The organism is Sinorhizobium fredii (assembly GCF_002944405.1).
Classification (GTDB): domain Bacteria; phylum Pseudomonadota; class Alphaproteobacteria; order Rhizobiales; family Rhizobiaceae; genus Sinorhizobium; species Sinorhizobium fredii_C.
Window position 1 is genome coordinate 230,687 of sequence record NZ_CP024309.1, and the last position, 57,025, is coordinate 287,711.

The window sequence follows — 57,025 nt, forward strand, 5'->3', positions numbered from 1 at the left end:
ACAGCCAGGTGAAATATTATGCGGAGCAAACACTTACTGATTCAGTGCTCCGCGATATGCCGAGGTTGTGGCCGTTTATCCAAACAAGGTTCGGGTGGCCGTCGATGATCTTATTAACTTCCAAGCAGCGGGCGAATCGCTCCGCGTTGGCTCATTTCTAAAGGTGTCGGACAACGACAACGTTTCTCTCATTTGCATCATCGAGAGTTTTTCTATCGAGATGAAAGAGGTGAAAGCCGACAGTGGCGGTGACTACAGGAAGCTTTGCTGCGGCAGATTGTTACCATCGCCAAAAAGATCAGCAACCCTAAGGTCGAAAAGGTCAATTTCGACAGTCCCCTTCCATATGAGATCGATCATGTCGCGAAGGCGTTCAGAAATCTCACTGAAGCGCTGGTCTGCCTTCACCCTCTTCCTCGACGACGGGCGTGTCTGTCTCTCGAACAATGCCGCCGAACGCGCCTTGCGCGGCATAGCGCTGGGCAGGAAATCCTGATTGTTCGCCGGATCGGACCGCGGTGGCCAGCGCGCCGCCGCTATGTACAGCTTGATTGTCTCGGCGAAGATGAACGAGGTCGATCCGCAAGCCTGGCTCGCCGACGTGCTTCACCGCATTGCCGGTCCGGCGCATCGGCTCGATGAGCTCTTGCCCTGGAACTGGAAGAGCGCGTCGCCGGCGGCACACAAGCCGGCAGCCTGAAGATGCCGGCTTCTCTGGTACGCCTGAAGGTCACCCTCGATCACGTCGAACCGACGGTGATGCGGCGCGTTGTGGTGCCGTTCCGCATCAAGCTCCATCGCCTTCACGAGGTGCTGCAGGTGGCGATGGGCTGGAGCAACAGCCACCTTTACGAATTCCGCATCCGCGACGTCGGCTTTGGTCTGGCTGATCAGGACTGGGGAGATGGCCCGCTCGATGCGCGCAAGATCTCGCTGCTGGCGGCAGTCGAAGACATCGGCGCGAAATCGTTCAAGTACCTTTACGACTTCGGCGATGGCTGGACGCACAGCATCAAGATCGAGCGCACCTTCCCGTTGTCGGTCTCGCGGAGCCCATGCTCCTCGAAGCAGCCGGACGTTGCCCTCCCGAGGACATCGGCGGGCCATGGGGCTATCAGGAGTTCCGCGAGGCTCTCGCCGATCCGACCCACGAGCGGCACGCCGAGCTCGTCGAATCGGGGGGCAGCAACGAATACGATCCGGACCAGGGCAACTTCGCCGAGCTCAACAAAGCCGTCGATGATCTGGCGGCAAAGTGGGCCCGCAAATCACGCCCAAAAAATCTGAACGTCTTCAGCCTGCGGTCTTTGCCGGATGCTTACCGCCGGAGCATCGGCGCTTTCATCGATATCGTTTACAAGGCGCAGCGCCTGCACTCGGCGCTCGACTATCTCACGCCGGAGGAATACGAACAGAAGCATTCAGGTGGACGACGGATGGAAAAGGCGGCATAGCTGAACACGGGGCGGTGTCCGCGATTTTCCTTGTCTCAATCTGAGGGTGCACTCCACGAACGTCCGCGACTTAGCGGAATCCTGTCCGGCTTTTGCGAAATGCGCACCAAGTGGCCAAATTGAATAGTCGAAGCAAACGTAGTCGTCGCGCTTCTATCTAACTGCCCGTCATCAGTCCCGGGATCGCCTCTCATCGAAACGCAGGCGCTCACAAAGGCTAAAGCCTAACGGCTGCAGCCCTCTAGGCAGGCGCAGGGTGAACTCTTCGCCTTGATCTATTGAAAAAGCAATGCCGTAAGACAGCCTTCTCGTCGTTATGCCTTTAAACTCTTCGCCTTCAAACAACGCGGTCAGGAGACCAAGCACGCCTGGCGAAAACATTAGAGCCGCTGCTTCGATCTCAGCCAACACGGCATCGAAGCTCTTCGCGGCCTCAGCCATACTCCTTGCGGCGCCGCTCGGTTGGGACACTCGAAGCGTGCCCAAGAGTGTGATCGCTTGTGAATGCAGATTGTTGGCAATTGCCTGGAGACGCGGAGCCATCTTGAGGTTAGATCGAAAGAGCGTTGGCGCTGGGCAGCGAAGGACAGATTTTGTTGTCTCCTCCCAGATTTCACGGCTCTGAGATTCAACCATCTCTCGCTTCAATCGATTGCGTTCCGAAGATGGCCATCGCTGTTGAACGCTCGCCCCGTACTCCTCACAAGCCTTTTCTTTCATCAGGCGTTCGGCCCTATGATCACGCACGCGATAGGTAGCAGTCATCCAGGTGTCCCGGGACCCGGAGGCATTTCGGAAGGCAGAGAGAACAGCAGGCGGCAGATGCTGTACCTGGCGGCGAAGCTCATCGAATGCAGAAACAGAGGGTGAGGTGATGACAACCTCGATGTCCGCCCGCGCCTCTAGCATCCTCCGGGAAATGTCATCGAGCCAACGCAAATTGGATTGCCGCTCGACGCTCTTGGATACGCTTTTCGCGAAGGCTTCCCAGTTGAGGCCGTAGTGTTCTGCGGCACAGTCCTTGCCGATTAAATAGTGAAGACCGCTACCATCCTTGAGCACAAACCCCTTCTGATGTTTATGACCAAAGGAGCAGACAACCACCTCGCCTGACCTGTACTGTGCAACAAACTCCATATCCTGGTCGCGGGGTGGCGGGTTCTCGGCTAAGCTTCCCAAGTTGTGGGGATCATCCGTCACAAGCACCCTATCACGCAGCTCGGCATCGCTATACTGACGGACAAAAAGCTTGCCCGAGTATGCTTCCTTCACCTTGGCCATTCGCTGTCCTTCCGCGAATCAGTGATTGCATTAGAATAACATTTTCACCGATGGGCTGAAGACGAATTGAGAACTTTCCATGAACATTGCGTGCTCGGAACACCTGTCCAAAACGGAAGTCGCGGTCCTGCGCCCGACTCAAGATCATCACTTGAGGCGAGCGGTCGCCGCGATTACCAGGTGGTCAGCGATTTGATCGCAAGGTCGAGCTTTTTGGCAAGAGCACGGACCGGCTGGCAGTCGGGATATTCTTTGGCGATGATTGCCTGGGCTTCCTGCAGTCGGGAGATATGAAGTGCCCGGCCTGCGATACCATACTCTTCGGCAGGCACTTCGCTGCGTTCGCGGTAATAGAGGTCAAAAAAGACCTCGTCCGACAGCGACTTCTCATCGTGTTCGTGCTGAACCCAGTTGTCGAGTTCGGACCTCACTGAACCGAGGCGATTGGCAACACCAAGCCGATGCCGGTTAGCGCTCAACACATCTTTCAGCAACGTCCCAACCCGTCGATGCTTCTCCACCGGCATCTTGGCTTTCGGACGTCGCCCAGAACCCATGACCATCTGGTATTCGACAGTGGTGGCCGATCCCCTTGGCCTGCGCTCTTGCCTGGGCTTCAGCGCCTTTGCTTTTGCTTGCTGGATTTCGGCTGGGGAGCGGAAATATTCTCCAGCTGGCGGTACGATCCGCTTGCAGTTTTCGGGCACAATTGGCGCTGCAGCTTTTTCGAGCGCTGTCACAAGGGGCTCAACGGGCATCCCAGTTTTCGGATCGGACAGGAGGTAAAGCTCGCAGCCGCCCTCGGGGAAGTACATTCCTGCCCATCGAGGCTTCGCGAGTTGCCATCCGTTACGCTTTGCCCATGAGGCCCGTTCTTGTTGCTGCTTCTGTACCGATGCAGCATAGGGTTCGTCGGCGAAGATGTATCGTTTGGGGGCCGGTTCGAACCAACTACTGACGTGATCCCGGCCAGGAATACGCCTGCCTTCTAGCGAAGACGGCATGCTCTTAGAGGACGGTTTCAATCCGGTAGCGGCCATAAACTGCAAAGTTCGAGCCGCTTGGCACGCCATACTGACCGCGTTGTCCGCACTTTCAGGATTTATCTGGCAGTAGATGAAATCTGAGGCCCACCGCTTGAAGTTCCAGAGACCACGAGCCTTCTTGTATTGCCGTGCCGGAATGATCCCATCGAGTGGCATGGGTAGGGATGCCTCAATGATCTCTGTTCCATGCTTGTCGGTCTTTGGGTCTCGCCAGAAGACGCTGATGAACGTTGAGAACGTAGGCGAGGCGGCAGCCGTAGACGACCGTAGCACCCGCAAGGCGTGCGAAAAATTCGAGTAACCGGCGACAACAGCGGCTTTATCGAGCGCCATTGTATGGGTTACGCCTTTGAGGCCAGAAATGGATTTCGCGAGGCGCTTGATGCCTGGAATTGTGCTAGGGCGAATGTCTGCTGTCGACATGTTTTTCTCCCGGACCCGTTCGAAGCGTCACCCGTCCACCACTTCACGAGCCCGAACAAAAACATGATCGGGTTCGACATTCTGGAAGGCAGTGCTGTCAACAGCTTCGCAACTGACGGGCGGCGTGCTCCTGCCGGGAGCAGGAGCAACATACGAGCGATTCGCTCGAACGACAAGATGCGGAACTCATAGGGAACGGTGGAAACGGACGAGAGTCGCGTCTGATAAATCGTCCGAAGGATACATCAAAGTCTTGTAAGGGCTCATCACCAAAGCATTGTGAATGACCGGCGCGAGGTCACACGGACTTGATGGGCCGTGCTTTGGCCCGCCCGGCCCATGCGTAACGGTTACCCACCCGGGTTGGTTTATCTCTAAGCATACCGTGCTCCTCATGTTGATTGCCAAGTCGAGGCTGAAGAATTCGGTCGATAATGCAATGAAGTCGGTTCAGCAGCAAGAAGCCATGTCTCCGAGAATCGTCCGATTGCCCGTCAGCGCTTAACTGCTTGATACGGATTCATGCCGGATAGCAGGCGCTGCCGCATACTTTCGAGTTCTGCAAGGGTCTTCGCGGGGTCGGCACGAACGCCAGGCCCGATTTCAATTCCGTTCCGATACCCCGTGCGATAGTCACCTTCATCACGCCACTCGATCTTTTCGTCCGGTATGAAATCGAATGTGCGGCCGACATACATCGGTGCGGGGGTCACGCAAACGTATTCGCCATGTTGATCGACGACGGAGTGTAAGACGTAATGTCCGTCTTGCGGCCACCAGCCGGTGACCTGCCGCAACCGTTTGTCTGGATCGTTGTCCTGCATGAAGCGAGCGTTCGCGTGGCACGCTCGCGGAGGCATCCGCATATATGCCAAGGTGTCATCAGGATAGCGAGTGACCTTGACGACCGGAAGTTGGCTGATCTCCGCGACGGTGCGAGCCTCCCACTCCGTCGTCGGGAAATACCATTTGTCCAACTCCGCAAGGAATGATACCCTCGTTTTTTCAGTTTTGCGTTTTGCCTCGCCCACGGCGTCCCCGACTATTTACGATGGTGTTCAAGTTGTTGATGTAGGAGCGCCAGGCGTCGCCCGCAATAGATGCAGCCACCGCATTGCTCTGGCATGCCGAAACATCTTTGGCACGCCGCCGACTAAAATTTGTCCGCGTAGATGGTCGCTTTCTCTGACCTTTCTGCTGTCGGTAATCAGTAAGGAGCGCGCCCGGCGGCCTTGATCGCACCGGCTTCGGAGCAAAACCAAGCTCTCCCTGCCGACGCTGACCTTCGTCTTCGTATACCAAGGCTCAACGCCGCCCTTCTGCCGCTGCAAGGCGTGTTGTCCGCCGTGTGATCCTGATGTTGATTAGGGAGCATTTTTGCCTGACGAGTGATTGTACGCCCTTGGAATATTCAACGAGAACGGTAATCTCCAGTCTTGGAACTGGGGAGCATCAAATGAGTCCGGAATATTCCGTAGCAATAGCCGTTACTTTCGTTCTGGTCATTCCTGGGGCCATGTTGGCCTTTTTGGTGCTGTGGTGGAGGCAACGCCGAAAAGCAAGAAAGGCGGTTGCTGAAGCGTTCCAGCTCAGTGGTGAACTGACGGAGAAGAACGCCAAGCTCGCGAAGGCCATGGAGCTAGGTCACCAGCTTCACGAGGAAAAAGGCGTTTTGACCGAGCGGGTGGCGGGGCTGGAAGAGCGCTTCAAGAGCGTCCTCGACGTCGAAGCAGAAGTGTCCAAGCTTCAGACGCAGGTGAAGATCGAGACGATGAAAATCGATGATCTGCGCAACTCCTATGTTGAGAAGCGGACCATCTATGATCGCTTGATTAAGGAAGTTGCAATCTTCGACGAGAAGCTGGCCTTCGCCGAGATGGGCGTTTACGAGCCGCATTTTGAGTTTAACGACAGCGAAGAGTACAAGCGCAATATCGAAGTCGTGAGGGCTTCCCAGAAGGCGATGGTGACAGCCAAGACGGCTGCTGTGTGTCCCACAGCGTGGACGGTCGAGGGAAGCACCGCAAAGGGCCAAACGATGACTAATCGGAACATCAAGTTGACGCTCCGAGCCTTCAACAATGAGTGCGAGGCGGCAATAGCGAATTGTCGGTGGAGCAACGTCAACGCGATGGAAAAACGCATCGCGACTGCCTTCACCCAGATTAACAAGCTGAACGAGTCCAACCACGTTTCCATTACCGAATCATATTTGAAGCTGAAATTCCAGGAACTTTTCCTGACGCACGAGTACCGCGAAAAACTCAAGGCCGAACGAGAAGAGCGGGCTGAACTCGCCAGGGCAGCCAAGGAAGAGCAGAAGCTTATCCGCGACATGGAGCGGGCCGAGGAGGAGGAAGCTCGTTATCAACGCCTTCTCGACAAAGCTAAGGCAGAAGCTGAGAGCGCGGTCGGCCCGAAGCTCGAAGCCTTCAATACCCAGATTGAGATGCTGGAGCGCGACTTGGCGGAGGCGCATGCGAAATTTGAACGGGCACAGGCGATGGCCGAGAAGACCCGTTCAGGATACGTCTACATCATTTCGAACGTAGGTTCGTTCGGCAGTGACGTCGTGAAGATCGGCCTGACGCGGCGTCTCGATCCGGCCGACCGCATCCGCGAGCTTGGGGACGCCAGCGTTCCGTTTGTTTTCGATACTCACGCCATCATCTACAGCGACAACGCCCCGGGACTGGAACGTGCTCTGCATGCCGAATTTGAGCCTGTGCGAGTGAATGCCCAGAATTACCGGAAGGAGTTCTTCAAGGCGACGCTGGACGAGGTTGAAGCGGCAGTAAAGCGCTTGGCTCCAGATGCCCCGTTCTTCAAGGACATCGAGGCACAGGATTATCGCGAAACTCTCGCGAAGCGGCGATCTACCCTCCTTGCTCAGGAAATGGCTCCCGAGACGTTGCTACCCGAGGCAATCTGAGAAGGGAATGGTCACAGTCACGCCGAACTATGGCCCTGAGCCGGATCGCCTCGAAAAACCTACTTTATCTACGGCCACGTGAATGGAGTGAAAACAGAGCGATGCCATACGCGTTTATATTGAGTGTGGTTGGACTGCTCTGCAGCCCTGTTTCGGCCGCAGCCTTTCCGAGAGTTGTCGACGGTGACACCTTGGAACTGAACGGAATTGTTTATCGGCTTCATGGCATCGATGCGCCTGAAGCAGGTCAGAAATGCAGCAAGCCGAACGGCAAGTCCTGGGATTGCGGCAAGGCTGCAATATCAGCCCTTGAAGAACTCATCCTGGGAAAAGCCGTCGAGTGCGATGACCGTGGTCAGGATGGCTACGGCCGAACAATCGCCGTTTGCAACGTCAGCGGGGACGATGTCAACGCGAAGATGGTCGCGACCGGCCACGCTTGGGCGTTTCGCAAGTATTCCACTGATTATGCCGATCTCGAAGATCAGGCCCACAACAGCCACATCGGCATTTGGATCACCGATAACCAGACTGCTCCATGGGATTACCGTGCCCAACAATGGACGCTTGGGCAGCAGGAAGCTCCCGACGGCTGTCCGATCAAGGGCAACATTTCCGAAAACGGGCACATCTATCACACGCCTTGGTCACCTTGGTACAAGAAGACCAAAGTTAATGTCGACGAGGGAGAACGCTGGTTCTGCGACGAAGCGGAAGCGATCAAGGCCGGTTGGCGAGCACCTTATTGGGGGCGATAGGTTACGCCAGCGACAAGCTGCGTCCCGATCCATCGAAATCACAGGCAACGAATGAGACTGAAGAATAAGCCAATGGGAAAGTATGAGGGGCCTTGGATGACCGATAATGGAAGCAGAGAATTTCACGAAAACATTCATTTCCATTGTGTGAGCTACTCGAATGATCCAGCTGACTATGGGGTGGAGGTCTACTTTGCGAACAAGTTCGCCGCAGTGGAACTTACCGAACAACTAAGATCTAAGTTCAGCGCCGTTATACTGTGGGAACGCGGTGAATTCGAAAAATTCAAGGATGTTTGGGTGGCGTATTGGTGGACCGAGTTTCTCAAGAAGTCCGGCTACGGTCTTTGCGAGGGGCGCGGAAAGGGTTGGGTCATGGATGACTCGGTACCCGCAAAGATCAGAAACGATTCAACTGTGGAATATACGCCGCTGGATAGAGGCCAATAAACAGACGGCCATGTCGAGCCGACGCCTGAGGTAACTGTTCACGGCGCGAGTGAAGCGTTTCGTCGGCGAATACGAATTTCGATGCGCCGACGGGACTCAACGTTGCCAGCCTGGCCTCTCGTCAAAGTGTCTCCGGGCAAGACGAGTTGCGCCGCCGACATCGGCAGTATCGTCGCCCCTTCGAGTTTCTTGTCGGCCTTCAGGACATTTGCGACGGCAATTGCTCTGGCGAGTCCGAGTCCGGCGTTATCTGCAGGCAACACGGATGCTATCGGCTTCTTTCCACTGAGTACATCGATGTAGCTCTGGTCGAGATTTGAAACGGTGCGCGAGATCGGCTGCTCGTCCGTATGTCCGATCACCTCGATAATGTCGACCTGATACTGTTCGAGGTTCTTGGCTATCTGGTCGGCAATTGACCCTGTGAGCTTGCCCTCAAATTCCGGAGTAAGCTCTGCGCTGCCAGATCGGAAGAAATATCCGCCCGCTTCGCTGAGATTGATGATCGGCGGCCATTGGTGGGCCTTAGCATCAGCCTGCTTCTGCTCCATCTCCAGCAGGCTTTGCAGGCGCTCCTCCAGGACTTTTGCGTCCTCGATTGAGAACCCGCTCTCCTTGAGGACAACGAGCGCCTTTTCGAGTTCGGCCAGACGCTCAGGCTCTAATCCCTGGTCCTTCAAGCGCTGTACCGTATCGCGTGCCAGCACCAGGTCCCGCCATTCCTTCTCGAACTTCTTCCTTTCGGCGGGCTGAATACTGGCTGATTGCAGCTGAGCCTGCAGAGCCGTGATCTCTGCGGAAAGTTTCTCGACGTTTTTCTTTGTCTCCGACTTCTCTTTGGCGACCTGCTGTTGAAGTTCCTGAAGCTGCATCTGCGCCCGGAGTGCCTTGTTCTGTTCTGCCTTGATGATCGCGGCGGCGACCAGCAGCAGGCAAAAAACAAGCAGCAGCATGGACTCCGCCATCGTCAGGCCAAGGATCAGGCCTCGGTTGTAACCCTTATGTTCGAGTTTTGCGGCCGGTTCAGAGGGCGCTACCATCGGCTGAACCATCCACCACGCTTGCCTTCAGGTTCTTTGTTTCCTGTGGGTACAGGTTCGCCGTTCACCACGGATAATGGCTCGTCCGCCTGCCTGCCTTCTTGTTCGGCCGCACTATCACTTTGTGAAGCCGAACTCGCGTACGGGAGCGCCAAATGGATGCCATTTGCATGGTCGGCAGAGGGAGTCTGCTGGTGACCGGTTGAACTGGTACCCTTTGCTGAGGATCGCGCTTCAAGGGATACAGACGAGCCCAGTTCCGCCGTCACGACCCTCATCAACAATTGATCCACCGCTTGGATTGTGTTCGTCGTGGAAGTCGATGCCTTCTCCAAGTTTGTGACGATGGCTCCCACCCGAGTAGCAACGTCGGCAAGGGGCTTGAGAGCAACTTCGATGTTGCCACCAAATTTCTCCAACGGCTCGACGGACGCCTGCATCTTAGCAGTGATGGATTCCAGCGGATTGAGAGAGGCCTGCATCTTCTCCGGCAGATGTCCCAATGGCTCAAACGCCGCTTCCATCCGTTTCGGCATATCGTCGAGAGGCTGAAGCGCCTCCTTCATCTGGGCTGCCTGATCGCGGCTGTGGTTCGCCGTTTCCTCCAGGCGTTTTATCTGGAGCTCGCTCAATTCCTTGATCGATGCTAAAGCCGGTTGGAGTTCGACGCGAAGAACTTCTTCGGGAGGCCTGATGTCGGTGAGTTTCTTGCTGACGTTGTCGAGGCTTCTTCCAAAGCCCTCCACCAAGTCCGATAGCCGGTTTGTCGTCGCGTTGAGCTTCGACAGCGCCGCTTCCGCCAACTCGTTACTCGCCCGCGCCCGATCCTCGACGATCCGAACATTGTCTTCAGCGATCACCGCAAGCTTTTCGGCGGCGTCCTGGATCGGCTTGATCGCTTCCTTCGACAGTGCCTCAATGGCCTTCAGGATAGCTTCGCCATTGCGTTCAGCCTGCCGAGCGATCTCTTCGAAACCTTCCTCCAGCATTTGGTTGCTGGTCCGACGGTACTGGGAAAATTCACGAGCCGAAGAATCCAGCTCGGTCCGGACGCGACGGGTCATATCGGCGAGTTCGTGACGAACGCTGCGCTCGATGTCGATGGGGTCGCGGCGCATCTGGTTGAAAAAGATGCGCAGCAAGATTCCAAAGATGGTGGATGAGACAGCAATACCGAAATTGCGAACGATGTCGTCAATCGAGGCCCCACCCATGAACCGGTAGAGCGATACACCCAGGCTCGTGAGTGTGAAGAGGAAGCCCATATAGTAGAGGTTGTCGCCTGCCTGCTCGGTATGCAGGCGTAGCCCGGGAAGAAGCGACAACGAAAAATAGGCCAGCATCAAACCGATGGGGACAGCAAGAACAAGGGTCTGATCCCATGCGAACAGTTTCGCTGTCCAGATGAAGAGCATACCGCAGCCAGTGAGTGTGCCGTAAACGACAGGCGGTCCGACGCGCTGAACGAGCGACTTTATATCTGCAAGCCTCGCCACTATCGTATTCCCTCTAGTCGAGTGAACCGGTACGCCGATCCGCGATTATTCTCGACCCAGTTCTTCCAGAAGTCGGCTAGCTGCTCGGCATCAAAATTCAAGCTCGGCCGCTGAAAATCGAGAATTCGGACGGCTGTGCCGTCAAGCGCGGTACGAAACTGGTCGCGGGCCGGGCTCTCTTCGAACCGGTCGTACTCGGCACCGTCCCTGTACATGGAGAAAGCTGCGGTGTGCTCGATCATGTCCGAAGCAACAACCAGCTGTTTCGGGATCGCGCGATGCTGTGGAGCACCGAAAACCTCCAAATTGATTTTCTGGATACCCGCCATTATCGGCGACTGATTCCCGGCAACGCCTTCATCCAACCGCTTCGCGATCTCGTCGAGCGGTTTCTGGAACCCTTCTTCCCACCGCTTTTGCGCAATTCTTGGATTGCTGGTCCATTCGTCGACATTCTCACCGCTGCCAGGATTGCATGCGCTGAACGTGCGATTCAGTTCCCCCTCGGTTTCCGTCAACGTGTAAACCTGGACCAAACCGCCGACTGGTACGGCCGAGACGATGGCCTGAAATTCATTCCGGAGATCGAGAGCTGTCGCCTGAGAAATGGGGTCCGTGACATCGAGCAGTACAGCGGTGATTTCTATCGGGCCGTCGACCGGACACAGAGATGCCTTGTCTATCTCGGGATTCGAGTTGGCTTTGACCTTGAGATAGATAAAGCCGCCCAGGATGACGAGGGAAAGAACTCCGAGAAGCACCGACGCAATGATCGGGCCCGCCGAATTGCCGGATTTACGCCGCCTGTGCCTGGCCATTTACGCCCTCTGGATACATTGTGTCGAGTTTACGGTACTGGTCGATAGCACGCTCAAACTCAGCGGCTATCTTAAGCATCTGCTCCGAGAGCTGATCGGTGGCAGCCCTTATGCGAGCAACCAACTCGTCATCATTCCATTCCTCTGCAAACTGGCGAACGGGATTGAGACGTTCCAGCCTGTAGGCGACCGAGAAGTATTTAGGCTCAGGCTCCGTTCGTGCCGCGCGGTTCGCCTCCCGATAAATGGTCAGGAGTTGATTAGCAGCCCGCTCAAGGTGGTTCTGGTGCTCGTTGAACAGGTCGATGCAACGGGTCCTATGTTGAATGATTGCCCGTCCTTCAAGACGTCTTGCGCTAAGCTCGCGGATGATCGCTTCAATCTTTCGATTGTTTTCATCACGGACATCCCGCAGGTCTTCGATCAATTCCGCCCTTCGGTCGACATAGGCTGCCCTTGCGGCGTTAAGGCGTTTCTGTACACCGGCAAACCCAGGGTAGGGATCGGTCATTAAGCATCCGTCGATGAAGGCGATCACGGAGAACAGGAGGCCAAGTCCGAAGAGCGTCCAGGAACTGAGATCGTTCAGCCCAAACGGCGAGGCAATCAGATTATCCATGACCTCCTTGCTGGCTCCGGTCAGGATGGTTGCAGCGGCCTCGCGGTAGTGGGCAAGGGCGAGGTTTATGAAGACGGCGATCCCGATGTACACGATGAGGCCGACTGATCCTAAGAGCTTCAGAAATAGACTCTTGTGTACGAGGAAGCGGACACAGAAAAAGGCGAGTAACAGAGCGGAGCCGATATTCAAGACGGCGAACGTGAATGCCTCTGTAACTCCCCCGAGGAGACCCTGCTCGCTGCCCTTCGCCAGGAAAGTACCGTTCAACACGGTTTCAAGAAGCAGCAGGAAAACGACAAGAGAAACCTTGAGGCTCCACATTGCGCCGCTCGTCACCTTCGCGGCACGTTCCAAGCCATGCTTCTGTTTGAATTTGAACGTCTCATCCTCAGCGTCCTTGAGGTCGCGCCGAAGGCCGTGAAGCTGGTCAACCCCGCCCTCGGCTTCAGCGTGGAAATCCGACAAAGTTGTCGCATTTGTTTCCCGGATCATTCCGAAATGAGCTTCGAAATCGAGATTTCGCAAGCGCTCTGAGAATGTTTGGAACTGGTCTTCGAGGAGCTGATAGGAAGTCTTCCTTTCCTCTTCCACCTTGGCGACAATGCGCTGCTCCACTTCGTCCAAAGCACGAGCCGTCTTCGCCGGGCGGTTGGCAGCGCCATTTTCAGCGCCTCGCTCCGGAAGCTCCATGGTGCGGCTGACCTTTTCGACGTCAAGGGTTGGAAAAATGTCAGTTGTGGCCCGAAAATCGTGGTTTGTTTCCCGGACGCTTTCCCACAACCGGTTTAGGGCTTCGAAACGTGCAGCCATTTGTTCAAATCACGTCCAAGTAAGCAAAGTTTCAATTAGCTGACTCTGTTATCGTATTAGTTGTTTAGCGTCCAGAATTTCATCTTTAAGATTCGCTGAAAACCACGGATTTCGAAGACGACAGATATTGTCCGCCCGGACGCTTGACATGGAAGGCAGGCGTATTGCAATCCTCTCGCTAAGGTAGTTTAGCTGGCAAATTGACTGCCAAAGTTGTTGAGGGGGCAAAATGCGGTTACTTTTTATTCACGGGAGGTCCCAGGAGGGACGCTCCGAGCAAGCGCTTAAAGAAGAGTGGCTTGGTGCCCTGAACCGGGGCCTTTCCGAAGCCAATAAACCTGAGATCGCTGAAAGCGCCGTGGCCCAGCCTTTCTATGGCGATGTCCTGCTCGAACTATCGAAAACTGATCCTGCAAATGCCGACGAGCTGAAAAGATCGAGCGCTGAAAAGCGGCAGGGTGCAGATTTCGTCAAGTTCATGGCTGAAGCAGCGGTGGAATTGTCCGCTAAAGGAAGTGAGGCCGGTATTGCGGCCATTCAACCCCCGCCGTTCGATGGAGATGATGTGTACCGTACGAAGAACCCAGCGTGTGCACCTCTGGAGCAGTCAGACATTGACGACATGGCTGAGCGCGGAGTGCAGAATTGGTCCTGGGTTATTGCGACCGTGAGGCATCTCGACGAAACTTTCCCTGCGTTTTCCGAATGGTCAATTGGTCGGCTTCTACGCGACGTCTACCTGTACCTCACCGATGAAGAAATACAGGCGAAGATTGATGAAATCGTAGAGCGCCACATCACGTCAGAACCCACGCTCGTGGTAGGCCACTCCCTTGGAACCGTGGTCGCGTACAATATTCTGCGGAAGAAGGAGAGAAACATCACCGGCTTCATTACGCTTGGGTCGCCCTTGGGCATTCAGGCAATCCGAAAACGCCTGGAGCCCCCGGCGATCATCCGCCCCAACGTAGAGACATGGGCCAATCTATATGACACCGCTGATATCGTCGCACTGAATCCTTTAAATTCCAAAAGTTTTGCGATCTTTAACAAGCCTATTGAGGATGTCAAAGTCCACAATGACTCCGACAACCGGCACAACATCAAGTCATATATCAGCGACGTCGAAACAGTCAGCCGCATCCATAAGTTCGTGAGTTCGGGAGAACACCAGTGAAAGTTCTCTACATTTCGTCAAACCACGCCAGCAACTCAACACTGATGGTCGAACACGAGATAACCGAACTCCAACGAGACGCCATCTATGGTGTCGGACGGCGCATGGAGTTCGTTTTCCTACCCGCATTGCCGTTCGAAGATGTCGAAAACCAGATTCTCGTGCACAAGCCGGACATCGTGCACATCTCCGCCCACGGAGAAGAGGACTCGCTGGAGCTTGTGGATACCAAAGGCAATCCGAGAAAGCTGACGAATGAGGCACTCCGAGTTCTTCTCGCGCCAAGTCCACCCAAGCTGGTCTATCTAAACGCTTGCGATTCCGCAGCTCTGGCTGAAGCAATTACCGACACCGTGCCTTACGCCATCGGGACCAAGGCACCCATCACGAACTTCGCTGCACGGAAAGGTGCCGTCTCCTTCTACCGCGCTTTAGCGCAAGGCCGCACATTGTCGTCAGCCTTCACGTCCTCAGAGTCGACAGTGAAGACGCTTGGCAACATCGAGACGTCACTCTTTCGGCAAAATAACGAAGTCGCGTCAAGCCCGGTATTTTACGAACCGATCAGGCTCGTTGCCCATTTCCTCAATCATAAGACCGATTTCCCAGGTGGCTCCGCGAACTTCGATATCGGCATAGCTGGCTGCCCCGCATCTACGATTCAGACGGTATTCACCACAAACGACAGGACGTTCCTTTCGGGTGACGATGAGTCCCTCGAAGAAGACCTTTGCTCGGTTAGCTTGGACATGCCCTGGAGCGGCGAAGTGTGGCTGGACTACGCCTGGAACAGCTGGGGAGACATAAAAATATTCGCGCTGCTTATCACTGCAAGTGGCGAGCATTTCTCGGTCTCGTCGACGCTCTGCGATGCGCTTACCGCTTTTTACCAGGTCTATCACCAATGCGAGCCCGCTGAGTTCCCAACGGAACTGAAACAAGCGATAGCCAAGTTGAAAGCAAACGATGGTTCACGGATGCGAGCTTCAGATGAGGAGTCTCCCGGCCTCCGGAAGACGAAAAGCACGAAGAAGCTGGTTGCTAAAAAAGCTTCGTGAAATCGGGAATATCTCCATCCGCGCGACAGCATCGTTTGTCATCTCTTGCGAGGGACAACGATTTTGGGTTGCTGCACGGGAGGCGGTAGCGGCGGGACGCGGTGCGGAGCCATTTCGGCTGCGCAGCACCGCATCACGTCGCGGGTTGATGGTCTGAGCGAACTCGGCAGGTGTCAGCCAGCCGAGGCCAGAATGCGGTCTGTGATCATTGTAATCGCTGCGCCAGTTTGAAAGCGCTGAGCGAGCATAGGTCAGTGACGAGAAGAGGGTTTCATTCAGGAACTCGTCTCGCAGCCGCCCATTGAAGCTTTCATGAAGGCATTCTGGATCGGCTTACCGGGCGCGATTTAGTGCCAATCGACCTTGGACCGGTCCGTCCATTGCAGGATCGCGTTGCTGGTGAACTCGCTGCCATTGTCACTGACGATCATCCTGGGCTTGCCGCGCGCCTCGATGATCCGATCCAGCTCAGGGGCAACGCGCAGACCGGAAAGCGAATGGGCCAGAGCTTGCTTTAAAATGGATTATTTCAACGAGGCAAGGTCAGTCGAAGGAGAGCCCCTCGGGCAGCGCCATCGGCAGGTTCAGGATGCCGACGTAGAGGATAGCGACCATCGGCGTGCCGCGCATGAGTTTGATATAGAGAACGGAGAAGGTACGAGCCCCCGAGCGAGGAGCGGCGCGCCCGTGCCAGCAGCACGGCGACTGGCGTTGGGCCGGCAAAGCAAACGGCCCATACGAAGAGTGTTACCGGCAGTCCACCCGATTGGTTCGAGGGGACCGGCGTCGATGTGAAAGTGCCCTGCATTCAGCATCCAGCAGGCAAGGATCGCCAGCGGCCAGGCAACAAGGAGCGGCCGACCCCAGAAGCGGGGCAGGGCCCTTGCCGTCAGGACAGCCGCAAGCAACAGGATGACCAGCGTCGGACGCCATTGCAGATCTGGCGGATAGAAGGCGATCAGGATGAAGCGCAGCTTGGCCTCAACGAACGTCCAGCATGCACCATCCCGCGTGCAGCCGCTTGCCTCGCCGGTGAAGGTGGCGTCGAGCACCGCCCAGCGCAACAGCGGCGGAACGATCTGCGACAGGATGAGCAGTGTCGCGACAAGCATGTTCGCGCGGGTGCCAAACAGGCCGGTGATGAGCGCCGTGAAGGTGCGGTGCGACTGTCATCGAGTGCTTCCCTTAAGTGCGACGCGGCTGTTGTAGGCATTCATGAGGGCGGAAAGTGAGAGGTTGATCGCAAGGAAGATGCCGATCAGGATAATCAACCCCTCCATCGATTGGCCTGTGGTGTTTGCGGTCGTGTTGATGATGCTGACGAGATCGGGAAAGCCGATTGCGACTGCGAGGCTGGAATCCTTGTCAGGTCGAGATAGTTTGACGTCGTCAGCGGGGTGATGACCCTGAGCGCGTGCGGCAAGACGACGAGACGGCAGGCCGAGCGCTCGTGCCGCTGGCCGGTACCAACGGACGGGATCCCCGCCTGCCTCGGCGATGAGTGCGGAGAATTTGATAACGAGGCCGGTGAGCAGGGCAGCGCATTCAGGCAAGAAACTGAGCCCGCCGCGGATGTTGAAGCCGGCGAGTGCGGGCAACTCGGCAACCGGCCGGGCGCCGGAGAGGTGCAGGAAGCAAAGAGTCGCGGCGACGGCCAATGCGACCGCTGCGGCGCCGGTGCGGCTTGTCGGCCACAACGCTTGCGAGACCGCCAAGCGCCAGCAATGCGGGCATGCTGAGCGGACCGCGCTCTAGCGACAGTGAAGGCATGTGGACGCCGCGGCTGGTGAGAAAGACCATTCGAAGAAGGCGGAAGCCTGGCGCGGGGCAGGAAGGACCTTTGCAATCAACATCCAGAAGAACTGGAGCAGCAGCGGCCTCGGGTGCCAGCGGGCTCAAAGGAGAGGCTGCTCGTGATCTCGAAATCACCGAAGGGGGTAAGCCGACTTCAGCGGATGAGCCGTCGTTCCAAGAAGGTCTGCATGTCCCGACGTCCGTCCACGACGCAGTAGACGACGACGTCGGTGCCCATGATGCGGTAGATCATGCGCCACGGCTTATGATGCAGTTCCCGGTATTCGGCGAGCCCGATACTCTCCAGCTCTTTCGGAATGTTTCCGCGGGCGGGGAACTCTTCGGATCCGCGCAGGCGGTTTCGATTTCCTTCAAGACGCGCTCTGCCGTTTCAGTGCCGTCGCGACCGGCGATGAACCGGAAAAGATCCTCAATGTCGCGTTCGGCGTCCTCGGCGAAAAGAACACGATACGGCATCAGGGCTGGGTATCGGCCAGACGTTTGCGAATACGGGCGAAGGATTCGGTAGCAGGCCGCAGTTTGCCTTCCTCGACCTGCCGGTTGGTAAGCGCCAGCACCTTCAAAAGCGCCAGTGTTTCCTGTGTTTCCTCGTATTGGCTGACGTCCTGAAGGATGGCTTTCGCCTCGCCGTGAAGGGTAATCACAACAGGCTGCGGATTCTCCTTCAACGTCCGAATGATCTCGGGCGCATGCGCCTTGAGATAGCTGATCGGCTTGACCTGTTCTGACAGTTTCATGCAGGTTACTCCATTTCGACCAGAATATAGATCATGAAGTGGTCAATTGGAAGGCCTCCGATACTGACCGAGGCCTTTCGCAGAACACGATTTCCCATCTCCGCTCCGGCTGCTTTTTTCCTCGCAATATCTGCGAAAGGGAATGCCATTCCTTATAATCACATTTATCTACTGTTTTAGAGATCCTTCCTCCTCAGCCTTTTGGACAAAAGCGCGATCGAACAGGGTCTCACCGCCACGGATGCTTTGCGGCGACGGTAGAGCTTGCCATCCAGGCCGAGGAGTTCGGCTATCACCGGTTCTGGGTCGCCGATGGCGAGCTCTGCGGCGGAGGCGCTGGTAGCCTATCTCCTCGCCAGGACGTCGAAGATCCGTATTGGCTCCGGCGGCGTCATGCTGCAGCACTATAGTGCCTACAAGGTTGCCAAAACTTTCAATCTTCTGGCATCGCTTGCACCCGGCCGGGTCGATCTCGGCGTCGGCAACGCGCCGGGCGGCTTTCCGCTCGCAGCGCGAGCCCTGCAGCTTGGTGTCGGTCCGGCCAGGAAGCCGGATTTTTCGGACCAGCTTTCCGATCTCAACACCTATCCTACCGCCGACTCGAATTACGACGGTGCGCAGGCGACGCCATTTCCGCCGACTGCTCCCGAGCGCTTCCTGCTCGGCAAGAGCGTTGAAAGTACCGAACTCGCTGCGGCGAAGGGCTGGGAGCTCGTCTTTGCCGGCCGTCTGAACGGCGATCCTGACAATCTGCGCAAAACTTTTCGATACGAGCGTGCATCCGGTGGCAAGCGCCCGATCCTGGCGCTCGCAGCCTTCGCCGCCGAAAGCGAAGAACATGCCCGCGCGCGCGTCGGCAATCTGCGTGTTTCAAGGTGTTCCTGCCGAACGGCCAGACCGTCAATGTCGGCAGCGAGGAACAGGCCGCCGAATTTGCTCGCCAGGCTGGTGTCACCGATTATCGCATCGAGGAAAAGGTGCCGAGCGTGCTGCACGGCACGGCAAAGCAGATCCGCAAGGAACTGGACGAGTTTCACCGCCGCTACGGCATCAAGGAATTTCATGCTCGACACGCCGGCGCTCTCGGCTGCCCGGCGCCTCGCCTCCATCGAGCTGCTCGCGAAAGAGCGGCCTCTCTCGTCGCCTGATCGTTTCCAAGAAGGATTGATCGCATGGTTCAGAAAAAGATCACGTTCGGCATCATGCTGCAGGGCGCAGGCGGCAATATGAATGCATCCGAGCGGACCGGCGGACGCCAGTTCTTCAAGGCCACAGCGCTGAAAGCGGAGGCCGTGGGCATCGCCTTCGCCGTCGTCGCGGACGGGCTCTATATCAACGAGAAGTCGATCCCGCACTTCCTCAACCGCTTCGAGCCGCTGACAATCCTTTCGGCACTGGCGACCGCCACCTCCAAGATCGGTCTCGCGGGTACGATTTCGACCTCCTACAGCGACCCGTTACGGTTGCCCGCCAGTTCGCCTAGCTCGACCTCTTGAGCGGCGGGCGGGCCGGCTGGAACGCGGTGACGACGCCGCTTGAAGGCACAGCGAAGAACTACAGCCGCCCGCATCCGGAACACGCGCTTCGCTACGACATGGCGCGCGATGTGGCGGCCAGGTTGAAATGTCCGTTCCGGCGCAAAGTTGAAATGTCACTTTGGATACGTCTTCAGCCACTTAGAAATACGACACTCGGCATCTCCACTTGCGCTGAGGCAAGCCCCCGACCGGACCGGCTGGGCCGGGTTGCAAGGGAAGGGAGGGGGCGGGTGAGACGCACCCATCGGCTAGCTTGGACAGTTGGAGAGCCAGTCATTCCGCCGCATCGTGGTCAGAGAGCGCCTGTCGCCGTCGGGCAATGACCGCTGGATCGTTCATGAAATCCTTCCGACGTCCCGGGCCGCGCGCGCGTCGAACATAGCCGTTCTTCTTGCTGTTCGTCTTCACGGCGGGCTTCGTCTGCTGCTCCTGACGTTCCTTGATGTAGGCCAGGACATCACCGAGCCTTTTGTTCTCGGTGATCGCTGCATGCGTCACCCGCTGGTTTTTGTCGAATACCTGGTATGGCAAGGAATGCCCCTTCCACCGCACATCCAGCCGGCCGTCCGCATAGGCATAGGTCTCGACATAGCGACCGACCAGCCCGCGCGTCACCTCGGTCTCCTCCAGCATGATCCGATGGCGCTCGAACGAAAACGTCAACTGGGCACCGACATAACGCTGCTCACGTTTGCACAGGACGTCGCGCAGCCGATCCGGGGCTAGGTTCAGCGACCGATGCAGATCATCAGATCGGGCAGGGGGAACGGCAAACTGCCGGTTATAGCGCTCCATGAACCGAGGCAGGAAAGCGTTGCCGTCGTCCATGCCGCAGATGCCCTCCAGGCGCAGATCCTTGATCAACCGGTCCTGTAGCGTGCGGTTCATCCGCTCGACCCGGCCCTTCGCTTGGCTCGAGTTTGCGCAAAGAATCTCGAGGTTTAGCTCTGAAAGCGCACGGCCGAACTGGGTCATTCCCTGGCCACCCTTGGCGTCCTTCTTCGCAACCCGGAACACCGAATGCTTGTCGGAATAGAAGGCGACCGGAGCACCATGCGCCTTCAGATAGAGCTCCAGCGCCTCGAAATAGCTGAACGCACTTTCCGATCTGGAGAATCTAATCCAAGTGCAACAATGCCGTGTGAAGGGTAGGTCATCAGCTACTTTCGCGCAAATGTGCCATGAAGACTTCGGCCGGCGTGCGGTAGCCCAGGCACTTGCGCGGCAGCGAGTTCATGTGATGGGCAAGGGCGACCAGCTGCTGCTGGCCGACGGCGGATAGGTCCGTATCGCTCGGCACAAAGCGGCGGATGCGCTTGTTGGTGTTCTCGACTGCGCCTTTCTGCCACGGTGAATTTGGATCGCAGAACCAGCTCCTGGCGCCGAGCCCGTCTTCGAGAGCCTTGAAACCGCGAAACTCGGTACCGCGGTCGAAGGTGAAGCTCTGCCGGGCAAAGGCGGGCAGCGGTGAGAAGGCATCGACGATCTTGTCGATAAGCGGCCGAGAGTGGCGGCTGCCATTCTTGATCATCACTGTGTAGCGGCTCTTGCGCTCGACCAGCGAGGTGACATTGGCTTCACCGAGGTCGCGCCGGAAGATCAGGAGATCGCCCTCCCAATGGCCGAACTGCGAGCGATCGGCAATAAAATCAGGACGTTGGTCGATCCTGCAGTCAAACGGGATCAAGCCATCACGGGGCTTGCGGGAGCGGCGCGGGCGGCGCTTGCGGCGGCCTTCCGGCAGATGCTGATAGAGCTGCAGCGGATAATCTTCCTTGCCATAAATGAAGCGGTAGATCGTTTCCGTGCAGACACGCAGGGCGCTCACACCGTCGGCAAGCAGGCGGCCGGCGATCTGCTCCGGCGACCAAAGTGCCTTCAGCTGCTCAATGACCAGTTCGCGTAATTGAGGGTGGCGGCTGAGCTTGCGCAGCCATCGCCGACGCTCCTTGGAGATGTCGTTGGCGATGCCGCTGTAATAGCCGCTGTATTCCGGAAACTCGGCATCATGAAAGGTATTGCGCTTCAGTTCACGATAGATCGTCGATCGATGCCGACCGAGTTGGCGAGCGATGTCACCGACAGGAACCTTGCGTTCCACGAGCTGATGCAAACGTCGGCGGTCCGAAAGGGTGAGCTGCGAATAGCAGAGCGACATCCAAAAATCTCCAAGGCGAAGCCTTTGTTTTTATTGGCATGTCGCACTTGGAAATAGAATGTACCCGGCTACACGCGAAGATCGCGAAATATGTATTATGGAACTATGGTGAGCCGCCATATTCGAGTGCGCGCGTTAGGCCAAACTGGACGGCTCCAAAAGCTCATGTGCGAAAGCGCCAGCGTGACGATGAAAAGTGCACTACCTGTCCAGTTCCACATAGATTTTCTGGCGACTGATGGTCACTGGAATTTGCTCGCGCTTGACCTCCACCTCCTGTCGCGCCTTTTGCATTTCTACAGTACTCTTGTTCTTGGACGCCTCGACACCCGTGACGGCCTTGTTCAGCTCGATGACCTTGGTGGAAAACTCGGGAGAAACCGAAACCCTTTCGATCTCGATACGGACCTTCTTTCGGCATTCGTCCTGCAGGGCTGCATCCCCGCAAAGCTTTACGTTCTGCCGCTTGATTTCAACCACCAGCGCCTCGGGCTTGGCGCCGAAAAGGAATTCTACACGTCTGTTCTTCGCCTTGTTGCGCGCTCTGTCGTTTGGCGCTATCGGCATGAATTCTCCAAACGAGACGCGGTATATTGAGGCCTGGTAGATGCCACGCAGCACGAGTGCCGAGGCAACGGCGTGTGCACGCGACAGACCAAGCTTCATGTTGGACTCGTCATCTCCGTCCGCGTCCGTATGCCCGGAGACGAAAAGCGCCACATCTGGAGGCTCAAGCTTCAAACTGTCTGCGATGATATCCAGCAAGTGGTATGCCTCCGGACGGATCTTGTCGCTGCCACTGTCGAAGAACACGTCCTGCTGAGCGACGACCCGAAGTACGGGAATGTCGGTTGGGAAGTCGGCAAGGCCATGGTCACTGGCTGAAACGATATCCTCATGAAACGAGAACCTCTGCTCGCCTCGCGATAGCCTCTTGAGCCTGCTCATGCGGTCGGCATGCTCGACATCGACCGTTTCCCACGCTGCCACCGGGCAAGGAACGCCTGCAGGGAGTTTGACCAGACAGGTGTCGGATGTTGCAAGAGATTGACCGCTGTGAAGCACGGCGGCCAATCCAATACCGGCAACGGCGAGATGCTTAGAAAGCCGCATTGGGAACCCGCTGCAACTGGAAGCTTACTCCGTCTTCCTGGCCGTTGATGACACATATGGCATCGGATATCTTTCCTTCCAGACGATCGCCATCGGTTGAGAAGGACAGATCGCGGAGGCCGCCGAACGGCATCCATGCTTCGCATGTCGGGGTCGGGCCGGGCCTGTCGCTCCAGATCTGTGCGAACACCCTGTCACCGACGAAGTTACATTCGTCCTCATCGGTGCAGTTCAGGATACCCGTGAAAGGCGAAAACCGGAGGCGATCCGACTGCTCCTCGATCCACGACATCGTCACGGATCCGTTCTGGTCGCGCGCCAGTCGCATCCGGACCGGATACTGGTCCGTCCCGTAGGAGATCGCCCCTTGATAGACCGTGATCTTGACAGGGGTGCCACTGCTGCCGAGGATGCCCCCCTCGCCCGCGATCGTCTCGACTTTCCCCTTGGCGGTGAGAAAGAAGGACTTCAGATACTCAGTGGCCTGCTCACTGGTCGCCTTGCCCGTTGTGAAGAGATCGACCTCTATCCGCTGGAGATCGATCGCGATCGACTCCGCATCTGTCCGTCCTTTCGCTCGGGACGTGGCCGTATCCGCGACCGGTAATTCGTAAGCAGCGAGATCCGAATAGATGATCAAACGCGGAAGACCATCCGAAAGCGAATATGCCTTTGTTCGATTCAGTGACTGGACAAGGCCACCGTGGGCGAACTCAGAGCGGGCCTTCGGTGCGCCGACGACAGCTTTCTTCAGTCCCTGCACGAGAGAGATCGTGGCCGATCTCGAGAACTCTTCCGCAGCCTTCGTGATTGACGAGCGCCAGTCACTACCGAAGAAGCGCTGCATGCTCGTTGTCTCTTTTTCCAGCTTGGACGCCTCCTCCTTGCCGACAAGGGGAAGGCATCCGGTGAATAGCGGCGTGAGACCTGATCCGTCGGAATTGGCAACCGCGATGGTGACGCGCTCTCGTGGAGCCATCACCTGGTCGACGGCAGGGTTGCGTGCGTCGAAGAACTGGGCCGCGAACCGCCTCCAGGCAGTGTTGTCAGGTGAAGGGCCGTTCGGGAGATCGTCGGACACTACCGAACCGTCGATCACAACAAATGTCTGGCGCAGAGCCGGACCGCCGCCGTCGCTGGTGCAGAATTCATCGACAGTCTTGACCTGGGCGGCGGCCGGCGAGGAGATCCCGCAGAACAGAATGCACAAAAGAAGATGCCTCTTCATTCCCATGCTCCTAGATGTGCTTGAGGACAAGCCGGCGAGCCGCATACTGGTTTGAATCCAGCATCTCTTCGCCGGTTGCTTCGATTTCGGGCTGAACTTCGAACTGGACGCGCTTGCCCTTTAAGGCAGAGATCAGTTGCATGCGGTAGAGTTCAAGAGCCGCGACCACCCGAGTGTCCTGCTCGCTGACCTTAGCCAGAAGAGAGCGCCCCATAGCGAACTCGCCGTCCGACGACATGGACGCGTGCTTGTTGCGGGCCTGTTCGATCTCCTTTTCGCAGGTGGCGTCGATCTTCTCGAACTCTCTCTTCAGCGGCTGATTGATACGTTCATGGAGCGCATACATTTTCTTTTCTGCATTCATCTTGTTCTTCAGGGCGTCGGGATAGTTATGGTCTTCGTCGTGAGCGAAAAAGGCTATTGCGACACCGAGGAGCCAGACAAGAAGGTTGCCGATCATGGACCCCCCGATCATGAGGAGAGCGCTTGGCGCATCCCCGCCGATGACCGAATTCTCCAATAGCTGATCTGCAAGAAGGCTGTTGCGCGCATACCAGACAAGAGCAAGCACGGAAAAAAGAAGGAAGAATCCAATGCCGAACATCCAGAATGAACTTGCTCTGTCGCCGTCCCTCCTGTGGGCTCCGAACCGCGAATCAAGCTGCCGGATAACGGTGCCATGAAGATGAGAGGCCGTGGCAAGCGCTATTGCGACGATGACAGTGACCCCAAGCGCGATGGCCGGAGTGAACATCTTGATCGCATTGAAGCTGTCGAAGTTGATCATCCCTTCGCATATGCCGATCAAAACCATGGCCGGGTAGTACCACATCGGCGTTGGCTTCGCTTCGCGCCCGTGACGGGCGCGCAGTTCATCGTAGTCTTCCTTGGTCTTGGCATAGTCATGCTTGGCTTCATCGTACCGGTCGTATTCAGCAGAGCGTTTCTCGCGGCTGCTCTTCTGAGCCTGCCTCTTCTTCTCTATGCGACGATCCTGCTCGGACGACATCGTGCGCTCGAGGAACACGCCCCTAGTCCTCTTCTGGTCATTGTTTGCCCCGAGAATGGTCGCTACGGCGTCGAGCGCCTGGCCACGGGCCCCTGCAATGTAGCTGCGGTACCACGAGGCCATGAATGGCGTGAGGTTCCCGGGAATCTCACCGACATGGTCACTGAGCCTGATCTGTGTCGAATCTGCCTCGGTGGGAACGCCTGCCAGAAGCCCCTTCACTATCTCCCCGCCGGGAGAAAGGTCGAGAGCCCTATAGGAGTCGACCTGAGTATCATTTGTCATAATATTCATCCCCGTGCCCTCACGATGCGATCGGCTTCCAGTCGCCCGTGTCCAGGCGGCACCAAAGCTGTCTTCCTCCGCCCGCGGACTGGCCGTCGACGCTCACGGTCTGCTGCGAATAGCGGCATGCCGTGAACTGCGACTTGGAATCGGAGGCCACCTTCGCAGGGGTGCCGCTCAAGTCCGCAATCTTTCGAGAGGTCGGGATCGGGGCGGACGAGACACTGGTCGTCACCGCCACATTCTTTCCGCTCTGGTTAGAGAACCGGGTGGTTCGGCTCGAATTGGCTGCGATCGCATCCTGTTCCGCATTCCGAATGCGCGCGCGATCCTCGGCGGCAGCGACCTGCATGAGAACGGCGCACGCCCCTACCCCCGCAACACCGCCGATGATCGCACCTCGGCCGGCGCCTTTCCCCCGTCGATGACAGCGCCGGCCAGTGCGCCGATCCCTGCCGAAATCACGACGCTGGCCACGCATCGTCCGATCGCTTTGTCCATCGCGGTTTGAGCTGCATACGACCCACCACCCGAGACCGTAGTGCAGCCACTTAGTGAACCGGTCGCAAGCGTAAGAATAAGTGTGGCGCTTGTCGCGCGCTTAAAATTGAGAACCATGCCCAAGCCTTGTTGAAACCGTAAATGCGATATCTTTAGGGGGGTAGTATAGGTTGGCCCCTGCGACGTGTTCACAGGGGCCGGCGCTCATTTATTCACTTATTAGGCATAACTGATGAGCTTCCAGGTAACGGCCGTGTTCATATAGGGAGGCACACGGTTGCCCTCCGAGATAGGAGCGGTGGTTGTCGGCGAGCCGACGACCTTCCAGTTCCCACTCTCGGGGCAAATTTCGCCTGTCCGGGCCGTCGTTCCAATGGGCTTCTTCATTGCATTCACTCCTGCGACTGATTGATCAAATTGCCTTTAGGAGTATAATCCTATGCTCTTTGGGCCCGGTAAACTCCGCGGGGCCGATTAGTCTAACGGTGTCGCGAGCCGACCAGACCAACCGAGAGGCGGGGCCGTTGTCGCGGTCCCGCCTTTTTCTTTTTGAGACAAGGTCCCGCTGTCACAGAGGCTGCCTAGCTCTCAGACTTAATCGCTGGGGCCGCCCGTGCAACCGAGAACTCCGCTTGTCGTCGACCGATTGATAGTTCTCTGCGTATCGAGCCGAGGAGAACGTTACACCTGTCGTCAAATGAACCCTCCAAGCAGTTGCTGATAGACCAGCAGGTGAATCAGGGTGAACAGTCGGCGGGCTGTCCCGTGATCGATCTCGACTTTCGATTTGAGACGCTGTTTCAGTAGTGCGGAAGCTTCGTCGTGGATGGAACGCCGTCCCATATCAATGGCTTCCAGCCGATCGGGAGTCAGCCGCGCCGCGGCGCTTGCATAGCTCTCGCAAACAAGTCGGTAGTCCTTGAGCAGCCGGTGAAATGACGTGAGCGATAGGTGATGGCACAGAACCGGTGCGCCATTCTCGGTAGTGACCGACATCACCAGTCGCTTGTCCACCACAGACAGCCGCAGCCGATAGGGCCCGCCGCGATGCTCGATAGGCGCGAAACGATTGTTGTCCAGCAGGTCGAAAACGGCGATGGACTGCTCGTGCTTTTGTGTTGCATCCGTCCGCCCACCCAAAGGCGGATCAAGCGAAACAGCTGAAAGCCGGAACCTGGATGGCGTGGTACTCGCGCCGGTCATCGCGCACCGCCTCCTGGAACTGTATGGACTATATTCGCTCGACCGAGCCTGTCGGCCGCAGCACAAGACGTGGCTGCCGCTGAAACGGGTCCGGCGACAGCCGCTTTGCCCCGGGAGGCCGGGCAAATGAAACATCTATTCGAAAAACTCGTTTCCGAGATTCGACGCGGAAACCGGAGGCGGTTCCAATTGCTGCGCATCCGCTCGCGAACGTCAGCGCCACCGCGGGGATTGTTGGGGCGAGGGGCTATTAGCGTGGCCGGTGGCCGGCCAGTGGCACGGACACCATTGCAGACCGGATACAAAGCGGCTGCCGTTGCAACAGGTTCAACGGCAGCCGAGTGGCACTGCGAAGCTGGGGAAAATGCCACTCGCAGGGCGGGAGCTTCTTCCGATCGACGCTGACGAAGGTCGGTCGCCGAGGTTTCAGCGAAAGAGCTCACCTCGGACATACGGTGCACGCATTTCGTATCTTGGATCTTTTGCCTCATCTCAAGCTCACCTTACGGACGTGAGACCAGCGTTACCGGCTGGCCACGCCCTCGCCTAGCTCTGTATGCGCCGCCGCCCACGCATGACTCGAGAAAGGCCTCGTGGTCCTGTTCGGCTATGACACAGTCAAACTTGACGACGATAGGACCGCCCCTCGGCTGCACGATCCGCCGGAGCGGGCTAAGCGACAGGCAATGGTTCAAAAAATGCATCCCCCCTCAAGGTCGCGATGTCGAACTATAACCTCGCCCCACCAATGCAAGGTCAAGACGTTAGGGCCACCTTCGTGGCCGACTGGAATGAAGGTATGCTCCTCGATGAGGTCCGGACCAGCGACCGCGCGCTCGCGATACTTGTTCAGGCTGTTGACGCGCCTTCAAGCAAAACGTCGTAAAGCCAGCACTCAAGGCCATCGCCACTACTCCGCTCACTAAAGCCTGGGATGAAGTACTTAGCCGTTCGGCGGCTTCTCCCGAACGGAATACAATCGCTGCACCGACCTCTTCTTAAACTGAAGCGCGGTCGATGCGCGTGCACGAGTATTAACGTGTGGAGAATGACGTTTTGCGCCAAATGGCGCCGAATGCTGAAACGTCGATTGCACAAAGCCGCGCTTCTTGAAATGTCCCCAGCCAAAGCCACCAGGGACCTAGAGCGCCGGATACTCATTGAACTAACCCGCTGACGCGGGTGGATATTTGGAGGCGTGGTCTTCTGATTGGGATGTTGGGGTATTGAGAACCAACCCCTGACCAGGAGACCGACCGATGACGACGCCCTGCAGCGGTGAACCCGCTGCGCCGCCGCATGATCGAGACATGACGCTCCGCAACCTGTCGCCGGTCACGCAACGATTCCTACCTGCATGCAATTTAGGTCGTTCCCCGGATCGGCTGGGGCTGGAGGATGTGCGGGCCTTCCAGGTGTACCTGGTATCGCAGGGCATCTCCTGGCCGGCGCTCAACCCAGACGGTCTGCGCGCGGCGGTTCTTTTAAGGCGCTGGACCGGGTGTCGATACCGGAACAATACTCCCCAAATGTGCCGTTTGACTCTTCCCCAGTCTGCGCCGTGACCGGTCTTCCGGGGTGCGCCCCGGAAGACCGGTCACATGTCATCACGGAAGGGGATTTCGGTGATCAAGCTGAGGGAGATGATGATGATCCTTGATCTACATCGGCAAGGTCTGTCGGTGTCAGCGATCGCCAAGGCAGACTGGTATCGATCGCAAGACGGTGCGCAAGTACATCGAGCGAGGTCTGGAGGCTCCGACCTCTGGGATCGTGTCTCAGGAAGTGGTGTAGCTGACAGCGTTGGTCGCCGCGCTCTCCGGCAGGAAGCCGGGCTGATCAGCGGGCCACGGCTGGCAGGCTGATGAGCGGATCATCGCTCATCTGGCTGATGGTTTCCAGTGTCATGTAGCGGGCCCGCTGCACGGCCCATTCATCGTTCTGCTCGAGCAGCAATGCGCCGACGAGGCGGACGACGGCGTCGTCGTTGGGAAAGATGCCAACGACCTCGGTGCGCCGCTTGATCTCGCCATTGAGCCGCTCGATCGGATTTGTTGAGTGCAGCTTGGTCCGGTGCTCCTTGGGAAAGGCCATGTAGGCGAGGACGTCATGCTCGGCCTCGTCCATGATGGCGGCTAGCTTGGGGACCTTCGGCCGGATCTGGTCGGCGACGGCGCGCCATTGGACGCTGGCTGCCTCTGCCGTCTCCTGGGCGAAGGCGGTGGCGATGAAGGCCGAGACGACGCGACGGCCGCTCTTGCCGGCATGGGCCAGCACGTTGCGCATGAAGTGAACCCGGCAGCGCTGCCAGGTGGCGTTGAGAACCTTGGCGACCGCCGCCTTGATGCCCTCGTGGGCGTCGGAGACGACGAGCTTGACGCCGCGCAAACCGCGGCGGGTCAGTTTGCGCAGGAATTCCGTCCAGATCGGCTCGGCCTCCGACGTGCCGACCTCCATGCCGAGCACCTCGCGGCGGCCGTCCGCATTGACGCCGACGGCGATGATGACGGCGACCGAGCCGATGCGGCCGCCGCGGCGCACCTTCAGGTAGGTGGCATCGATCCACAGATATGGCCAGTCGCCCTCGATCGGCCGCTCGAGGAAGGCCTTGACCTTGCCGTCGATCTCTTCGCACAGCCGGCTGACCTGGCTCTTGGAGATGCCGCTCATGCCCATTGCCTTGACCAGATCGTCGACGGAGCGTGTCGAGATGCCCTGCACGTAGTTCATCATGTCGTCGGTCATCGGTGGTTCCTTCGAATCAGGTTGGTGTCAGCAACCCGACCCTAACGGAAGAACATCGATGACCACCGCTGCGCCGCTCGCTCGCTACGGCGCTGTTGGGGGCGCGCTCGCGAGCAGCTTCGCTACTGCCGAGCTACACCACCCCGCGGGACACGACCACCTCTGGCCCGTGCAAGCCAAGGACAACGGTGATCGACCCGTTCGCGGCCTATCTTCGCGAACGCGTGAAGGCCTATCCCGGCCTGACAGCGCGGCGGCTTTTCCGCGAGATCAAGGATCTCGGCTATTCCGGCGGCTACACAGCGCCAACCGAATTCTTGCACGACATTCGACCACCGAGCGAACAAGGGTTCGAAGTTCGGTTTGAGACGCCGCCGGGTGAGCAGGCGCAGGTCGATTTTGCCCAGTTTCATGTCGTCTTCACCGATGAACCGACGACGCCGAGGATCGTCTGGTTGTTTTCCATGGTGCTCGGCTACAGCCGCCTCATCTGGGCGCGCTCCGTCCGCTCGACCGCGACGGCCACTATGGCGTTTTCTTCGCTACCCATCACTCGCAACAATCGACTTGACCAACAAGCAATCCGTCAGTGATGTATCCGAACACCCGTCAGTTATGTCCCCGGGCTAAACACACTGACGCGGGATCGCTTCCAGCGTCTCGGTGACGTCTTCATGCCGATTCCGATGAAGCCGCCCCTTTGTTTCGAGATGATTGCGCCCCCGGTTTCCGGGATGATCTCGCCCCCTGTTTAGTGGGGTCAGCAGGCGATGATTGTTGTCAGTTCATTCAGGCGAGGTGTCAAGCTTTGCGCGGTAGATTTCGGCGCAAACTATCGCCGCTCAATTCGATGCGGTGGGCATTGTGGACCAACCTGTCGAGTATGGCATCGGCATAGGTTGGATCGCCGATGACGCCGTGCCAGGCGGATACGGGAAGTTGGCTGGTAATGATCGTCGATCGACGGCCATAGCGATCTTCGAGGATTTCCAGCAGATCGTGACGGGCCTGTTCATTGAGCGGTTCGAGCCCCCAATCATCCAGTATCAGGAGCTGCACATGGCCCAAGGTCCGTTGCAGCCGGGCATACCGGCTGTCACCGCGTGCGAGCGCAAGCTGGGCAAACAGCCTTGGGACACGCTGATAGAGAACTGAGCGATCGTCTCGGCAAGCCTTGTGGCCGAGAGCGCAAGCCAACCAACTCTTTCCGACACCCGAGGGGCCGCAAATGGCCAGATTGTCGTGGGCGTTGATCCAGTCGCCACCGAGCAGCTTCATGAAGAGAGCACGGTCGAGGCCGCGTTCGGCGCGATATCGACATCTTCTGGTGTCGCCTGGTGGCGAAGCTTGGCAAACCTGAGGCGTGCCGCAAGCTTCCGATCGTAACGGGAGCTCCATTCCCGTTCGAGCAGCAGCCCGAGCCATTCGGCGTGCGAGAGGATGTTCGGCTTCGCCGTTGGCAACGAGTTCGCCAAAGGCCTTTGCCATGCCGGCCATGCCCATGGCATTCAATTTATCCAGTGTTGGATGAGCAAGCATCTTTCGTTCCCCTTAGTGGTAATAGCGGGGTCCGCGGATGTTGGCGTGATGGATCGGTTCATGCGACGCCTCCATTTGAGGCAGCCGTCCGGTCAAGGTGATTGTCGAGGATGGAGCGCACCGAGCCATAGGTCCGGGCACCGATCTCCAACGACGCCCGGCCGCAAGCGGCATTGACCCAGTCGCGGCCGAAGCTCTTGTTGAGGCGGATGATCCGGAGACAGGGTCGAAAGCCCTGCTCCGGGTGCGGTCTGTCGGCAAGGATGCGCTTGCACAACAGCGCAACATCCGGCCCCTCGCAGAGGCTTCGCGTTGAATCCGTTCAATCGTCCAGTCGGCAAAGCGGCGATGCGCAGAGGGCATATGATCGGGGATCGTCGTGTGCTTGCCGTTGCCGCTGGAGCGCCGGTGAGCGGCAATCCGCTCACCCTTGTGGAAAATCTCGATCGTATTGGCGCGAGCCTCGACCTGCTCGCGGGCAAAGCGATAGGGAACGGAATAATAGTGCCGCCGATCTCGACGTGATAATCCAGCCCGGCAACGCCGGATACGCCATTCGGCAAAGACATAACGTTCAACGGGCAGCGGTCGGAAAGCCGGACGATCAAGCTCTTCGAACAGTTGACGGCGCGTGACGCCAACGCGGCGCAAGACCCGTTTGTCATTGAGATCATGAAGCAATTCGCCGATTGCCGCATTGACCTCGGCCAAACTATAGAAGATGCGATGGCGCAGCCGGCCCAATAGCCAGCGTTCGACGATACGAACCGCAGCTTCCACTTTCGCCTTGTCACGCGGGCGTCGCGGCCGCGTCGGCAAGACGGCGCTGCCATAATGGGCCGCCATCCCGCAATACGTTCGGTTGACCTGGGGATCGAAGTGGCAGGCCTTGATGATCGCCACCTTGGCATTGTCCGGAACCAGCAAGGCTGGCGCACCGCCAAAGAACTCCAGGGCCAGGATATGGCATTCAATCCAGTCGGGAAGCGTCTCGCTCCAGCGTGCCTGCGCATAGGAAAAGCTCGATGCTCCCAGAACCGCCACGAACAGGTGCGCCTGCCGTGTCTTGCCGGACAGCCGATCAACGACAACCGTGACCGTGTCGCCGGCATAGTCGACGAACAGCTTGTCGCCGGCTGCGTGATCCTGCCGCATCGTCACAGGCAACTTCATCGCCCAGCCGCGGTAAAGGTCACAGTAGCGACTGTAGCGATAGCCGTCCGGACAATGGCTGATGTATTCGTCCCACAGGATCTGCAGCGTCATGTGCTTGCGCTTCAGCTCGCGATGGACCTGCGCCGAGTCCGGCTCAGGGCTCCGACGGTGACCCGTCTTCGTCCCGGTCGCCTTGTACAGCGCCGCTTCCAGGACCGCATCGCTGACGTCGTCACCCAACGGCCACGATAGCTCCGCAACGGCCGCACGCCGCAGCGTCTCGCGCACCGTCGAGGGCGCAGCGCCAACCCGGACCGCAATCTCTCCGCAGGCATCCCGTTCCTTCCTCGTCACGTCGAAGGAAGAAACTTCACACCAGCAGAACACCCACGCCAGACGCCCTCCGATGGGGGCGGCATCATCTCGGAATCAGGGGGCGGATTGCCTCGGAATTTGCAGTCTTCACCCAGCTTCGCCAGTTTGGCCGATCCGGAGCACGGGCAGCTTGCCGGGGCGGCAATGACGACGCGCTCGCGCGGCAGATGCTTTGGGAAAGGCTTGCGTGATGGAAAGCTTGCCCTCGAAGGCCCGGACCGTCGAGGAGCGTGCCGCCATCTCCGCCGCCAGTTCGTCTCGCCGGCTTCCAGCTCCTCGAACTGCAACTCCATCTGTTGGAGGAGGCGGGCCTTGCGCTCCGAGCGGCTGCCATGGATGTCGCGCTTCAGCTTCTCGATCTCCAGCGGAGCCGGGCAATCACCGCATCCGAGTTCACCGCCTGGGCGCCGGTAAGGCGACCGTCACCGTGGGGTTACTCGAAGAATAACGCATGAGAAAGAGGAATCTACGCCAAACCATGACGGCTGCTGAAATTTGGATGACACGAGGCGCTATGGTTTGAAACGCAGCCAGCATTCGAGAGACCTTGGGAGATCGCCAAACGCAGACCTGCGCCACGTAGGTATATCGTGAAACAGGAAATGTCGACGGAGGAGAATCAGCATCGCCATGCTTGAAGCAGCGGTCAAGTCTGGGAACTGCTGGATAAATTCTGTAGGGGCTCCTTTGCCGCCTCATGGAGGCCTGGCGCAGGGCCGGCGCCATTGCGCCCACCGGCCTCGTGGGGATCGACCCCAATAACCCGCTAATCCGTGTCGTGGACATTCAGGCGGCGTACAACATCGCGCACGAGGCTGGTGCGTTCGCGGTAGTGGGCAACACCGATCCTAAAGCGCCCCCATTCGACTTGGGGCTGATGCCGTCATGCATTCAACAATGAAATACATCGGCGACCACGCCGACCTCATAGCAGGGGTGGTCTTTCTGCCGGAGGCTTCGCCGCTCGAACGCAGGAATCCGCATCCTGGCTGCGGCGTAGCGTTGCGCAGGACGATCTTTCCACTTCTGTCCACGCTGTGGATCTGGAAGACGTGCTTTGCGATATCAAGGCCGATCGTGGCAATCTCGATGGGTGGGTTTCTCTCCGGCTCTTCAACATGCCTGTTCTGGCACGTCTGACGCTGGTGGAGGGGGCCATCCCACGACATCACGTTAACTCGGGCCTATGGTGGGCCATGTAGATAGGTCCGAGTTAACGTGGCAACACCCCAAGAGCAAGCCCATACCCTCTGCGGGAGCGCACTACCAATGAGCTGATGCCGATCATGCTAAGCACTCGCGGCAAATACCTTCCTAAGGAAATATCGTCCGAACCCGCGTGGATAATTCGGTAAGTGACCAAATATCTCGTACCCGAGAGACTGATAGAAAGCCGGCGCCTGAAACGCGTAGGTGTCTAGCCACACTCCGACACATGCTCGGCCAAGAGCCCACTGTTCTGCAGATCTCACAAGCCGAGCGCCGATTCTCTGACCGCGGAAGTGCTCCGGCACAAATAACAATTCTATGAACAGCCAGTCATAATTGCACCGTGCCCAGAGACCGCCTGTCGTGTGACCAGTTGCGGGATCCTTGATGAGAACTGCGATAGGCTCATAGTGATAAGGACCGGCCATTCCTAGATTATAGACATTCAGACCGTCCAAGATGACTTGGCGGTCCGCTTCGTCCGGCTGTTCCCGAATTTCGATGATGGTGTCCACTGTGATTTACCTCCGTAAGCGACAAGCTGAGGCCGTTCAGCCGGCGTGGTTCCATGGCATGAGCGCGTCGATTTCTGAACTCGGCCAGCCGTCGGCGATGCGCTCGAGTCTCGGAGTGAGCCAGTCAAACGGATCCACGTTGTTCAGCTTTGACGTCTGCAGCAGCGTGGCGATGGTTGCCCAGGTCCGTCCGCCGCCGTCGCTGCCGGCAAAGAGCGAGTTCTTTCTTCTAATGGCCTGGGGCCGGATTGCCCGTTCAACGGTGTTGGAGTCGAGTTCGATGCGGCCGTCGCTCAGGAAGCGTTCGAAGATGGCGCGACGCGAGATGGGATAGCGGAGCGCCTCGGCGAGCTTCGATTTGCCGGAGACGCGCGGCACGCTCTTCTGCCGGAGGGCGAAGAGGTCGGTGACGATCGCCGCAGAGGTTTGCTGACGCGCCGCGACACGGGCGTCAGGGCTTTGCCCGCGCACGGTCTCCTCGACCTGCCAGAGCTTCGCCATCCGTTCGACTGTCTCCGTTGCGACCTTCGAGCTTTCCGAGGCATAGAGCTCATGGAACTTCCGGCGACCGTGTGACCGGCAGCCAGCCAATGTGACGCCGTCATTGCCGCCATCGGAGCGGACCAGCTTGTTGTAAGCGGCATAGCCGTCTACCTGGAGAATGCCGCGATAGCGGCTCAGATGTCGGGCGACGCATTCGCCGGCTCGACTATCCTCAAAGCGGTAGGCCACCATCGGCGGACCACTGCCTCCGAAGGTCCGGTCATCCCGGGCATTGCCGGCATGCTCCGGCAGCTCCTCCGGCTCTATCACCACTTCGACCCGCTCCAGGTGCGGTGCGAAGCCCTTGCGTGGCCGCGGCGGACGTTTGCCATTCGGACGCTCGCAGCCCTTGTTGACCTGTGCCCTGACCGCGGCGATGCCGGTTTCGATCTCCTCGAAGACAAAGGCCTGCTGCTCGTCGTCGGTGCTTGGGGAGCCGAGCTTCTCCGATCGGCGGCCGAACCGGGCGCGATCGAAGGCCTTCAGGATCTGCGTAAGCCGCTCGATGCGCTCATCGGCCTCGGCGTTTCGCGCCTTGAGATCAGCGACCTCGCTCTCCAGGGCGTCGACCCGCGCCGCCTTTTCGGCCACGGCAAGCACCATGGCTTTCAGCGCTTCAACGTCGTCCGGGAGGTTGAGATCGGGCGGCATCATCGGTTCGACCAGAGCACATTTTGCTCCGGTTTTCCTGCCCTTTCAGGCTGCTGATTCACTTCGCCGCAGGGCTTTTACCCAACAATCTCCGGCGGCTTCACCGGCACGGCGCGAACCCGTCTGCTGCCAGTGCCCAGGGTTGACAATGAGTCGATCCGGGGCCTCGAACGTCAAGGTCAGCGGATAGCGACCAGGAACCACGAACTGCCCTGCTGCGACAGGCCTGAGTTCGACAGGCTCTTCCTTGCCGATCGCGTAGGCGGCGCGCTCTCCAGTGGCCAGCGCAAAGAGTCGGTCGTCCCTGAGCGAGATCTGGAGTGTCACGAATGGGCTGAAATCATAGCTGCCGGCGTAGGCTTCGAGTTCTTTTGCTTGCGGGTGTTCGCTCTTCGACGGCTCGGCAGCCTGCGGCTGATCCGGCACAGAAGCCAAGATGGCGTCCCACATAAGTTCTGAGGCAATCGCGCTCAGATCCCCAACGTTCATTCCGCCGAAGACTGACGGGGCGATATTGGAGTCTTGCTCGCCGACTACTTCACCTGTCGAAACAGCATACAGGACATCGCCGTCGCCAATAGTTGCGAAAGGCTGGATCGCGCGAGCCATGGACGTGTGCACCTGAACCGCAAGGCGCTGCAGTTCCGCATGCGTCAGCTTCTGGTTGGTAACGACAAGACTATTCGTCGTGTTGCTGTAGTCGCTGCCTTCCGGTACACCGTTCAAGCCGAGCTTGCGGCTGGCTGGAACGCCCGCGAGGAGGTCAGCCGTTTTCACTGATTTGGGCCATTTCGGATCGCGATAGCCCGCTACGATTTCACCGTTCCGGTTCGTAACGACCCCTGCGGAGTTCACCACTGCGAAGGCCGCCACTTTGATATCGCCAATCTGCCTGAAGGCTCCGCCTTGGCCGGAATAGGCAGCGCATCCGAAGAAACCACCGGATCGCGTATTCCGGCCAGCGCCATGCGCTCCCAGCGGAAATTTTCCTGGACGAGCTGCTCTAAATGCGGCCTGCGCTAACGTTTTATCAGGATAGACTTCGTTCAGCCTCTTGTCGCCTAAGTCGTAGACAATGGCTCCGACCGAGAGCGCAACATCATCCCATAAGCCGTTGCGGACGTTTTCATCCTTTAGGGCAGTGGCCACAGCAGTAGTACATTCAAGCCCGTACCAAGAGCCACCCGAGAACACGACCGCGTCAAGTTGCGGGCGCTCATAGCCAAGGCGCAGATAATCGGTGTTGACTGTGCCGGGAGCGCCGCCACGGACATCGACCGTGCCAAGCGCCCGGTCGCCGAAGCGGAAGACTGTCACACCGGTGGGACCCTCTTGGTATTCACCAGTACCAATCTGCAGCGTTGGCCAATCGAACTCCAGCACTTTCTCACCTGCATTGATGACGGGCTGCCATCTCTGGTTACCCAACGGCAAGGGTGCTGAGGTGATTGCGACATCTGACTGCGATGAGACATCCAGGCCCAGCTCGGTCAATCCTGATTTCGTGCGCTGCTCCCGTTTTATCATTGGCCTCTCCCACCCTCCATTTGTTGGAAAATCGTTCTCGAAAGAAAGTTGTGCATCAATTTGTCTCCGCGGGCGCCGCCGGCCACCTGCCATGAGGCTTCAGAAAGCGATCGGGATACATTTCTTCGTAGGTGAGCGCGGCGCTTAGGACATCGCCGTCTGCGCCACGTCCGCCGATGATCTGCATACCTATCGGCAGTCCTTCTTCCGTTAGCCCGCAGGGAACGGAGCAGGCTGGCTGCTGGCTAAGATTGATCGGAAAACTGAACGACGACCATTCGACCCAGCTCCTCAACGCGCTCCCGGGCGGGACGTCATGGCCCACCTCGAAGGGAGGAATCGGCACCGTCGGCGAGACGACAAAATCGAAGCTGGCAAGCAGCGCATCCATGGCCGCTCCATATCTGCTCCGCTGAACCTCGGCAGCCATGCGCTCAACGCCGCTATAGTTCTGGCCAATACAAGCCGCGTTGACGAAGCCCGGATCGAGGATGCACCACTGTTCGGCGGCGATCGATGATAGTCTGTTTGCCGCTCCGACGTACCAGTGACGGTAAAACATCTCAAGGAGAGCTTCGTGTTCTGGCAGGCAGACCTCGGTGACTGCTGAGCCAGCTGCCTCAAAGTCCTTCAGAACGTCCTCGATTGCGGATTCCACATATGGGTCGACTTTGCCAACACACGGTGTTTTCCAGTAAGCGATCCGCTTCCCGCTCCAATCGACAGGGGATACATCTAAGCCCGGGTAGCTAATGGGGGCCTGGGTCCAGTCGCGAAGATCCCGTCCAGACATCACCTCCAACATGGCGGCAGCATCTGCGACTGTGCGCGTCATCGGACCAATATGCGCGACCGTACCAAATGAACTCGGCGGATGGGCCGGAACGCGTCCGTAGCTCGGTTTGTGGCCGACAATTCCCGTGAAACATGCGGGAATTCGGATCGACCCTCCGCCATCGGTGCCCAGATGCAACACGCCTGCCCCGCAGGCTGCTGCGACCGCCGCGCCACCCGATGAACCGCCAGGAGTTCGGGTGAGATCCCATGGATTGCGAGTAACACCAAATGCCGGGCTGTCCGTCACAGCTTTCCAACCAAATTCGGGCGTGGTTGTCTGGCCGATGAAGACTCCGCCGGCCTTACGCAGACGAGCGACAGAAGGAGCATCTCGCTGAATAGGCGCGGGATCGGTTGTCCGGCTCCCATAGCGCACCGCCCATCCTTCGACATGCACGATGTCCTTCAAGGTCGTCGGTATGCCGTCGATCGGCGATAGCGGCTCCCCTGCCCGCCATCGCCGTTCAGCTGCACGAGCTGCTTCTAGCGCACCTTCCGGATCAAGAAAGCTAAACGCGTTTAGCGGTGTCTGTATGTCCGTTGCGCGGTCGAGGACCGCCTGAGTTACTTCTACGGGTGAAAGCTGCCCTTTTCGATAGGCCGCTGCCAGCGACGTAACACCTAGGCGAGTAAGTTCCGATGCTTCCGGCAACCGGCCGGCTCCACTGATGGCGCTGTCCAAGTCTGAGTCCCTCTTTTATAGCTAGGCTTCGGGTGCGCCGGGCAACCGTTCATCTATGACAGCCAGGGCGACGGCCCATTCCTGAAGACGAGCACCCCTGCACCTCGAGTTTGCTTTAAGACGGAAGAAGTCCCAGGAGAAAGCACTTCGCGCGGTGGTCCGGTCGGCCAAGTTTTGCCCCTTGTCATTCATGAACGAAGCCGGGGGGAACGCGGCGGCCGTCTCCACTTTCAGCGTCTTCGTGGCGAGGACGCGATCAAGTACCTCGCCAGCATGGGCCGAGATAGCGAATGAGAACGACGCAAGTGCGATCGTTCCAGCCGCTGTGAACCTTTTCATAAACCTCTTCAACTTTGTTCCCCTTTGCTGTGATTTTAGACCATGCCTCTACTTGGAGTTCGGTGATTTCATTTTTAACGCACAGCAATCGGTGAGTTGCGCCAAAATGCGGCGACCGCCGAAATGGTCGCTTCAAAAAAGCCCTCGATTGAAACGCTTCGGCATCCGGAGAAGTCGTCGTGCAACACAACGCAATAAATGCGGCCGCGATCATAAACATCCGATGGATCGCTGTAGGGGCATCCTCGGTGATTTGTCCACCAGAACATCAACTTCGCGCCGCTCCCGAAATGCGTGCTCTCCGCCGCGATTGAGACGTGCGCAAGCGGCTGAAGGTCGGGATCGGCAGCTGGCCTCCATCCTCGATGGGTTTCTCCTAGAAGCAGGCCAGGTCCATCCGTTACCAGCTCATTATCGCCAAACTGCCGCTCACCAAGGACATTGATGACTTCGGAGAATCTCAAATAGGAAATGTTGACGGAGGATGAACGGCATCGCGGTGCCCAAGCAACGACAATCTACGGCTGCTCATGGAAAAATCGCCCTCGGACATACGCTTCAAAGATGCGGTCGCCCTGCACGCGAAGGGAGAGCAAGGACAGAGCAGACTGCCTAGCAGGCTGTTGAAGAAGTCTCCGGTTTAGCCTTGAGTATGGCCTCGTCGCCGTTGTGGTATGCGAAAGTGATCTCGATCGTGCCATCGTTGAGCAATTCGGCATGTCCGTCACCCGAGACTTCGTCCATTTCGTCGCATCCTGCCCCAGTGAAGGAGACCATGGAGGTGCTGTAGCCGAGATCGAGGCCCGCTTGCATCGCACCGAAGGCGATCTCGCCATGACCGTTAGCCCCGATGGTGATTTTGGCGGGCTCGACCAGGTCGAGATAATCCCGATCCCACAGATCCGCCTCGACGATCCGCCAGCGGCCAATCAGGCGGCAATTCGACGCCGCGCTCATGACGACACCGCCATCAGTTTCGGTAACCGCACCAGATCATAGGCGGCGGCCGCGAAGGTGAAGGCCCATCCGACGCGGTCGAGGCCACGGAACTTCGTCTTGTCCTGCCCCGCGACCGTCTTGATCCAGCCGAACGCCTCCTCGATGCGCTTGCGGATACGCAAGCTGACCCCATAGCCGGAATGGCGCGTCGTGCGACCGTAGATGGCCGAGCGGCGACCATTGATGCCAATGCCGACGAACCAGCGGAACAGAAGGTCGTATCCCAGCCGCTCCATCAAAAGCCGCTCCGAGCGGATCCAATAGAAGGCTTGCAAAAGCATGGCGCGCAGAAGCTTCTCAGGCGCGATCGATGGCCGCCCGATCGGCGAATAGAGCGCTGCAAACTCCCGTTCCACCAAAACCAGCGCGTCGTTCATGATCTGCCGGATTGCCCGCAGCGGATGATCACGACGAACTCGATCCTCCAGATCGACATAGCTGAAGAGTTTACCCGTTCTCACATCGCCGCTGCGCATGCATCACTCCAAAACTCGACGAAGCGAGTGAATCACGGCTAAAGCCTCCAGGCCAGCTTCTTTTTCAACAGCCTGCTAGACGTTGGATCGTTGCCAAACAGCCGTTGAACTCTCATCTGCGCTGGACCCGATCACACGTTCACATCGTTCGGTGAAAGCCTTGCATGAAAGGGGGCATCCATACATGACCCCTCGTATCAAAACGAAAAGTGAATGGATGACGAGCGCAATTTCATCGCACCTGCATTGTCGCGAACGATGCAGGGCGGGGACATGCTTCAGGCTGATGAGGTGGTGGCAATGCTGCGGCTGCACGAGCTTGGTCGGGGTAGCAAACGTCTATCGAAGGGAATTTGGATGCGCGCGGAATACGGTTCGCCGATATCTTCGAGAGGGCGGAGCTGCACCATTTAAGCAGCCTGCCCGCAGTGCGTTCGACGGGCTTGATGATTGGCTTCGCGAGCGTTTTTTCCGGCATGACGGTAATGCGGATGTGATCCGCCAAGAGTTGGCGAGCGAGCACGGAATTATCATCGGTCTGCGTTCTGTAGAGCTTCGCGTACGGCGGCGAGAATCAGAGGCGCAGAAGCGGGCGACGGTCCGCTTCGAGACGGCGCCGGGCTATCAGATGCAGATCGACTTCGGTGACACGAAGGTGTGGATCGGCGGCGAGCGGGTTCGGGTTCACCTGTTCGTGGCGACGCGTTATTCGCGGCGGATACATACTCGCGCATCACTCAGGGGGCGGCAAGCAGACTGGTTTGAAGGCGTGGAAGGCGCATTCCTGCGGTTCGGCTGGGTTCCGACGGAAGTGCTGATCGACAATGCGAAAGCCCTGGTCGAGCATCATGTTGCGGTGACGCGAGAGGTGAGATTCAACGCGCGACTGCATGCTTTTGACCGTTATTGGGGCTTCACGCCACGGGCCTGCGCGCCGTATCGGGCAAGAACGAAAGGCAAGGACGAGCGCGGAGTCGGTTACGTCAAGAAGAACGCGATCGCCGGGCGGCGCTTCGAGAGCTGGGCCGCGTTTGAAGCGCATCTGGATCGATGGACGCGCGAAGTTGCCGATCAACGTGAACACGGCACCACCGGTGCCAAACCGGCGGAACGCTTTGCCGACGAAGCCAAGGCGCTACGCCCGCTGGCCGGACGGGCCCCCTTCCGACAATTGCGGGATCTGGTTCGCAAGGTTCAAGCCGATTGTGCGATCGACCTCGATACCAACAGCTACTCCGTCCCTTGGCGCCTGATCGGCGAAAGCGTTCAGGTTGTGGTGCTGGCCGGTCGCGTGGTTATCCGTCATGCCGGGCAGCGCTGACCATCCCCAGTGCCGGGGGCGACGACAACGGATTGTGGACCGTGCGCATTTTATTGGCGTGTCCGGCTTGGCCCACACAGGGGGAAGACAGCGGCGACGCCGCAATGGCGGGAGTTGCCGACAGAGACACCCAGGCGCTCATCGTGCTGCTATTCGTCGACCACGCGAACGGTGCAAGCGCCTCCCAGAAGATGGAGGCCGGACATGATGCATGAGAAGATCGGCCGCACCACCTTGAGCGGAAGGCTATCTTGTATGTTTGCGACAATCCTCGGCTCATCAGGACATGCACAATCGCAAAAGCAGCGCCCTTCAATACGCCATGCGCGATCGACTGGTAGCACTTGGATGGTCACACATTGAGACGGTGGATGACGATCTTGGTCGCTCGGCCGCCGGCGGCGTGACCCGGGCTGGATTTAACGGGATGGTGGCCGAATTCTGTCCCGGCAAAGTTGGCGCTGTGGCTGCGCGCGAAGTCTCGCGCTTCACCCGGATCAGCCGAGATTGGCAGCAACTCATTGAGATGTGCCGTGTTGTCGATACCGGTACACGGGGAGCAATCATAACATTCCGCGCTACTCCTGCTGGCGTGGTCTGCTCGACAATGGCGAGCCACGCTGCATTACCTTTGGCGGCCTGCGGGTGGATGACGCGATCGAAGCGGCACTGCTGCGCGACCTCGAGGCGGCGCGTTATGCCGCGGACCGAGCACTCCTGCAATACGACGCGGCGGATCCGGAGGACGGACTAGTCACGTCGGAGCTCGAAGCGCGCTCGAACAATGCGCTCGCTCACGTCGGCGAGATCGAGGCCAGGGTTGCCAGACACCAGACAGCGGGCGCCGCAATCAATTCCCATGTTCACATCGCAGATCGCCGCGCTTGCGGGAAACCTTCGCAGCGTATGGACAGCGCAATCGACCGATGCAAGGCTGGAGACACGCATCGTGCGCACGCTCATCCATGAAGTGGTCGCCGATCTCGATGATGTGACCGCGAGATAGTTCTTGTCATTCATTGGGTTGGAGGGGTCCATACCGAGCTACGCTTGCCGAAGGGGCGCCGAGGGCAAAGAAACGCGACGCCTGACGAAATCGTGGACGATCCGTGGATCTTCAACCGTTCAAAACTCGCAACCCCGGAAGCACGTCAGATCCTCGCTCTCGCCCGAGGGCGATGTAGTGCCAATCCAGCTTGGCCCTGCCCGTCCATTGCAGGATAGCGTTGCTGGTGAGCTCGCTGCCTTTGTCGCTGGCGATCATCCCCAGTTTGCCGCGCTCCTCGATGATCCGGTCGAGCTCACGGGCGACGGTCTCCTGATTGATCCCGTAACGCTTAGAAAGCGCCCTCAGGCTCTTTTGACTAAGCTGTATCGCTCGACGGACCGCCTCTGTCGTCGTGGCTCTCCCATGAAGAATCCGGCATCCCTTTGATTCGGAAGACAACCATCCCATCAAAGTCTGGGATCAAGCATCTAGCAAACGCGGCTGGTCTCAATCTTGCGGATCTTCTCCCGGTGCCTTGCATTCGCCTCGTTGGAGGCAGCTAGCCGAATGACGTGGCAAAGGTCAAAGCCGGCTTTTGCGAGCATCTTGGTAAACATACATTCTGCCGTCAGCCCTGGGACCAGGTTGATTTCGAAGAAGTGAACACGTTGCTGCTCATCAACGATGAAATCAAGGCGCCCGAATGTGTGGAGCCTGAACTCCCGAGCAATATTCGTGGAAATCGAGGCGATACGACTTTGAAGCGTCTCCTCTACGTCATGGAACTCAACAGAGTAGCTACTCGATCGCGTCTCCTTCTCAACATACCCGAGGAAGCCCGAGGGATTGTTGATGCGCGCAATCGGAAGCGCCATAATCTCGTGGTGGTCGATTAAGATGCCGCACGTGTACTCCGTTCCAACAATTCGCTGCTGGACCAAAAACGAAGCGTCATACGGAGCAATTCGTTCGGAATAAGAACGGAGTGCATGATCTGAGAGTTTGTCTGTGCACTCGGTGAGGAAGGATCCTCCAAGCGTGTTCGGTTTGAGGACACACGGGCCAGCAAGTTGCCGCAGGGCTTCTTTTATGCCGGCTTCGAGACCGCCTTGGGAGACTTGGACTGTCGGAATGGGAGTCAACTCGAGGCAAAGTCGATTGGCAACTACGCCCTGCAGATACTTATCCGCTGCGAGCATGGCCGCAGTCTTGTCGCCGAAGCTACCCGGAATGTCGTGGAACTGGGCAAGAGCCTGGATTTGGCCATCCTCCCCGTCCTGGCCCTGAAGAAGTGAAAAGACAAAAATGCCTTCGGTCTTGAGAAGGTGAGCGAGAGAAGCGAGCGGATGAGTTTCAGCGCGAGTTACGAACTCGTCGTGCTTGGGAAGGCAAGCCCCGTCAAGTGCGAGCCTGAGCAGGTCCCCGGATCGGGAGATGTAGTAGATGGATACCGGTGAAATACCCACATTGGAAGCATTGTTGAGGACGTCGGCAAGGTGGTTGTACATCGCGATCGACCCAGCGTGCTCCACCGAGCGGCCGCCATACATGAGCGCCATTTGCATCGCAAATTGCCTTTCAATATGAGTTGCGGGTCAGCTATGATTGGGGCTCGGAACACACGAAGGCCATCTGGATTAGCAGGATCATTCTCCGGTTGGTGTTCTTCACCGCCCATTCCGGCCCCGTAAGCTATCAGTTAATTGCTAGTTCTTTCGTTATGGTGTTACCGCGAGGAGAGCCCTCGCGAACCTCGAACGTCACCGTTCCATCATCCCTTGCCCTAGCATCGTAGAACATTCGGTCGCGGACAGAATTCATCCGATCGAAGGTCAGCACTCGCGGTTTGATATCTGTGATCTGGTGTTCCTCAATATATGTGGAGGAGCAAATGATCATCTCATCACCGACCTGACATGTGCGAGCAGCGGCTCCGTTCAGCACGCAGCAACGAGAACCTCTCTCACCGTAGATGACGTATGTGCTGATTCGCACGCCTGAAGACTTATTCCAAACCTCAACGAATTCCATCGGAAGAATACCCGCCTCATCGCAGTGGTCTGGGTCGAGAGTTATTGATCCGTGGTAGTTCAGATCCGCGCCAGTGACAGTGATGCCATGAAGCTTGGCTGCAACGACTTTTCTCATTTACAGTTTCCTCTTCCACCGCGATTTCATTCAAGGACGTGAGTGCCAGTTAGCGGCTTCCGCCGCCTCGCAATTAAGGCAGCAAAACTCGTGCCAACCTAGCTGATCGAGCCGAAGGCGCTACTCTGGTGTTGGTTTTCAACTATTTTGCCTGAGGCGAACAGGAGATTGGTTCAACATGCGTGTGTTGCGGATCCGACAAATCGACGGGGAACGGGCTGGGGGCGGCGCTGGCCCTTCTTACGGTTCTCGCTATAGTGCAGCTGCAGGCGACGGCCGAAATAAGGATGCCAGCGATAGTGGACGACAACTTCTCGCCCGACATGGGCACAATGTTCGGTAGATGGCCATTACAAGAAAGAACTCGCTCGTTGCCGGCAACCACGGCGGCGGAAGGACCCGGGCAACCATCGCCACGCTGTTGCAAACGGCAAAGATGAACACCTGGCTCACTCAGAGCCTTGAGGCGCATCGCCAACGGCTGGCCGAGTTCAGAAATCGACGCGCTCATGCCGTGGAACCACGCCGGCTGAACGGCCAAAATGCGGGAGAGCCAGGAGATAGTCTTGGACGCGCACGACGTGCCGGTCCAGCGGATCAACGCCGTTCATTTTGCAGGTGTATGCCGACCGTCGAACTATGCCAGTTAAGCAAGTTTTTGCCAACGTTTTCGGTACAATCGATGGCCTAATCGGCATAGCTTAGGGTCTCTGCGTCGCAATTGACGACGGATATCGCCGATGGTTGCCATCAACCCGGTCGCCACGGTGAGGTTGACGCAGGTTATCGTGAGCAGCCGCCTGACCGCCGGATCATCCATCGTGCTTTTTCGGCGATTTGCCGATCGAGAACCGCAAGATCTTCACCGAGCCGGTCGAGTTCGCGTACATGCCGCTCGATTGCAATCTGCTCATCGTCCGGCCGGCGATTAGAGCCTCGGCGGTTGTCGATACGCCAATTGGCGTGGCGGGAGCAACCGGCGGAAACGCGTAGTTGGAGCCGGTTGCGGCGATGGTTCCGGTATAGGCTGCCGGGGTCTGGTATCCGAGCGACGAGTGCGGCCGGAATGTATTGTAAAACACGGCGACAGAACACCCACGGGACGGAACTGCGCGAGCTTTTATATCCATGGCATCCATGGTCTGGGCGGCTCATCCATCTCCATGAGGTGATTGACAAGGGAGCGGCCGTGTTCCGCTGCAGTCTTTCCGGTGATGCCGCTGGCCGATGGCTGGAGATCCCAGCCTGGATGTTCGACCGGACGACCAGCGCGCATTGGCGCATCATGTCGGTTCCCCATGTTGAACTCGCCAGCCTGCGTGCTTTGGCCAGGTTCCTAGAAAAGGCTTGCGCCCCATCACAATCGGGGGAGATGTCCATGCCACGTCAGTTCACGACATATCAGTTCGATCTGTTATCGGGCCTACACAGCGAGAGGAGACCGGCGATGCCGCAATGGCAGGCGTTGCCGGAAGAGGCTCGCCAGGCGCTGACGGCGCTCATAGTGCGGCTGCTCGTCGACCACGCAAACGGCGAGAGCGCCTCTCAGAAGGAGGCAGGTCATGATGCATGAGAAAATCGGGCCGCACCATCTGGAACGCAAGGCGATCCTGTATGTCCGGCAGTCCTCGGCCCATCAGGTTCTGCACAATCGCGAAAGCAGTGCCCTGCAATATGCGCGACCGCCTGACAGTACTTGGCTGGTCGCGCATTGAGACGGTGGATGACGATCTTGGTCGTTCGGCGGCAGGCGGTGTAGCCCGCGCCGGTTTCGACCGGATGGTCGCCGAGGTCTGCCTTGGCAAGGTCGGGGCGGTCGCGGCAGGGGAGGTGTCGCGATTTGCCCGCAACAGCCGCGATTGGCAACAGCTCATCGAGATGTGCCGCGTCGTTGATACCGTTCTGATCGACCAGGAAGCGGTCTATGCGCCGCGCCAGGGTAATGACCGGCTGCTCTTGGACTGAAGGGCAGCCTCAACGAATATGAGCTCGATCTTCTGCGTCAGCGTTCCCTTTCCGCACGCTACGAGAAGGCCCGTCGCGGCGAGCTTGTTGTCGCTGCTCCGGTCGGCTTCCTGAAGGTTGGTGACAGGATCGAGAACTCGGCAGTGAAAGTCCAACCGTAACATTCCACGCTATTCCTGCTGGCGAGGTCTGCTCGACAATGGCGAGCCACGCTGCATCGCCTTCGGCGGACTGCGAGTCGATGATGCGATCGAAGCGTCGCTGCTCGGGGTGGTCGAACCAGGAGTCATTCCCGCTGCCGCCGAGGCGGAACACAATATGGCCAGCCGACGTGACCAGGTCCGGGACGCCCTCCTGCGCGATCTTGACGCGGCCCGCTATGCCGCCGATCGGGCATTCCGACAATATGACGCAGTTAATCCCGAGAACCGGCTGGTGACGTCAGAGCTTGAGGCGCGCTGGAACAAGGAGCTCACTCGCGTCAGCGAGATCGAGAATAAGGTTGCTAGCCATCAGGCAGCGACGCCACAACCATTGCCACTGTCGACATCGGAGATGGCCGCGCTTGCGGGGAACCTTCGTGCCGTCTGGGCAGCGCCATCGACCGATGCCAGGCTCAAGAAACGCATCGTGCGCACGGTCATTCATGAGGTGATCGCCGACCTCGACGATGTGACCTCTGAGATCGTCCTAATGATCCATTGGGTCGGCGGCGTCCATACGCAACTGCGGCTGCCCAAGCGGCAACGGGGCCAAAGAAACGCTACACCTGATGACCTCGTCGAGGCGGTGCGCCAGCTTGCCCTCATTGCCAATGATGATGTGATTGACGGCGTCCTCAATCGCAATGGACTGTCAACAGGCAACGGCAATCGCTGGACCCGCGAACGCGTCACGGCGCTTAGATCATACCGCAAAATTCCAGTCTTCCGCCCGCAGCCAGATGGCATCGAGCCTTGGCTTAATCTGGGCAATGCGGCACGATTCCTCGGTGTCGCACCCAAGACGCTAAGGCTTGCCGCTGAGGCCGGTGAGATCGGAGGCATTCATCCTTTGCCTAACGGTCCGTGGATCTCCAGCCGCTCTGAACTCACCACCCCGGAAGCGCAACAGATCCTTCATCGCGCCCGGCAGAACCCCAAATACCCCGCAGGATCGCATCCCAAATCAGGAAAACCTATTCCCTTCAACAACATAGAAATGGGCGTGATGAAACAGGATTGTAGTCGTCGAGCCATTCGGAAATGGCACTGCGGGCATGGCCGAGACCGAAGAACAGACTCTCGTTCAGCAGCTCGTCGCACATGCGGCCGTTGAAGCTTTCGACGTAGCCGTTCTGCATCGGCTTTCCCGGCGCGATATAGCAAAAATACTTGCGCTGCCGTAAGCGCGGTTGCCAGCTGACGCGTGGCAGCCGGCGACTCAGTCGGCGCAGCGGAAAGTCTCGTGCCATCGCCATCATGCAAGAGCCGGAGAACAACGCCCTGCCCGCTCGCGACCTCGCCCAGGATGCTTTCCCGGCTCAGCTGCCGCGTGATGATCTCCGGATGATCGGAAGGTGCTGCCAGATGACGAAGGATAATATTGCGGATGTCCGGACCCGGATCATCGTGAGGCACTAGAAACCGCTCCCCTTGAGTTCCGACCAGTAGACCGGCGCCTTTTCGGCAATGCATGGTCTTCCGACAGAGTCACCATCATTCGCGCGGACCAGAGCGGCATGGAGTCCAGAAGCTCGGTTTTGCCGGTGTCGCCTAAAACGATCGCAAGGTCGATGGTGCCGGATATGACGCCCGCCTTTGCGGGCCGCTGCTACGACAAAGCGGAGATGACGCAGGTCCGTTCCTCATCCTCACAATACATACATCCAAAGAACGAGGTGGTCGCCGTCATTCATGGCGGCCGCTTTGTCACACGCCTCCCCCTACGTCGCGGCGAGGCCGGTGAGCTTGTCCAGCCACTGTCGCATTCCTTCTTCTCCTCGAGTATCGGGCCGCCCCGGGAGCGCCCAAGCATTCAGGATGGGCCTGTCGGCTCTCGACGGCGATCCTGTCAACAACTGTTCGGACAGTGTCCTGTGTCGGCAGGAGGAAGGAGGAGATTTGCGACTGCTTGACTGTTCTGCCCTTGCATTTCAATCGACCCCTGCGGGCAGCGTCTGCGTGACCAGCCAATGGATCAGCGTGAACAGCCGCGGGCTGTCTCCCTATCGATCTCGACCTTGGATTTGAGGCGTTCTCTGAGCAGGGCGGACGCCTCGTTGTGGATGGCGCGCCGTCCCATGTCGATGGCTACGATCGGGTGGCAGCCGCGTGGCACCATTGGCAAAGCTCTCGCACACGAGCCGGTAGTCCTTGGGCAACCGGCGAAATGACGTGAGCGAGAGGTGCAAAGAACGAGCGCGCCGGTCTCGGTAGTGACCGATATTACCAGTCGCCGGTCCATGAGTTCAAGGTGCAGCCGGTACGGGCCGCCGCTGTGCTCGACTGGCGCAAATCGATTGTTGTCCAGAAGGTCGCAAATGGCGACAGCCTGCTCGTGTTTCTGTGCTGCGTCCGTCCGACCGTTGAACGGCGGCTCCAGCGAAATCGCCGAAAGCCAAAACCGGGATGGCGTGGTGCTCATGCAGGTCATCGCTCACGGCCTCCCCGAACAGTATCGACTGCGCGACCGCGTTTCTTCGCAGAAACAAACGACGTGCCTGCCGCCGGAACGGGTGCGGCGACAGCCACTTTGCCCTGGTAGGCTGGGCAAAAGGAAAATCTGTTCGAAAAGTTCGTTCCCGAGATCCGAAGCGGAATCTGGGGACGGTTCTCATCGCTGCGCACTCTCTTCCGACCGCCATCGTCACTGCGGGGATCGTCTTGTCGGTGCCCCGCGACTGTCACTAGCGACCAGACGGGAGCACCGTTGCAAACCGAAGAAAAAGCGGCTGTCGGGACCTGTTCGACGGCAGCCGAGTGATCCTGGCGCGGCTAGGGTTGACGCCATTCGCAGGTCAGGAGCTTGTTTAGATCGACGCTGACGAAGGTCGACCGCCGACAGTTCAGGGAAAAAGCCGGCGTCGCACTCATGGTGCAAGCATTGCTGATCCTCGGTTCTCGCCATCATCGCGAGCGCACCTCAAGGACGCGAAAGGCGGGTTATCGGCTGGCCGCGTGCGCGAGCCGGAGTTGTGCCTCGCTCGATCCCCAGCACGGTTGGAGGCGCGCCGGCCCCCTCGTGGAGAGTGGCAAGTCGCTCGCCGAGTTCGCGGTCGGCCGCCGAGAGGCGATGGTTCAGTCGGAGATAGTCCGTCCAGGTCGGCGTGCGGAAGGTCTCGGTCCATAGAGCGGGGGTCAGCAGGTTTCGCTGGAGCGTCCAGTTGCGCGCGCCCGCGCGGCTTTGGATGCGCCGCCGCTCGCGCATGCACTCGAGGAAATCCTCGAGGTCCTGCTCGCCTATGGCGTATTCGACTTTGACGACGATAGGTCCGCTTCTCGGCGTTAAGTCGAGTGCGAGCGACGGCGGTACAAACTCCGAAGCCTCTTTCTCGGATTCTTCTAATAACTCGATCGGCAGCACGAACGCTGCGGCGGCCACGAGGAGCAGAACCACGGCGGCCCCCTCAAGGGCCATGGTCAGGGAGTAGTTCTGCGCGACAGCGCCCCAGATCCAGCTGCCGGCCGCCATTCCGCCATAGGAGAGGGCGTAGTAGGTTGAAAGTGTCCGACCAACGACCCACCTTGGGCTCGACAGCTGGATCGCTACGTCAACGCCGGTCCAGGTGAGCAGCCAGCCCGCACCGCCGATGGCCAGCGCAAGCGCCGCGACGGGGATCGACGTCGTCAGCGGAAGGAGAAAGCAGCATGCGGCACAAGCAACCGATGCAAACGCGATCAGCCGGTCCTGAGGGACGATCCGCCTGAGATGGTTGCTGCTGAGTCCAGCGGAAAAGGCACTCACGCCAAACGCGGCCAGCAGCGCGCCGTAGACGATCGGCCCGCCCGCCAGATGATCCCGGACGATCAGCGGCAGCAGCGCCAGGATGGATATGCTCGCCACGCCGAACAAGGTCCCTCGCACGATAGCCGCCCTGATTTCGGATGACATCGCGGTAAAGCGCAGCCCATCCTGAATGGCCGTAACCACGCGCTCGCGCGGAAGCGAAGAAGAGCGCACGTGCCATTTCGAGCGCGAGATCGCGGCAAGCGGCACGAGATCACTCAGCGCCGCAAGAACGAAAGCGGCAAGGGGTCCGAAGAAGGCCAGAATAGCGCCGCCAATGGCAGGGCCTGTGCTTCGAACAATGTTATATCCGACCGACATCAGCGTGACCGCCGCCGGGATGTCGCGCTTTTCCAGAATATCGCCGACAGAGGCGTGCCAAGCCGGATCGTTCAAGGCAAAGCCGCATCCGGCGAGGAAACCCAGTCCCAGGATCAGCCATGGACTGACGAGGCCCAGTGCAACAGAAATCGCCAGCGTCAGCGAAGCCAGAGCAATCAGGAAGTGACCGGCGAGCATTACGCCCCGACGGCTGAAATTGTCGGCAATGGCGCCCGCGACGATGGACAGGAAGAAGGCAGGCAGCGTCGATGAGGCCTGCACGAGCGCCACCATGAGGTCGGAGGCCGAAATCGTCGCCATCAGCCAACTGATGGCGGTTGTCTGGATCAGCCATCCGAGGCTGGAGATCTGCGTCGCCGTCCAGATCGCACGAAACGCCCGGTTCCGGAGAGGAGCCACGGTGGTCGAAACGGGCGAATGCGGATCTCCAAACTCCATGTCTTGGTTTATCCCAACGAAGCGTCAACATACTAACGTTGTTACGTCATTAACATCTCATACTAATATGGAATTGCAGCGCAGCTCCGAAGGAGACGGAACGCCTGTTTGCGCCGCCAGATCACTCGCTTCTACTGCCGCAACAGCTATCGCCTCATCGTTGTCAGACGAGTCACACTCACCTCGCCTCTGTGATTGCGTATCAACAACCTCCAGGGACTGGTACTATTCTTCCACCCGGCACCGCGGTGAGGCCTGCCACAAAATGGGGGCGCTCCAATGAGGCGTCAAGCCACCGCGAGCCAAAGCCCACTGCAAGGGCGCTATAAGCCTTCCCGAACGCGACCTCGAACCGAAGGATTGAGGCCCCGTCTTGCTTCTGAACCGCAAGCAGATGACGCCCAGCATCGAGTACGGCAACGCCCAGCGGTTTGGGTCCTTTCTCCAATGCCGCGGAAAAGGATATCTCGATTATGGCATTAGCGCGCGCGAGATTAAGCCTGTCCACTTAATTTGCCTTTCCTGGTTTCATTGCGAGCCGCCGGCGGTGCAGCACCGGTTCGGTATAGCCGTTCGGCTGTTCGCGGCCCTTGAGCACCAGATCCAGCGCCGCCTGGAAGGCGATCGAATCGTCGAATCGGCCGGCCATCGGGTGATAGTTCGGATCGCCGGCATTCTGCCGGTCAACGATCTCCGCCATGCGCTTCATCGTCTCGACGATCTGCGCCTTGCTGACGATGCCGTGGTGCAGCCAGTTGGCCATGTGCTGGGCCGAGATGCGCAGCGTCGCGCGGTCTTCCATCAGACCGACATTGTTGATGTCGGGCACCTTGGAGCAACCGACACCCTGGTCGATCCAGCGCACCACATAGCCGAGAATCCCCTGGGCGTTGTTGTCGAGTTCGCGCTGGATTTCCTCTTCCGTCCAGTTCGGCCGCGCCGCCACGGGCACCGAGAGGATATCCGCGAGCTTGGCCCGTGGCCGGCTCTTGAGACCTGCCTGAACCTCAGCGACGTTGACGCGGTGGTAATGCGTCGCATGCAGCGTCGCCGCCGTCGGCGAGGGAACCCAGGCGGTGTTGGCGCCGGCCTTCGGATGGGCGATCTTCTGCTCGAGCATCGCAGCCATCAGGTCGGGCATGGCCCACATGCCCTTGCCGATCTGGGCATGCCCGGAAAGCCCGCATTCGAGGCCGATATCGACGTTCCAGTTCTCATAGGCGCCGATCCAGGCGGCCTGCTTCATGTCGCCCTTGCGGATCATCGGGCCGGCTTCCATCGAGGTGTGTATCTCATCGCCGGTGCGGTCGAGGAAGCCGGTGTTGATGAAAACGACGCGCTCGCGGGCGGCTCGGATGCATTCCTTGAGGTTGACGGTGGTGCGCCGTTCCTCGTCCATGATGCCCATCTTGATCGTGTTTTCCGGAAGCCCAAGTGCGGCCTCGACGCGCGCAAAAATCTCGCAGGCGAAGGCCACTTCCTCGGGCCCATGCATCTTCGGCTTGACCACATACATCGAACCCGAGCGCGAGTTTGCCCGCCGGCCATTCGGGCCAATGTCGTGAAGCGCGATCAGCGCCGTCACCATGGCGTCCATGAGGCCTTCGGGTACCTCGCGGCCGTCACGGTCGAGGATCGCCGGGTTGGTCATCAGATGCCCGACATTGCGCACCAGCATCAGCGAACGGCCGGGCAGCGTCAGCGTAGTGCCGTTCGGCGCGGTGAAGACACGGTCGGCGTTCAGCGTCCGGGTGAAGGTCCGGCCGCCCTTGGCGACCTCTTCCTCGAGGTCCCCCTTCATCAGCCCGAGCCAGTTGCGATAGACGACGACCTTGTCCTCGGCATCGACTGCCGCAATGGAGTCCTCGCAGTCCATGATCGTCGTTATCGCCGATTCGAGGATGACGTCGGAAATGCCGGCCGTATCGGCCTGGCCGATCGGCGTCTTCGCATCGAGGACGATGACGATGTGGAGATTGTTCTGGCGCAGAACGATCTCGGAGGGCGCCGCTGTGGTGCCGGAATAGCCGGCGAACTGAGCCGGATTGCGAAGCGTCGTCCTGGCGCCGCTCGCCAAGGTCAGCGAGAGAGTTGGCCCGTCAATTGCCAGTCCGGCGACGTCGCTCCAGCGGCCTGTCGCGAGCGGCGCGCTCGCATCGAGAAAGTCCCGGGCCCAGGCAATGACCTTGGCACCGCGCGCCGGATTATAGCCCTTGCCGCGCTCGGCTCCGTCCCTATCGGCAATGGCGTCGGTGCCGTAGAGCGCGTCATAGAGCGAACCCCAGCGTGCATTGGCGGCGTTCAGCGCATAGCGGGCGTTCATCACCGGCACGACGAGCTGGGGCCCGGCGATCGTCGCGATCTCTGGGTCGACATTGGCGGTCGAGACGGAGAAATCCGGTCCCTCCGGCAGGAGATAGCCGATCTCTTTGAGGAAGGTCTGGTAGGCCTCCATATCGACGGGCGCGCCATGTTCGCGATACCAGGCATCGAGCTTGGCCTGGAGTTCGTCGCGCTTCGCGAGAAGCTCGCGATTTTTTGGCGCGAGATCATGCACGATCGAGGAGAATTTGAGCCAGAAGGTTAAGTTCTCGATACCGGTGCCTGGAAGAGCGTGGTCGCGAATGAAATTGTGCAATTCACGGGCGACCGTTAACCCGGCTTCCTTGATAACGGGAAATACGGGATACATGTCTCGCTCCGTATCAGGCGGCATGACGGGGTGTCACAGGCACGCTTTCAGCAACTACTTCCGCCAGTACGGCAGAAGTGGCTGCGGACAGAGTCCAGCCAAGGTGTCCATGCCCAGTGTTGTAAAAAACGCCTGGCGCACGCCCTTTTCCCACACGTGGCATCATGTTGGGCATCATTGGCCGCAGGCCCGCCCATGGCACCACACGGTTCGTGCTAACGCTCGGAAACAGTTCACGGGTCCATTCGACTAAGGTCCTGATCCGGTCATCTCGAATATCGCGGTTGTGACCATTGAATTCTGCTGTACCGGCAACGCGAAGGCGATCAGTGCCGAGCCGGCTGGTCACTATCTTGGCGCGGTCATCAAGCAGACTGACCCAAGGCGCAGCCAATTGCGCGTGTTCATCATCGAGGTGTACGGTAATTGAGTAGCCTTTGACCGGATAGATGTTGAGACGGTCGCCCAGCATTGCCGCGAGTTGACGGCTCGCGCAGCCCGCACATACTACTATGCCGTCCGCTTCCAAAACCTGGTCAACTGTTTCTCCAAGTCTGCCGTGAACCACATAAGACAATTGGAGCCGCTTCTTGCGATCGATTCGGCTAACAACTGCGTCATACTCTAGTTTAGCACCTAATTTTTCGCACGCCGTCGCCAAGCCCGTTGTGTATTTATGAATATCACCCGTTGAATCAGAAGGAGTAAAGAAGCCGGCGTAGAATTTTCCATGTAGAGCCGGCTCGATCGACGCAATCTCTTGTACGGCCACCGCTCGGCGGTCCAGCCCGCCCTCAGTGAGCATCTGGTTGACCTTTGTGGCGTGCTCGAAACCTTGCTTGTCCCAGTAGATATGGAGGATCCCACGACTAACATGGTCGAACTCGATGCCCTCACGATCTGCAATGTCAAACATATATTGACGAGCGGAAATCGCCATTCGAGTCGTCGCGACGGTGTTTTCATGGTAGTTGGATATGTTAGAGACAAATTCGGCGAGCCAGCTGTACTTGTGCCACGTTGGAGATGGGTTCATAAGAAGTGGGGCGTCACGCTTGAGCATCCACTTGACCCCCTTGGTGACTGTCGACCAGTGGTTCCAGACTTCAGCGTTGCTCGCAGATAACTGGCCGCCATTCGCGAACGACGTTTCCATCGCTGCGTACCGCTGGCGTTCAAGAATGGTCACATCGTAACCGAGCTTCAAAAGGGCATAGGCCGTCGATACGCCGGAAATCCCGGCGCCAATCACAGCAATCTTCGTCATCTTCATCTCCAGAAAGAACAGTGGGTGCAGCCCTATTGGTCTGCGGCGCGTCCCCAAATCCGTCTCCTTTACCTGAGAGCTTAGCCGCGCTGATAAGCGGGCATTCCCCTTCGGTGGGCGTTGTGATGCCTCTCTCGAGATTGTTCGACCGAACGGTCACTTGTACCTGAGAGTTTCCTTGGGGTGCTCCGTCGGCGCCGGCGGTCAGCCAGTCTCTCCCGGTCAGCATTGCGAACAGCCAGAATTTACCAGCAGTACGATGAATAGAAAAACGCGAAAGCCACCATTCGCTGAGGGATATAAAGCAAAATGGATGGTATTTTGGAACACCGATTTCATGTGGTTCTACCAGGCATTGCGTCTGCTGCGCTAATTCTTAAGATCGTGACAAACGTAATCACGCTTAGCGGCTAGGGAATTCGTCTAGCTCTGCATATACACGTGGGTGCGCTTGTACTTCACACCGCAGTCTTTGTTCAGTCAAAGATTGCGCCGCTGTTCAGTTTGCAAAGCCGATGGTCCCATCGATCGGACCTCTGCTTTCATTTGTCGTTGCGGGGTTGCCAGTCTGATTAGTTGAACAAAGCGAACGACGCGCGTCTCGCATATGCAGACTGTAAATCAGCGTGAACAGCCGACCTGCCGTGTTTTCGTCTATGCTGACTTTGTTGGGCAGACGTTCTCTAAGCAGGTTGGCCGCTTCGTTGTGGATGCCACGGCGACCCATGCCGATCGCCTCCAGACGCTCGGGTCCCGGCCGACAAATTGCACGTAGTAACTTTCGCAACTGCGGGTGTAATTCTTGATGAGCCGGCGGAAAGGGGTCAGCGAAAGATAATTGCTGACGATATGTCGCCCGCTTTGATCGTTGACATGGAGTGCCAATCGTCCTTCCGCGGTTTCGATCCTAAGACGGTATGGTCCGCCGTCGTGGCCGATCGGCGTGAAGGTGTTGGATTCCAGAAGATCGATGTTCGCAAGCGCCTGCTCACGCTCTATACGAGCGTCGCGGCTATTGAGCCAGCTATCGGGGGTAACATCACAGAGACGGAACTCAGTGCTGGCCATCCCCTGCTCTCCCTTCGCATCGTTTGGGCATACATCGCGACGCCGCCGGCGATGCAACGCCCCGGAGTCTTTTCCTGCGAAGTGTCTGTACATCGTTCACTTGCCGAGCTGTATTCACACCTACCCCCGGCGGCAGAATCGCGCGGAGGATTACCTCATGCTCTAGGCCGCGCTCGACCTACATGAAATGCCGGCTTCTTGTATTTGGGAACCTGCTTAGCGACGTTTGGTGACTATATTCACCAAGCCTTGGATAGGACCCGGA

At 58.5% G+C, this 57,025-nt stretch carries 43 protein-coding genes, 22 pseudogenes and 1 riboswitch (1 of these 66 only partly in view); of the genes and pseudogenes, 23 read left to right on the forward strand and 42 right to left on the reverse strand.

What is annotated here, in order from left to right; genetic code table 11:
• The 3 genes and pseudogenes from NXT3_RS31795 to NXT3_RS22235 form a co-directional block, all read left to right on the forward strand.
• Positions 1 to 161: the 3' portion of a hypothetical protein gene (locus NXT3_RS31795; RefSeq protein WP_158665393.1), read on the forward strand. The gene continues 304 nt to the left of window position 1, outside the view; the window shows 161 of its 465 coding nt (coding positions 305–465); its start codon lies off the left edge, out of view; the stop codon is at positions 159 to 161.
• A 224-nt stretch (positions 162 to 385) separates the two neighbouring features.
• Positions 386 to 700 (forward strand): annotated as a pseudogene (locus NXT3_RS22230) (transposase domain-containing protein); the annotation flags it as partial.
• A 2-nt stretch (positions 701 to 702) separates the two neighbouring features.
• Positions 703 to 1,280, forward strand: a pseudogene (locus tag NXT3_RS22235) (plasmid pRiA4b ORF-3 family protein); the annotation flags it as partial.
• A gap of 345 nt (positions 1,281 to 1,625) precedes the next feature.
• On the opposite strand, the gene NXT3_RS22240 reads toward NXT3_RS22235, so the two are convergent.
• The 3 genes from NXT3_RS22240 to NXT3_RS22250 form a co-directional block, all read right to left on the reverse strand.
• Positions 1,626 to 2,735, reverse strand: coding sequence for a hypothetical protein (locus NXT3_RS22240; protein ID WP_104840494.1), 1,110 nt, complete (start codon positions 2,733 to 2,735; stop codon positions 1,626 to 1,628).
• A gap of 173 nt (positions 2,736 to 2,908) precedes the next feature.
• A complete protein-coding gene (locus tag NXT3_RS22245) occupies positions 2,909 to 4,204 on the reverse strand; it encodes a DUF5623 domain-containing protein (protein ID WP_104840495.1) in 1,296 nt (431 codons plus the stop codon).
• 494 nt (positions 4,205 to 4,698) lie between these two features.
• Positions 4,699 to 5,235, reverse strand: a complete 537-nt coding sequence (locus NXT3_RS22250; RefSeq protein WP_158665394.1) for a hypothetical protein — start codon at positions 5,233 to 5,235, stop codon at positions 4,699 to 4,701.
• Positions 5,236 to 5,660: 425 nt separating this feature from the next.
• Here NXT3_RS22250 and NXT3_RS22255 point away from each other — a divergent pair, with 425 nt between their 5' ends.
• From NXT3_RS22255 to NXT3_RS22265, 3 genes are all read left to right on the forward strand, one after another.
• Positions 5,661 to 7,136, forward strand: a complete 1,476-nt coding sequence (locus NXT3_RS22255) for an SNIPE associated domain-containing protein (protein WP_104840497.1) — start codon at positions 5,661 to 5,663, stop codon at positions 7,134 to 7,136.
• Positions 7,137 to 7,237: 101 nt separating this feature from the next.
• A complete protein-coding gene (locus NXT3_RS22260; protein ID WP_104840498.1) occupies positions 7,238 to 7,894 on the forward strand; it encodes a thermonuclease family protein in 657 nt (218 codons plus the stop codon).
• Positions 7,895 to 7,990: 96 nt separating this feature from the next.
• On the forward strand, positions 7,991 to 8,344 hold the full coding sequence (locus NXT3_RS22265; RefSeq protein WP_210207162.1) for a hypothetical protein: 354 nt from the start codon (positions 7,991 to 7,993) through the stop codon (positions 8,342 to 8,344).
• A gap of 38 nt (positions 8,345 to 8,382) precedes the next feature.
• Here the strand turns inward: NXT3_RS22265 and NXT3_RS22270 are convergent, their stop codons facing one another.
• From NXT3_RS22270 to NXT3_RS22285, 4 genes are read right to left on the reverse strand one after another with little or no spacing between them, the layout of a single operon-like run.
• The gene (locus NXT3_RS22270) at positions 8,383 to 9,396 is read right to left on the reverse strand and encodes an OmpA family protein (RefSeq protein WP_234828195.1); all 1,014 of its coding nucleotides are present in this window, start codon (positions 9,394 to 9,396) and stop codon (positions 8,383 to 8,385) included.
• A complete protein-coding gene (locus NXT3_RS22275; RefSeq protein ID WP_104840500.1) occupies positions 9,378 to 10,880 on the reverse strand; it encodes a hypothetical protein in 1,503 nt (500 codons plus the stop codon). Before NXT3_RS22275 ends, NXT3_RS22270 begins: the two co-directional genes overlap by 19 nt.
• A complete protein-coding gene (locus tag NXT3_RS22280; RefSeq protein WP_104840501.1) occupies positions 10,880 to 11,698 on the reverse strand; it encodes a hypothetical protein in 819 nt (272 codons plus the stop codon). The genes NXT3_RS22275 and NXT3_RS22280 overlap by 1 nt, the downstream gene beginning before the upstream one ends.
• Entirely contained in the window at positions 11,676 to 13,130 is a 1,455-nt protein-coding gene (locus NXT3_RS22285) for an MFS transporter (RefSeq protein WP_104840502.1), read from the reverse strand. The genes NXT3_RS22280 and NXT3_RS22285 overlap by 23 nt, the downstream gene beginning before the upstream one ends.
• A gap of 229 nt (positions 13,131 to 13,359) precedes the next feature.
• On the opposite strand from NXT3_RS22285, the gene NXT3_RS22290 reads away from it, so the two are divergent.
• Positions 13,360 to 14,307: an alpha/beta hydrolase family protein gene (locus NXT3_RS22290; protein ID WP_104840503.1), complete on the forward strand. Its 948-nt coding sequence runs from the start codon at positions 13,360 to 13,362 to the stop codon at positions 14,305 to 14,307.
• On the forward strand, positions 14,304 to 15,365 hold the full coding sequence (locus tag NXT3_RS22295) for a CHAT domain-containing protein (protein ID WP_104840504.1): 1,062 nt from the start codon (positions 14,304 to 14,306) through the stop codon (positions 15,363 to 15,365). The genes NXT3_RS22290 and NXT3_RS22295 overlap by 4 nt, the downstream gene beginning before the upstream one ends.
• 57 nt (positions 15,366 to 15,422) lie before the next feature.
• Here the strand turns inward: NXT3_RS22295 and NXT3_RS22300 are convergent.
• The 5 genes and pseudogenes from NXT3_RS22300 to NXT3_RS22320 form a co-directional block, all read right to left on the reverse strand.
• A pseudogene (locus NXT3_RS22300) lies at positions 15,423 to 15,862 on the reverse strand (integrase core domain-containing protein); the annotation flags it as partial.
• Positions 15,863 to 15,949: 87 nt separating this feature from the next.
• A complete protein-coding gene (locus tag NXT3_RS32225) occupies positions 15,950 to 16,477 on the reverse strand; it encodes a hypothetical protein (protein ID WP_104840505.1) in 528 nt (175 codons plus the stop codon).
• Positions 16,478 to 16,534: 57 nt separating this feature from the next.
• Positions 16,535 to 17,080, reverse strand: a complete 546-nt coding sequence (locus tag NXT3_RS22310; protein ID WP_158665396.1) for an ABC transporter permease family protein — start codon at positions 17,078 to 17,080, stop codon at positions 16,535 to 16,537.
• 233 nt (positions 17,081 to 17,313) lie between these two features.
• Positions 17,314 to 17,636 (reverse strand): annotated as a pseudogene (locus NXT3_RS22315) (type II toxin-antitoxin system RelE/ParE family toxin).
• The gene (locus tag NXT3_RS22320) at positions 17,636 to 17,917 is read right to left on the reverse strand and encodes a type II toxin-antitoxin system Phd/YefM family antitoxin (RefSeq protein ID WP_104840507.1); all 282 of its coding nucleotides are present in this window, start codon (positions 17,915 to 17,917) and stop codon (positions 17,636 to 17,638) included. Before NXT3_RS22320 ends, NXT3_RS22315 begins: the two are co-directional and overlap by 1 nt.
• A gap of 312 nt (positions 17,918 to 18,229) precedes the next feature.
• Here NXT3_RS22320 and NXT3_RS22325 point away from each other — a divergent pair, with 312 nt between their 5' ends.
• On the forward strand, positions 18,230 to 19,147 hold the full coding sequence (locus NXT3_RS22325) for an MsnO8 family LLM class oxidoreductase (RefSeq protein WP_423828006.1): 918 nt from the start codon (positions 18,230 to 18,232) through the stop codon (positions 19,145 to 19,147).
• Positions 19,144 to 19,518, forward strand: a pseudogene (locus NXT3_RS22330) (LLM class flavin-dependent oxidoreductase); the annotation flags it as partial. The gene NXT3_RS22325 and the pseudogene NXT3_RS22330, both read left to right, overlap by 4 nt.
• 210 nt (positions 19,519 to 19,728) lie before the next feature.
• Here the strand turns inward: NXT3_RS22330 and NXT3_RS22335 are convergent.
• From NXT3_RS22335 to NXT3_RS22365, 8 genes and pseudogenes are all read right to left on the reverse strand, one after another.
• A pseudogene (locus NXT3_RS22335) lies at positions 19,729 to 20,577 on the reverse strand (ISNCY family transposase); the annotation flags it as partial.
• A gap of 34 nt (positions 20,578 to 20,611) precedes the next feature.
• Complete coding sequence (locus NXT3_RS22340; RefSeq protein WP_104840508.1) at positions 20,612 to 21,613, reverse strand: IS30 family transposase; 1,002 nt, start codon at positions 21,611 to 21,613, stop codon at positions 20,612 to 20,614.
• Between the two features lie 201 nt (positions 21,614 to 21,814).
• Positions 21,815 to 22,726 (reverse strand): OmpA family protein, encoded by a 912-nt coding sequence (locus NXT3_RS22345; RefSeq protein WP_104840509.1) that lies wholly within the window; start codon positions 22,724 to 22,726, stop codon positions 21,815 to 21,817.
• Entirely contained in the window at positions 22,713 to 23,936 is a 1,224-nt protein-coding gene (locus tag NXT3_RS22350; RefSeq protein ID WP_158665397.1) for a hypothetical protein, read from the reverse strand. The genes NXT3_RS22345 and NXT3_RS22350 overlap by 14 nt, the downstream gene beginning before the upstream one ends.
• 28 nt (positions 23,937 to 23,964) lie before the next feature.
• Complete coding sequence (locus NXT3_RS22355; RefSeq protein ID WP_158665398.1) at positions 23,965 to 25,248, reverse strand: hypothetical protein; 1,284 nt, start codon at positions 25,246 to 25,248, stop codon at positions 23,965 to 23,967.
• Between the two features lie 19 nt (positions 25,249 to 25,267).
• Positions 25,268 to 25,600 carry a hypothetical protein gene (locus tag NXT3_RS22360; protein WP_104840512.1) on the reverse strand — a complete coding sequence of 111 codons (333 nt, stop codon included), beginning with the start codon at positions 25,598 to 25,600 and terminating at the stop codon, positions 25,268 to 25,270.
• A gap of 368 nt (positions 25,601 to 25,968) precedes the next feature.
• Positions 25,969 to 26,136 (reverse strand): hypothetical protein, encoded by a 168-nt coding sequence (locus NXT3_RS32100; RefSeq protein WP_199773375.1) that lies wholly within the window; start codon positions 26,134 to 26,136, stop codon positions 25,969 to 25,971.
• A 306-nt stretch (positions 26,137 to 26,442) separates the two neighbouring features.
• On the reverse strand, positions 26,443 to 26,952 hold the full coding sequence (locus NXT3_RS22365; RefSeq protein WP_104840513.1) for a UPF0262 family protein: 510 nt from the start codon (positions 26,950 to 26,952) through the stop codon (positions 26,443 to 26,445).
• A gap of 1,299 nt (positions 26,953 to 28,251) precedes the next feature.
• On the opposite strand from NXT3_RS22365, the pseudogene NXT3_RS32645 reads away from it, so the two are divergent.
• Positions 28,252 to 28,437, forward strand: a pseudogene (locus NXT3_RS32645) (tyrosine-type recombinase/integrase); the annotation flags it as partial.
• Between the two features lie 116 nt (positions 28,438 to 28,553).
• Positions 28,554 to 28,722 (forward strand): annotated as a pseudogene (locus NXT3_RS22375) (helix-turn-helix domain-containing protein); the annotation flags it as partial.
• A 69-nt stretch (positions 28,723 to 28,791) separates the two neighbouring features.
• Here NXT3_RS22375 and NXT3_RS22380 read toward each other — a convergent pair.
• Positions 28,792 to 29,676 (reverse strand): annotated as a pseudogene (locus NXT3_RS22380) (IS256 family transposase); the annotation flags it as partial.
• A gap of 188 nt (positions 29,677 to 29,864) precedes the next feature.
• On the opposite strand from NXT3_RS22380, the pseudogene NXT3_RS22385 reads away from it, so the two are divergent.
• Positions 29,865 to 30,203, forward strand: a pseudogene (locus NXT3_RS22385) (IS21 family transposase); the annotation flags it as partial.
• Positions 30,194 to 30,327, forward strand: a pseudogene (locus NXT3_RS22390) (IS481 family transposase); the annotation flags it as partial. The pseudogenes NXT3_RS22385 and NXT3_RS22390, both read left to right, overlap by 10 nt.
• A gap of 171 nt (positions 30,328 to 30,498) precedes the next feature.
• Here the strand turns inward: NXT3_RS22390 and istB are convergent.
• The 3 genes and pseudogenes from istB to NXT3_RS33335 all read right to left on the reverse strand — a co-directional run.
• Positions 30,499 to 31,236: an IS21-like element helper ATPase IstB gene (gene istB / locus NXT3_RS22400; RefSeq protein WP_423828000.1), complete on the reverse strand. Its 738-nt coding sequence runs from the start codon at positions 31,234 to 31,236 to the stop codon at positions 30,499 to 30,501.
• Positions 31,237 to 31,248: 12 nt separating this feature from the next.
• Positions 31,249 to 32,745, reverse strand: coding sequence for an IS21 family transposase (gene istA, locus NXT3_RS22405; RefSeq protein WP_423828001.1), 1,497 nt, complete (start codon positions 32,743 to 32,745; stop codon positions 31,249 to 31,251).
• A gap of 230 nt (positions 32,746 to 32,975) precedes the next feature.
• Positions 32,976 to 33,131 (reverse strand): annotated as a pseudogene (locus NXT3_RS33335) (hypothetical protein); the annotation flags it as partial.
• A 332-nt stretch (positions 33,132 to 33,463) separates the two neighbouring features.
• Between NXT3_RS33335 and NXT3_RS32105 the strand changes: the two are divergent.
• Positions 33,464 to 33,667, forward strand: coding sequence for a hypothetical protein (locus NXT3_RS32105; protein ID WP_199773402.1), 204 nt, complete (start codon positions 33,464 to 33,466; stop codon positions 33,665 to 33,667).
• The gene (locus tag NXT3_RS33340) at positions 33,664 to 33,906 is read left to right on the forward strand and encodes a hypothetical protein (protein ID WP_423828008.1); all 243 of its coding nucleotides are present in this window, start codon (positions 33,664 to 33,666) and stop codon (positions 33,904 to 33,906) included. The genes NXT3_RS32105 and NXT3_RS33340 overlap by 4 nt, the downstream gene beginning before the upstream one ends.
• A gap of 149 nt (positions 33,907 to 34,055) precedes the next feature.
• Here the strand turns inward: NXT3_RS33340 and NXT3_RS22420 are convergent, their stop codons facing one another.
• The 4 genes from NXT3_RS22420 to NXT3_RS22435 all read right to left on the reverse strand — a co-directional run bounded on the left by NXT3_RS22420 (position 34,056) and on the right by NXT3_RS22435 (position 38,730).
• Complete coding sequence (locus NXT3_RS22420) at positions 34,056 to 34,403, reverse strand: GNAT family N-acetyltransferase (protein WP_234828202.1); 348 nt, start codon at positions 34,401 to 34,403, stop codon at positions 34,056 to 34,058.
• 123 nt (positions 34,404 to 34,526) lie between these two features.
• Positions 34,527 to 35,687, reverse strand: a complete 1,161-nt coding sequence (gene tnpC, locus NXT3_RS22425) for an IS66 family transposase (RefSeq protein WP_104840518.1) — start codon at positions 35,685 to 35,687, stop codon at positions 34,527 to 34,529.
• Positions 35,688 to 35,729: 42 nt separating this feature from the next.
• On the reverse strand, positions 35,730 to 37,211 hold the full coding sequence (locus NXT3_RS22430) for a P1 family peptidase (protein ID WP_104840519.1): 1,482 nt from the start codon (positions 37,209 to 37,211) through the stop codon (positions 35,730 to 35,732).
• Positions 37,212 to 37,266: 55 nt separating this feature from the next.
• Positions 37,267 to 38,730 carry an amidase gene (locus NXT3_RS22435; protein ID WP_234828167.1) on the reverse strand — a complete coding sequence of 488 codons (1,464 nt, stop codon included), beginning with the start codon at positions 38,728 to 38,730 and terminating at the stop codon, positions 37,267 to 37,269.
• A gap of 719 nt (positions 38,731 to 39,449) precedes the next feature.
• Here NXT3_RS22435 and NXT3_RS32110 point away from each other — a divergent pair.
• Positions 39,450 to 39,521: pseudogene (locus tag NXT3_RS32110) on the forward strand (IS21-like element helper ATPase IstB); the annotation flags it as partial.
• A gap of 160 nt (positions 39,522 to 39,681) precedes the next feature.
• On the opposite strand, the gene NXT3_RS22445 reads toward NXT3_RS32110, so the two are convergent.
• On the reverse strand, positions 39,682 to 40,026 hold the full coding sequence (locus NXT3_RS22445) for a hypothetical protein (RefSeq protein ID WP_104840521.1): 345 nt from the start codon (positions 40,024 to 40,026) through the stop codon (positions 39,682 to 39,684).
• Complete coding sequence (locus NXT3_RS22450; RefSeq protein ID WP_104840522.1) at positions 40,023 to 40,544, reverse strand: transposase; 522 nt, start codon at positions 40,542 to 40,544, stop codon at positions 40,023 to 40,025. The genes NXT3_RS22445 and NXT3_RS22450 overlap by 4 nt, the downstream gene beginning before the upstream one ends.
• A gap of 217 nt (positions 40,545 to 40,761) precedes the next feature.
• Here NXT3_RS22450 and istA (NXT3_RS22455) point away from each other — a divergent pair.
• From istA (NXT3_RS22455) to NXT3_RS32655, 3 genes and pseudogenes are all read left to right on the forward strand, one after another.
• Positions 40,762 to 41,932 (forward strand): annotated as a pseudogene (gene istA, locus NXT3_RS22455) (IS21 family transposase); the annotation flags it as partial.
• Positions 41,933 to 42,151: 219 nt separating this feature from the next.
• The gene (locus NXT3_RS32650) at positions 42,152 to 42,619 is read left to right on the forward strand and encodes a recombinase family protein (protein WP_234828168.1); all 468 of its coding nucleotides are present in this window, start codon (positions 42,152 to 42,154) and stop codon (positions 42,617 to 42,619) included.
• Between the two features lie 105 nt (positions 42,620 to 42,724).
• Entirely contained in the window at positions 42,725 to 42,871 is a 147-nt protein-coding gene (locus NXT3_RS32655) for a hypothetical protein (RefSeq protein WP_234828169.1), read from the forward strand.
• A 159-nt stretch (positions 42,872 to 43,030) separates the two neighbouring features.
• On the opposite strand, the pseudogene NXT3_RS32115 reads toward NXT3_RS32655, so the two are convergent.
• From NXT3_RS32115 to panD, 3 genes and pseudogenes are all read right to left on the reverse strand, one after another.
• Positions 43,031 to 43,177: pseudogene (locus NXT3_RS32115) on the reverse strand (IS3 family transposase); the annotation flags it as partial.
• Between the two features lie 164 nt (positions 43,178 to 43,341).
• Complete coding sequence (locus NXT3_RS22470; RefSeq protein WP_104840523.1) at positions 43,342 to 44,418, reverse strand: D-alanine--D-alanine ligase family protein; 1,077 nt, start codon at positions 44,416 to 44,418, stop codon at positions 43,342 to 43,344.
• Between the two features lie 130 nt (positions 44,419 to 44,548).
• The gene (gene panD, locus NXT3_RS22475) at positions 44,549 to 45,001 is read right to left on the reverse strand and encodes an aspartate 1-decarboxylase (protein WP_104840524.1); all 453 of its coding nucleotides are present in this window, start codon (positions 44,999 to 45,001) and stop codon (positions 44,549 to 44,551) included.
• A 346-nt stretch (positions 45,002 to 45,347) separates the two neighbouring features.
• Between panD and NXT3_RS22480 the strand changes: the two are divergent.
• A pseudogene (locus tag NXT3_RS22480) lies at positions 45,348 to 45,534 on the forward strand (transposase domain-containing protein); the annotation flags it as partial.
• A gap of 191 nt (positions 45,535 to 45,725) precedes the next feature.
• Here NXT3_RS22480 and NXT3_RS32660 read toward each other — a convergent pair.
• Positions 45,726 to 45,922: pseudogene (locus NXT3_RS32660) on the reverse strand (IS110 family transposase); the annotation flags it as partial.
• A gap of 2 nt (positions 45,923 to 45,924) precedes the next feature.
• A pseudogene (locus NXT3_RS22490) lies at positions 45,925 to 46,077 on the reverse strand (IS3 family transposase); the annotation flags it as partial.
• Between the two features lie 173 nt (positions 46,078 to 46,250).
• Between NXT3_RS22490 and NXT3_RS32665 the strand changes: the two are divergent.
• Entirely contained in the window at positions 46,251 to 46,574 is a 324-nt protein-coding gene (locus tag NXT3_RS32665) for a hypothetical protein (RefSeq protein ID WP_234828170.1), read from the forward strand.
• Positions 46,567 to 48,164 (forward strand): annotated as a pseudogene (locus NXT3_RS22500) (recombinase family protein). The gene NXT3_RS32665 and the pseudogene NXT3_RS22500 overlap by 8 nt, the downstream one beginning before the upstream one ends.
• 21 nt (positions 48,165 to 48,185) lie before the next feature.
• Here NXT3_RS22500 and NXT3_RS22505 read toward each other — a convergent pair.
• From NXT3_RS22505 to NXT3_RS33350, 7 genes and pseudogenes are all read right to left on the reverse strand, one after another.
• Positions 48,186 to 48,329: pseudogene (locus NXT3_RS22505) on the reverse strand (integrase core domain-containing protein); the annotation flags it as partial.
• 815 nt (positions 48,330 to 49,144) lie between these two features.
• Positions 49,145 to 49,600, reverse strand: coding sequence for a UPF0262 family protein (locus NXT3_RS33345; RefSeq protein ID WP_104840525.1), 456 nt, complete (start codon positions 49,598 to 49,600; stop codon positions 49,145 to 49,147).
• A gap of 489 nt (positions 49,601 to 50,089) precedes the next feature.
• Positions 50,090 to 51,733, reverse strand: coding sequence for an MFS transporter (locus tag NXT3_RS22520; protein WP_104840526.1), 1,644 nt, complete (start codon positions 51,731 to 51,733; stop codon positions 50,090 to 50,092).
• A gap of 57 nt (positions 51,734 to 51,790) precedes the next feature.
• Positions 51,791 to 52,241, reverse strand: a pseudogene (locus tag NXT3_RS22525) (GlcG/HbpS family heme-binding protein).
• Entirely contained in the window at positions 52,242 to 54,425 is a 2,184-nt protein-coding gene (locus tag NXT3_RS22530; protein WP_104840527.1) for a malate synthase G, read from the reverse strand.
• A gap of 13 nt (positions 54,426 to 54,438) precedes the next feature.
• The gene (locus tag NXT3_RS22535; protein WP_104840683.1) at positions 54,439 to 55,692 is read right to left on the reverse strand and encodes a D-amino acid dehydrogenase; all 1,254 of its coding nucleotides are present in this window, start codon (positions 55,690 to 55,692) and stop codon (positions 54,439 to 54,441) included.
• 143 nt (positions 55,693 to 55,835) lie between these two features.
• Positions 55,836 to 55,923: riboswitch (glycine riboswitch) on the reverse strand.
• A gap of 268 nt (positions 55,924 to 56,191) precedes the next feature.
• Positions 56,192 to 56,853: pseudogene (locus NXT3_RS33350) on the reverse strand (UPF0262 family protein).
• Positions 56,854 to 57,025: the final 172 nt, after the last annotated feature.

Coding starts and splice junctions, on each gene's coding strand:
- NXT3_RS32665 (WP_234828170.1), top strand. CDS start 46,251: ATGTTCGACCGGACGACCAGCGCGCATTGGCGCATCATGTCGGTTCCC.
- NXT3_RS22255 (WP_104840497.1), top strand. CDS start 5,661: ATGAGTCCGGAATATTCCGTAGCAATAGCCGTTACTTTCGTTCTGGTC.
- NXT3_RS22270 (WP_234828195.1), bottom strand. CDS start 9,396: ATGGTTCAGCCGATGGTAGCGCCCTCTGAACCGGCCGCAAAACTCGAA.
- NXT3_RS22470 (WP_104840523.1), bottom strand. CDS start 44,418: ATGCAAATGGCGCTCATGTATGGCGGCCGCTCGGTGGAGCACGCTGGG.
- NXT3_RS22365 (WP_104840513.1), bottom strand. CDS start 26,952: ATGACCGGCGCGAGTACCACGCCATCCAGGTTCCGGCTTTCAGCTGTT.
- NXT3_RS22355 (WP_158665398.1), bottom strand. CDS start 25,248: ATGACAAATGATACTCAGGTCGACTCCTATAGGGCTCTCGACCTTTCT.
- NXT3_RS22340 (WP_104840508.1), bottom strand. CDS start 21,613: ATGTCGCTCTGCTATTCGCAGCTCACCCTTTCGGACCGCCGACGTTTG.
- NXT3_RS22320 (WP_104840507.1), bottom strand. CDS start 17,917: ATGAAACTGTCAGAACAGGTCAAGCCGATCAGCTATCTCAAGGCGCAT.
- NXT3_RS32650 (WP_234828168.1), top strand. CDS start 42,152: ATGCACAATCGCAAAAGCAGCGCCCTTCAATACGCCATGCGCGATCGA.
- NXT3_RS32100 (WP_199773375.1), bottom strand. CDS start 26,136: ATGAAGAAGCCCATTGGAACGACGGCCCGGACAGGCGAAATTTGCCCC.
- NXT3_RS22430 (WP_104840519.1), bottom strand. CDS start 37,211: ATGATAAAACGGGAGCAGCGCACGAAATCAGGATTGACCGAGCTGGGC.
- NXT3_RS22285 (WP_104840502.1), bottom strand. CDS start 13,130: ATGGCTGCACGTTTCGAAGCCCTAAACCGGTTGTGGGAAAGCGTCCGG.
- NXT3_RS22345 (WP_104840509.1), bottom strand. CDS start 22,726: ATGCGGCTTTCTAAGCATCTCGCCGTTGCCGGTATTGGATTGGCCGCC.
- NXT3_RS22325 (WP_423828006.1), top strand. CDS start 18,230: ATGGCGAGCTCTGCGGCGGAGGCGCTGGTAGCCTATCTCCTCGCCAGG.
- NXT3_RS22245 (WP_104840495.1), bottom strand. CDS start 4,204: ATGTCGACAGCAGACATTCGCCCTAGCACAATTCCAGGCATCAAGCGC.
- NXT3_RS22520 (WP_104840526.1), bottom strand. CDS start 51,733: ATGGAGTTTGGAGATCCGCATTCGCCCGTTTCGACCACCGTGGCTCCT.
- NXT3_RS22445 (WP_104840521.1), bottom strand. CDS start 40,026: ATGAGCGCGGCGTCGAATTGCCGCCTGATTGGCCGCTGGCGGATCGTC.
- NXT3_RS22240 (WP_104840494.1), bottom strand. CDS start 2,735: ATGGCCAAGGTGAAGGAAGCATACTCGGGCAAGCTTTTTGTCCGTCAG.
- NXT3_RS32105 (WP_199773402.1), top strand. CDS start 33,464: ATGGAGGCCTGGCGCAGGGCCGGCGCCATTGCGCCCACCGGCCTCGTG.
- NXT3_RS22280 (WP_104840501.1), bottom strand. CDS start 11,698: ATGGCCAGGCACAGGCGGCGTAAATCCGGCAATTCGGCGGGCCCGATC.
- NXT3_RS22450 (WP_104840522.1), bottom strand. CDS start 40,544: ATGCGCAGCGGCGATGTGAGAACGGGTAAACTCTTCAGCTATGTCGAT.
- panD (WP_104840524.1), bottom strand. CDS start 45,001: ATGAGAAAAGTCGTTGCAGCCAAGCTTCATGGCATCACTGTCACTGGC.
- NXT3_RS22265 (WP_210207162.1), top strand. CDS start 7,991: ATGACCGATAATGGAAGCAGAGAATTTCACGAAAACATTCATTTCCAT.
- NXT3_RS33345 (WP_104840525.1), bottom strand. CDS start 49,600: ATGACCTGCATGAGCACCACGCCATCCCGGTTTTGGCTTTCGGCGATT.
- NXT3_RS22420 (WP_234828202.1), bottom strand. CDS start 34,403: ATGGCCGGTCCTTATCACTATGAGCCTATCGCAGTTCTCATCAAGGAT.
- NXT3_RS22360 (WP_104840512.1), bottom strand. CDS start 25,600: ATGCAGGTCGCTGCCGCCGAGGATCGCGCGCGCATTCGGAATGCGGAA.
- NXT3_RS22530 (WP_104840527.1), bottom strand. CDS start 54,425: ATGTATCCCGTATTTCCCGTTATCAAGGAAGCCGGGTTAACGGTCGCC.
- NXT3_RS32225 (WP_104840505.1), bottom strand. CDS start 16,477: ATGCTTGTCGCGACACTGCTCATCCTGTCGCAGATCGTTCCGCCGCTG.
- NXT3_RS22260 (WP_104840498.1), top strand. CDS start 7,238: ATGCCATACGCGTTTATATTGAGTGTGGTTGGACTGCTCTGCAGCCCT.
- istB (WP_423828000.1), bottom strand. CDS start 31,236: ATGCTTGCTCATCCAACACTGGATAAATTGAATGCCATGGGCATGGCC.
- NXT3_RS22535 (WP_104840683.1), bottom strand. CDS start 55,692: ATGACGAAGATTGCTGTGATTGGCGCCGGGATTTCCGGCGTATCGACG.
- NXT3_RS22290 (WP_104840503.1), top strand. CDS start 13,360: ATGCGGTTACTTTTTATTCACGGGAGGTCCCAGGAGGGACGCTCCGAG.
- NXT3_RS33340 (WP_423828008.1), top strand. CDS start 33,664: ATGAAATACATCGGCGACCACGCCGACCTCATAGCAGGGGTGGTCTTT.
- tnpC (WP_104840518.1), bottom strand. CDS start 35,687: ATGATGCCGCCCGATCTCAACCTCCCGGACGACGTTGAAGCGCTGAAA.
- NXT3_RS32655 (WP_234828169.1), top strand. CDS start 42,725: ATGTTCACATCGCAGATCGCCGCGCTTGCGGGAAACCTTCGCAGCGTA.